The sequence below is a fragment of the Duganella aceris genome (assembly GCF_011090165.1).
Taxonomy (GTDB): Bacteria; Pseudomonadota; Gammaproteobacteria; order Burkholderiales; family Burkholderiaceae_D; genus Rugamonas; species Rugamonas aceris.
In genome coordinates, this window is the sequence record NZ_JAADJT010000003.1 from 456135 (window position 1) to 511806 (window position 55672).

The following is a 55672-nucleotide window of genomic DNA, read 5'->3' on the forward strand; positions in this document are numbered from 1 at the left end:
GTCTTGTTCAAAATCAGGGGCGGTATCGCCGAGTCGTATCGTCATCATGGTCTCCGGAAGTGGGGAAAGGCAGCGGCATTCAACCTGCCGTCAGCGCGCTATTTTGCACCTTTTCTGCTAAAAAATACAATGTTTCGAGCCCCTCGGGCCAATCGCCCAGGCCCGATTCGGCGTTGATATGGCCGAGCGCGCCGCCGTTGATGAAGCGGCTGCCCCAGCGTTGCGCCCACAGTTCGGCGCGCGGCGCGGCCATCCAGGGATCGTCGGTGCTGCCCACCATGATGCTCGGCACCGGCAGCGTCTGCTGCGGCAGCAGCTCGGCCACACCGAACTTGTCCGGATCGGCCGGCGCCACCAGCAGCACCCCGGCGACGCCGGCCGCATCGCGCGCCAGGCTGTGCACCGTGGCCAGGCCGCCGAAGCTGTGCGCCACGATCAGCGTCGGCCGGCGGTCGCGTTGCCGCACTTCGTCGACGCGGGCCGACCAGCGCGCCAGGTCCGGCGCTTCCCAGTCGTCCTGCTCGATCCGCTCGAAGGCGGGGAACAGGCGCTGCCAGCGGCTCTGCCAGTGCTCCGGGCCGCTGTCATGCAGACCGGGAGCGAGCAATACGCGAAACTGGCCGAGCGCGCCGTTCATCGTGCTTACTTCGGCGCGTAGATCTGGTCGAACAGGCCACCGTCGGCGAAGTGGGTCTTCTGCGCCTTGGTCCAGTCGCCGGCGACGTCGGCCAGCGTGAACAGCTTCACGTTGGGGAACTGCGCCGCATATTTCTTCGCCGCCTTGGCGGTGGCCGGACGGTAGTAGTTCTTGGCGATGATGTCCTGCGCTTCGTCGGTGTAGAGGAAGTTCAGGTAGGCCTCGGACACCTTGCGGGTGCCGCGCTTGTCGACCACTTTATCCACCACGGCGACCGGCGGTTCCGCCAGGATCGAGACCGAAGGCGCGACGATGTCGAACTTGGTCGGACCCAGTTCCTTGATCGCCAGCAGCGCTTCGTTTTCCCACGCGATCAGCACGTCGCCGATGCCGCGCTCGACGAAGGTGGTGGTGGCGCCGCGTGCGCCGGAATCCAGCACCGGCACGTTCTTGTACAGCTTGGTCAGGAAGTCCTTGGCGGTGGCTTCGCTGCCGCCCGGCTGGCGCAGCGCGTAGCCGTAGGCGGCAAGGTGGTTCCAGCGGGCGCCGCCGGAGGTTTTCGGATTCGGGGTGATGACGGCCACGCCCGGCTTGACCAGGTCGTTCCAGTCCTTGATGCCTTTAGGATTGCCCTTGCGGACCAGGAACACGATGGTCGAGGTGTACGGGGTGCTGTTGTGCGGCAGTTTTTTCTGCCAGTCCGGCGCCAGCAGCTTGTGCTCGGCGATGGCGTCGATGTCGTAGGCCAGCGCCAGCGACACCACGTCCGCTTCCAGCCCATCGATCACGGCGCGGCCTTGTTTGCCGGAACCGCCGTGCGATTGCTTGATCTTCAGCGTGTCGCCGGTCTTGGCTTTCCATTCCTTGGCGAAAGCGGTGTTGACGTCCTGATACAGTTCACGCGTAGGGTCATACGAGACGTTCAGCAGCGAAATGTCCGCCGCCAGCGCGGGAGCGACGGCGGAGACGGCCAGGATGGCGGCGGCGATAATTTTTTTGGACAACATCTGATTCCCCTATTTGTGAAGGTCTCCAGATTAATCCGCTTCTTTATAAAGGAGAACTAAGTTTTTGGAAATTCTATATACCAAAACCTTATATAGCTCAGTAGAAGCGATTGAACAGCACCACCGCCCACGTGGCCGCCGCCAGCAGGCAGGCCAGCAGCACGGCGGCGCTGCCGAAATCCTTGGCGTTCTTGGATAAGGGATGGCGCTCCAGCGAGATCCGGTCCACCACCGCTTCGATGGCGGAATTGATCAATTCCACGATCAATACCAGCGTCAACACGCCGATCAGCACCAGCTTCTCGAAGGCGGAGACCTTCAGCAGCATCGCCACGACGGCGCCGACCACGAACAACCCCAACTCCTGGCGGAACGCATGCTCGTGTTTCCACGCCGCCCGCAGGCCGTCGATGGAATAGAAAAAAGCCGAAAAAATCCGTTTCAGGCCGCTCTTGCTCTTGAATTCGCTGACTGGTTCCATGATTGAGCTAAAAATAACAATGGCGTATTATGCATGCAATTCCGATTTTTTCCACATTATGGTATAAAGTGAGTATCGAATACTGCACTGCACCAACCACATCATGAAAATCGAACCCGTTCCCGAGCAAAAGACCACTATCCAAGTGATCGAGCGCATGGTGGCGCTGCTCGATGCGCTGGCCAAATATCCCGATCCCGTGAGCCTGAAGGAACTGTCCAAGGTCTCCGGCCTGCACCCGTCGACCGCGCACCGCATCCTCAACGACATGGTGCTGACGCGCTTCGTCGACCGCATCGAGCCGGGCACCTACCGGCTCGGCATGCGCCTGCTGGAACTGGGCAATGTGGTCAAGAGCCGGCTGTCGGTGCGCGAGGCTGCGCTGGATTTCATGCGTGCACTGCACAAAAAGACCCAGCAGACCATCAACCTGTCGGTGCGCCAGGGCGACGAGATCGTCTACATCGACCGCGCGTTCTCGGAGCGTTCCGGGATGCAGGTGGTGCGCGCCATCGGCGGCCGCGGCCCGCTGCACCTGACGTCGACCGGCAAGTTGTTCCTGTCGGTGGACGAGCCGAAAGCCATCCGCGCCTACGCCACGCGCACCGGCCTCGCCGGGCACAACAAGAATTCGATCACGGATCTGGGCAAGCTGGAGCGCGAGCTCAGCCTGGTGAAGTCGCGCGGCTATTCGCGCGACAACGAGGAATTGGAATTGGGAGTGCGCTGCATGGCCGCCGGCATCTACGACGACAGCGGCAAGCTGATTGCCGGGCTGTCGATCTCGGCGCCGGCCGACCGTCTGCAGGAAGAGTGGCTGGAAGACCTGGTGCAGACCGCAAGCCGGATTTCCGCCACCCTCGGTTACATCCCGGTGGTGTAAGCCGGCGCGCCGTTGCCGAAGCCGGCCGGCTTCAGCGCTTCCAGCCATTTGCGCATGCGGCCCGCGTCGGCGGTCCGCGACTGCTTGCCCTTGGAATCCAGGAACACCATGATCACCGAGCGGCCTTCGATCACGGCCTGCATCATCAGGCAGCGGCCCGCTTCGTTGATGAAGCCGGTTTTCTGCAGGCCGATGGCCCAGTCAGGACTGGCCACCAGATGGTTGGTGGTGCCGAACTGCATCGGACGGCCGTTCGGCGTTTCGATCATCGCCTTGGCGTCGGTCGAGAACTGGCGCAGCATCGGCTGCTGATACGCCGCCATCGCCAGCTTGGCCAGGTCGCGCGCGCTGGCCACATTCATTTTCGACAAACCGCTGGAATCGACGTAGTGGGTGTCGGTCATGCCCAGTTCGCGCGCCTTGGCGTTCATCGCTTCGACAAACGCCGGCTTGCCGCCCGGGTAGTTGCGGCCCAGCGCCGAGGCGGCGCGGTTTTCCGAGCTCATCAGCGCGACGTGCAGCATGTTGGCGCGGGTCAGCTTGGCGCCGACCTTCAGCCGCGAGCTGCTGAATTTTTCGCGGTCGACATCCTCGTCGGTCACGGTCAGCACTTCATCCATGTCCTGCTTGGCTTCGACCACCACCAGCCCGGTCATCATCTTGGTGATCGAAGCGATCGGCAAGGCGACGTTGGAATTCTTTTCGAACAGGACTTCCGAGTTGGCCTGGTCCAGCACCAGCGCCACGTTGGAGGCGAGATCGAGCGGATCGCGCGTCAGGTTCAGGCCGGCGAGGTCGCCCATCGTCGGCAAGGCCGGCGCGGCGGTGATGACGCGTTGGTACACCACCTTGCGGCGGCCGTTGACCTTGGTGACGCGCTTGACCACGCGGTCGCTGGCGTCCGCCGCCGCGATCCGTATCGGTTGCCGCTTGGCCTTCTTGATTTGCTGCTTTTTCGGCGAGGCGCCGTCGACGCCGGAAACCGGCGCGGCCGTGACGGCGGCGGATGCAAACATCAGCGAAATGAGCGCACTTAACGCTAGTTTATACATTCGGTTCCCCAAAGAAGAAGTCATACAACTCTCGTTGCAGTGTAGCAAAACGCTGAGCTATCGCAAGCAAATTTAACATTGATCGCATCATTGGTTGCGTAAGCGCCATACGCAAAACACAAGCTGGTATTAAACGACAACTTACTCTATAAATTTAACAAATTCTTCGACCGGCATCCGCTCCGTGATCAAAGTATTCTCGATTTTTGTCATATCCGCCACGCCGAGCGCCATGCCGCAGACCACGGTTTCATTCTCAGGCAGGCCGAGCACCTCGCCGATTACCTGATGGTATTGCGTGAAGGCCGCCTGCGGGCAGGTATCCAGCCCGCGCCCGCGCGCCGCCACCATGATGTTCTGCAAAAACATGCCGTAGTCCAGCCAGGAGCCCTGCTCCATGATGCGGTCGATGGTGAAGATCAGCCCCACCGGGGCGCCGAAAAATTCGTAGTTGCGGCCGTGCTGGGCCGCCATGCCGGCCTTGTTGTCGCGCGTCAGGCCCAGCAGCGCGTATAAATCCCAGCCGACCTTGCGCCGGCGTTCGATGAACGGCGAGACCCATACACTCGGGTAATAGGCGTATTCTTCCTTGTGCAGTTTGGCCTGCTCTGGATCATTATGTATGGCCAAAATCGCAGAAGACAACGCCCGCTTGCGCTCGCCCTGCAAAACATAGACTTTCCACGGCTGGGTATTGGTGCCGGACGGCGCGCGCGCCGCCACCTGCAGGATCTGCGCGATGTCCTCCGCCGCCACCGGCGTCGGCAGATAGGCGCGGATCGAGCGGCGCGAAGTGATCGCGCTGTCGACGGCCTGCTGATCGGGAGTGGAAATCAATGCATCCTCGCTCATTTGGTTTTCTTCACCACAAATATCACGCCGGTCACCGCCAGCACCATGCCCGCTATGCCGAGGGCGTTGAACGCTTCGCCGAACATCAGCCAGGCCATCACGGCGGTGGTCGGCGGCGTCAGATACAGCAAGCTGGTGACCTGCGTGGCGTCGCTGCGGCGGATCAAGGCGAACAACAGGAAAATCGCGCCGATCGACAGGCCCAGCACCGACCACAGCAATGCACCGATAAAGCGCAGCGTCCACTGCACCGCAGCAAAATCCGGGCCCAGCCCTTCAAACAGTATCGCCAGCGGCAACACCAGCACGATGGACGCGGTGAACTGGATCACTGTGCCCGTGCGCAAGTCGAATTGCGGGCAATAACGTTTCTGGTACAGCGTCCCGGCCGTGATCGATAACAGTGCAAGCACGCACAACAGAATGGCATCGGCCGACAAGCCGACCAGCTTGATCTTGGCGGCCACCACCAGCGCCACCCCTCCCAGCCCGAACAGCAATCCAAGCCATTGTCGCGGCAGCACTTTCTCCCCGATCAATGGCGCGGCGAACGCGGTCAGGATCGGCTGCATACCGACGATCAGCGCCGACAGCCCGGCCGGCATGCCCAGCTTGATGGCGCACCAGACGCCGATCAGGTAACCGCCCTGCACCAACAGTCCGGCCAGCGCGATCTGGCGGATCTTTCCGTGTGGCCAGGGCGCCTTCAGCAGCAGCACGGCCGGCACCAGGAACACCAGCACGCCAAGGAAGCGCAGCAGCAGGAAGGTCAGCGGCGGCGCGTACGGCAGGCCGAACTTGGCGACGATGAAGCCGCTGCTCCACAACACCACGAAAAACAGCGGCATCGGCGACAAAAAAGTGGCATGCCGGGGGGCGGCAACGGCGATCGGGGTATCGGGCATGTCGTCTGACTATCGGACTGCAAGGAAATCGGCGCCGATGTCAGGCGCCGATTCGGAGGGCTTGAGTCTATCACGGCTGGCGCTTTCCCATCAGCGGTGCGGCTATTTCCCTAACGCATGACAACATCGCATGCTTTGATGCAACGCACAAAAAATCGCTTGACTTAATTTTTTAAGGCCGTAAAATCGAGTTTGTTGCGTTGCACAATTTGTTGATCGGTCTGAAACGAGGATGTTTGTTTCTCACCGACGGTAGAAACAGCACTATTCATTCAATGACTATTTTCCTGGAGATTTATACATGTTTTCGATCCCTGAGCAATTTTCCAATGCGACCAAAGCCAACTTTGAAGCCCAGTTCGCTATCTTCTCGGCCCTGACCAACAAAGCGTTTGAAGGCGTGGAGAAATTCGTCGACCTGAACCTGACCGCTGCCAAGGCATCGCTGGAAGAATCGTCGGCCACCACCAAGCAACTGCTGTCGGCCAAAGACCCGCAAGAATTCTTCTCGCTGGCCAGTGCTCAGGCTCAGCCAAACGCGGAAAAAACCATTGCTTATGGCCGTCACCTGGCGAGCATCGCTTCGAGCACCAGCGCTGAATTCAGCAAAGCCGCTGAAACCCAGATCGCTGAAACCAACCGCAAAGTGATTTCGCTGGTTGAAGAAGTGAGCAAAAACGCACCGGCCGGCAGCGAAAACGCGGTCGCCATGTTGAAATCGGCAATCGGCAACGCCAACGCGGGTTACGAGCAATTCACCCGCACCGCCAAGCAAGCCGCTGAATCGATTGAAAGCAACCTGACGTCGGCAGTGAGCCAATTCACCGCCGCCGGCGCCAAGTTCGCACCAAAGAAATAAGATGGAATAAGCCGGCGCGCCAGCGCGCCGGCCTCCATGGTAAAAAGCCCCGGTCACGTGCCGGGGCTTTTTTTTATTCGCCGAGGTAGGCGGCTTTGACGCGGGGATCGTCCAGCATGTCCTGGGCGTTGCCGCCCATGGTGATATTGCCGGAATCCATGACATAACCGCGATGCGCGGCTTGCAGGGCGAGCTTCGCATTCTGCTCCACCAGCAGTATGGTGATGCCCTCTTTCGAGACATTGCGGATCACCTCGAAAATCTTTTCCACCATAATCGGCGACAAGCCCATCGACGGCTCATCCAATAACAGCAGATTAGGATGCGACATCAACGCGCGCGCCATCGCCAGCATTTGCTGCTCGCCGCCGGACAAGGTGCCGGCCATCTGCGCCGAGCGTTCCTTCAACCGCGGGAAGACATCGAACCATTTGGCGATATCCGCATCGATGCCGGCTTTATCGTTGCGCGTGTAAGCGCCCATCATCAGATTCTCGTGAATCGACATGCGGGTGAATACGCCGCGGCCTTCCGGCACCATCGCGAGTTTCTTCTCAACCAGATGGAAGGACTTGCTGCCTTTTAAAGATTCACCCTGGTAGGTGATCGTGCCCTCGACTTTGCAAGGCGGCAGCGTGCCGGTGATGGCTTTCAAAGTCGTGGTCTTGCCGGCGCCGTTGGCGCCGATCAGCGCGATCAGCTCGCCCTTGTTCACTTCCAGATCGATACCCTTGACGGCCTTGATGCCGCCGTACGCGACTTTCAGTCCCGATACTTTAAGAACGTTGTCGCTCATTAGTGCGATCCTCCCAGATAGGCTTCAATCACAGCCTTATTGCTTTGTATTTCCGCCGGCAGGCCCTCCGCGATCGGCTTGCCGTATTCCAGCACCATCAGACGGTCGCACAGGCTCATCATCATCTTGACGTCGTGCTCGATCAGCAGCACGGTCTTGCCCTGCTCCTTGATCTTGACCAGCAACTCCTTCAGCGCCAGCTTCTCGGTGGCGTTCATGCCGGCGGCCGGCTCGTCCAGCGCCAGCAGCTGCGGATCGGTGGCCAGCGCGCGCGCGATCTCCAACCGGCGCTGATCGCCGTAGGACAGGAATTTCGAGGTGCGGTTGGCGAATTTGCCGATGCCGACGAAGTCCAGCAGCTCCTGCGAGCGCTTGCGGATCGCCGCCTCCTCCTCGCGCGCCGCCTTGTGGCGGAACACGGCGCCGAACACGCCTTGGTGCGAGCGCACGTGGCGGCCGACCATGACGTTCTCCAGCGCGGTCATCTCGCCGAACAGGCGGATGTTCTGGAAGGTGCGGGCGATGCCGGCCTTGGCCACCTCATGCGGCGCGGACGGCGAATACGGCTTGCCGCCCAGCTCGAAGGTGCCGGTGTCCGGCTGGTACAGGCCGGTGATGACGTTGAAGAAGGTGGTCTTGCCGGCGCCGTTCGGGCCGATCAGGCCGTAGATCTGGCCCTTCATGATCTTGATGCTGACATCGGTCAGCGCCTGCAAGCCGCCGAAGCGCTTGTTGACGCCGGCGATGTGGAGAATTACTTGTTCGCTCATTTCTGCTTTCCTCAGGCCGCCACGGTGCCGGACGATTGATCTTTGGTGTCGGAGTCGCCGTCGGGACGGTCTTCATGCTTCGGCGCTGGCCACAGGCCGGCCGGACGATTCAGCATGATCAGCACCATCGCCAGGCCGTACAGCAGCTGGCGCAGCACTTCGGCTTCGATCAGCACGTGGCCGAACAGTTTCTCCTGCAGCGGTTCCACCACGTGGCGCAGGATCTCCGGCAAGGCCGCCAGCAGCGCGCCGCCCATGATCACGCCCGGGATGTGGCCGATGCCGCCCAGCACCACCATCGCCAGCACGGCGATCGATTCGGTCAGCGAGAACGATTCCGGCGACACGAAGCCCTGGAACGAGGCGAACATCGCGCCGGCGACACCGCCGAACGAGGCGCCCATCGTGAACGCCAGCAGCTTGACGTTGCGGGTGTTGATGCCCATCGCCTTGGCGGCGATCTCGTCTTCGCGGATCGCGACCCAGGCGCGGCCCAGGCGCGAGTGTTGCAGGCGCGAGGTGACGAACACCACCGCGATGCACAGCAGCAGGAACAGGAAATAGTAGGCGTTCACCGACGGCATCGAGAAACCGCCGACCACGACGTTGGCGCGCGAGCCGGCCTCGCCGGCCAGGTTGACGCCGAACACGCGGATCGGATCGATCAGGTTGATGCCCTGCGGACCGTTGGTGAAGTTGATCGGCTCGTTCAGGTTGTTCATGAAGATGCGGATGATCTCGCCGAAGCCCAGGGTCACGATGGCCAGGTAGTCGCCGCGCAGCTTCAGCGTCGGCGCGCCCAGCAGCGCGCCGAAGAAGCCGGCCAGCGCCGCCGCCAGCGGCACGATCACCCACACCGACAGGTGGATGCCGTTTTGCTGGATCTCCGGCCCGAACAAGGCCACCAGCGATTCGCCCAGCACCGGATATTGGTTGATGACCGATTCCAGCAAGGTCGCGAACTGCGGCGAGGCCAGCAGGCCGGCCAGGTAGGCGCCCACCGCGTAGAAGGCGATATAGCCCAGGTCGAGCAGGCCGGCGAAGCCGACCACGATGTTCAGGCCCAGCGCCAGCATGATATACAGCAGCGCCATGTCGGCGATGCGCACCCACGAGTTGCCGAACTGCGCAGCGAAGAACGGGAACACCAGCAGCGCGATGAACACCACCGCCATGCTGCTGTAGGCCTTGCGCGGATTGCGGGATACGTCGAAATTCAGAATAGCCATGCTGTCTCCCTTAAGCGCGGTCGGCGACGCGTTCGCCCATGATGCCGGACGGACGGACCGTCAGCACGATGATCAACACCACGAAGGCGAAGATGTCCTGGTAGTGGCTGCCGAGGAAGCCGCCGGTCAGGTCGCCGATGTAGCCGGCGCCCAGGCTTTCGATAATGCCGAGCACGATCCCGCCCAGCATCGCGCCGTAAATGTTGCCGATACCGCCCAGCACCGCCGCGCAGAACGCCTTCAAACCGGGCAGGAAGCCCATCGAGAACTGGATCGACGCGTAGTTGGCGCCCCACATCACGCCGGCCACCGCAGCCAGCGCCGCGCCCAGCGCGAAGGTGGCGATGATGACCTTGTTCGAATCGACGCCCATCAGACCGGCGACGCGGGGATTTTCCGCCGTGGCGCGCATGGCGCGGCCCATCTTGGTTTTTTCCACCAGCAGCACCAGCCCGGCCATCGACACCAGCGCCAGCGCCAGCAGCAGGATCTGCGTCGGCGAGATCAGCGCGCCGCCGATGGCGACCGGTTCCGACGACAACAGCTGCGGGAACGGCAGCGGGTTGCGGCCCCAGATCATCATCGCGAAGGTGTTGAGCAAGGTCGACACGCCGATCGCCGTGATCAGCGGCGCCAGCCGTGGCGCGTTGCGCAGGCGGCGGTAGGCGATGCGTTCGATCAGCACGTTGACGATCATGCAGACCGGGATGGCGCCGCCGATGGCGATCGCCAGCTTGATGTAGCCGGGCATGTCGGGGAAGTGCTGGTTGAGGATGTTGAGGATGGTGAGGCCGGTCATCGCGCCGATCATCAGCACGTCGCCGTGCGCGAAGTTGATCAGGTTGAGGACGCCGTACACCATGGTGTAGCCCAGCGCGACCAGTGCATACATGCTGCCGAGCACCAGCCCATTAATAATTTGTTGGATAAAAGTATCCATTCAGAGTGCCTTTACTATGTGTTATGCCTGCACAGACGATTCAAGTAACAAAAACGGCACCCGGGGAGGGTGTCCCCGTAGTGCCGCCGTTGACTACGCGTTCAAAATGCAAGTTTCGTGCCTGACCGGTGTCCAAGGTCGCCCCAGTTTATAAGCAGAAACGACAACTTTTTAGAGCGAGGCAAATAATAGCGAGAATTAGGGCAAACTAACTGCGGAATAATTCGGCACTCCCTGAATTAAATTCCGTGTCGGCCATGGATTCTTCAGGCCGTGCCCTTGATTGGTGCGCTCTTCGGAATGCCGTCCAAGCCTCTGGGCATCGGGAAGGTGACCGATTCCTGCACACCGTCGAGCGGACGCACGCTGCGCGCGCCCAGTTCCTTGAGCCGGTCGATCACCGCCTGCACCAGCACCTCCGGCGCCGACGCGCCGGCCGTGACGCCCACGCGCTGCTTGCCCTCCAGCCATGCCGCTTCGATCTGCGTGGCGTTGTCGACCATGTAGGCGGGGGTGCCCTTCTTCTCCGCCACTTCGCGCAGGCGGTTGGAATTGGAGCTGTTCGGACTGCCGACCACGATCACCACCTCGACCTGCGGCGCCATGAACTTCACGGCTTCCTGCCGGTTGGTGGTGGCGTAGCAAATGTCGCCTTTTTTCGGTTCGATAATCGCCGGATATTTGAGCTTCAGCGCCGCGATGATGTCGGCGGTGTCGTCCACCGACAACGTTGTCTGCGAAACGTAGGCCAGCTGGTCGGGTTTGGCGACGTTCAGCGTGGCGACGTCGGCCACGGTTTCGACCAGGTACATGCCCTCTTCGGTCTGGCCCATCGTGCCTTCGACTTCCGGATGGCCGTCGTGGCCGATCATGACGATCTCGCAGCCCTGCTTGCGCATCTTGGCGACTTCGACGTGGACCTTGGTCACCAGCGGACAGGTGGCGTCGAAAATGCTCAGGCCGCGCGATTCCGCCTCGGCGCGCACCGCCTTGGACACGCCGTGCGCCGAGAACACCAGCGTGTTGCCGGCCGGGACGTCGTCCAGGTCCTCGATGAAGATCGCCCCCTTGTTGCGCAGATCTTCCACCACATAGGCGTTGTGGACGATTTCATGGCGCACGTAGATCGGCGCGCCGAACTGCAGCAATGCGCGCTCGACGATTTCAATGGCGCGGTCGACGCCGGCGCAAAAACCGCGCGGCTGGGCCAACAGGATTTCTTTATCGCTCATGGACTTCCTCAGAGTACGGAAATAAGGTTGACTTCGAATTTCAGCGGTTGGCCGGCCAGCGGGTGGTTGAAGTCGAACAGGCAGGTGTCATCGCCCAGTTCGCGCAGGATGCCGGCAAAGCGGCCGCCGCCCGGCGCGGCGAAGTCGACCAGGTCGCCCACCTTGTAGTCGGCGCCCGGCACCGAATTCTCGTCCAGCGTGGCGCGCGTGACTTCGCGCACCAGTTCCGGATTGCGCGGGCCGAAGCCGACGCCCGGTTCCAGCTCGAAAGTCTTGTGCGTGCCTTCCGGCAGGCCGATCAGCAGCTCCTCCAGCACCGGCGCCAGCTGGCCCTGGCCCAGCATTAGCGTGGCGGGATTTCCGCTGAAGGTTGACACGATATCAGTACCGTCCAGCGAGGCGAGACGATAATGCAGGGTGAGATAGGCCGATTGGGTGACGACGGGTTGCGCGATAGACATGACTTAAGGCTCGGTAAGCTGGCAAAGGCTATATTGTAAGCCACCTTGCCGCTTGCGCCCGCCGGCCGTGTCGATTTACGGAGGATATCGATGACGATCAATAACTGGCCGGCGCAGCTGCGCCCGCGCGAACGGCTGATCCGCGAAGGCGCGCAGGCGCTGACCGACGCCGAATTGCTGGCGATATTCCTGCGGGTCGGCGTGCCCGGCAAGGACGCGGTGCAGCTGGGAACGGATATGGTGCACCATTTTGGCTCACTGCAAGCCTTGTTCGCCGCCAGCCTGGGCGAGTTTTCCGCCATCCACGGCCTGGGTCCGGCCAAGTTCGCGCAGTTGCAGGCGGTGATGGAGCTGGCCCGCCGCGCCATCATGGAGGAAATGAAGGCCGGCGCGACGCTGGGCTCGCCAAAGGCGGTGAAGGAATACCTGCGGCTGGCGTTCGCCGGTAAGCCCTTCGAATCGTTCCATGTATTGTTCCTCGATGTGAAGAACCGGCTGATCGAGGCCAAGGAAATGTTTCGCGGCACCTTGACACACACCAGCGTCTATCCGCGCGAAGTGGTCAAGGAAGCGCTGGCGCGCAACGCCGCCAGCGTCATGCTGGCCCACAACCACCCGTCCGGCACGCCCGATCCCAGCGAATCCGACCTGCTGCTGACGCGGGCGCTGATGCAGGCGCTGGCGCTGGTGGATATCCGCATCCTGGATCATTTTGTGGTCGCCGGACATCAAGTCCATTCGTTCGCCGAGCATGGCCAGCTCTGAGTTTACCCCTATCGGCTCAAGGGTTTACCGTCGAATCCGAAATTGTTAAATTTTTCTAGATGCGCATGACACAATTGTTTTTCACAAGTCATTGAAAAAGCTGAGTTTTTTGGATATACTCTCGTTTTTCCAATTGTGGAATGTCTTTTAAGGAGTGCGTTATGGCACGTGTTTGCCAAGTTACTGGGAAGAAGCCGATGGTCGGCAACAATGTTTCCCACGCAAACAACAAAACCAAACGTCGTTTCCTGCCTAACCTGCAGAACCGTCGTATTTTTGTTGAATCTGAAAACCGCTGGGTCTCCCTGCGTCTGTCCAACGCTGGTCTGCGCGTCATCGACAAGGTCGGCATCGATGCCGTCCTGGCCGATATGCGCGCCCGTGGCGAAAAAGTCTAATTAGGGAGCTACCATGGCAAAAACTGGCCGCGACAAAATCAAACTGGAATCGACCGCAGGTACGGGTTTCTTCTACACCACTACCAAGAACAAGCGCACCACGCCTGCTAAAATGGAGATCATGAAGTTCGATCCTAAAGCACGCAAGCACGTTATGTTCAAAGAAACCAAGATCAAGTAATCCGATCTTCGTTCCGAAAAAAAAGCCGCTCAGCTCACGCTCAGCGGCTTTTTTTTATTTGGACAGGCAGCCTTCGGTGTGCAGCACCTGCTGCCATTCGCCGGCGTACATGCCGGTGACCTTGCCCTTGCCGGTCTCGAAGCGCAGCGCATACTGGCCGCCGCCGGCCATCACCGTCAGCGTCTGCTCGGACGGATCGCGCAGCTGCTGGGCGCGCACGATGGCCTCGCCGTAGCTGCGCTCGACCTTGGCGACCGCGTCGCCCAGCGCGATGCCGCGCTCGGAGGCGATGCCCTCCTCCATCACGTCGACCCGCTTCAGCACGTCGTCGATGAACATCAGCAGCAAGCCCGGCTGGCGCGCCGGCTCGGCCTGGAAGCAGTTCGGCGCGCTGCGCAATTCCTTCGGCGTGCGCGCCAGCTTCTCGCCCAGTATCTTGTTGACCGTGTCGAACCCCATGCCGATCTTCAGCGGACCGGCGCCGTCGAAACGCACCGTCCAGTCGCCCGCCCGCGCCGCCGGCGACAAGGCCAATGCCATCGCCGCGCCCACCAACACACTACGCCATCCCATATCTCTTCCTCTGCAAATGAAAAACGGCCCCGCAGGGCCGCTTGATTGTATCAATACTTGCTGTTAAGCGTAGCTGCGCAGACGCAACGAGAAATCCTGCAGCGACTTGATGCCCGAGCCTTCGGCGCGGTTGCACCAGTCCTGCAGCTTGTGCAGCAGCTGGTCGCGGGTGAAGTGCGAGCGCTCCCAGATCACGCCCAGTTCCACGCGCATATTGTGCATGGTTTCCAGCGCCTTGCTGTGCTGGAACAGCTCCACCAGCTGCTGCTGCTGCGGCGCTTCCAGTTTGCCCGGCTCGCGCTGCATCAGCTTGCGCGACGATTTGAGGAAACGCGCCTCCAGCTGCGCCTTGTCCTTCAGGTGTTCGATCTCTTCCTTCCAGGCGTGCTTCATCGACTTGGCGTACTTGGCCATGACGTCGTAGCGGTTGGCGATCACCGATTGCAGTGTCTCGAAGTCGGCTTCCAGCTTGTCCTTGGCGAACTTCGGCTCCGGCGCCAGCTTCTTGACCTTGGCCAGGCCCATCATCTCCAGCGCGCGGATGTAGCCCCAGCCGATGTCGAACTCGTACCATTTCGACGACAGCTTGGCCGAGGTGGCGAAGGTGTGGTGGTTGTTGTGCAATTCCTCGCCGCCGATCAGCAGGCCGAACGGGATGATGTTGGTGGCCGCGTCGGCGCAATCGTAGTTGCGGTAGCCCCAGTAGTGGCCGATGCCGTTGATGATGCCGGCCGCCGTGATCGGAATCCACACCATCTGCACCGCCCAGACGGTGATGCCGATGACGCCGAACAGCAGGAAGTTGATGACCAGCAGCGCCACCACGCCCGACGCGCTGAAGCGCGTGTAGACATTGCGTTCGATCCAGTCATCCGGCGTGCCGTGGCCGTACTTGTCCATGGTTTCCTGGTTTTTCGATTCGACGCGGTACAGCTCGGCGCCTTCCCAGAAGACTTTCTTGATGCCGCGCGTGACCGGGCTGTGCGGATCTTCCTCGGTGTCGCACTTGGCGTGGTGCTTGCGGTGGATCGAGGCCCACTCCTTGGTCACCTGGCCGGTGGTCAGCCACAGCCAGAAACGGAAGAAGTGGCTAGGAATGGCGTGCAGCTCCAGCGCGCGGTGCGCTTGATGGCGGTGCAGGTAAATGGTGACGCTGGCGATGGTGATGTGGGTGACCGCCATCGTATAGAAGAAAACTTGCCATGCGGTGAGTCGGGTGACGCCGTTCGACAAAAAATCCAATACTGCATTTAAACTAAAGCTCATTACTACTCCAAAGTGGGCATGTCTCGCTGTCCGGTCGTTCCGATAACATTGCGCTTTTGGCAGGCGCGGGAAGTCCCTCAGTCGTACTTTTGAACTATATTGTACGCTGAATTAATGCTGACTTGAGGAAGCTTTTCCAGCCGTCACACACTATTCCTTTGGCACGGTCGTGCTTTCCGCCGTCGCCGGCGCGTCCGCCAGCGGCGCCGGAATCGGCCCCAGAATGCGCATTTCGCGCTGCGGGAACGGCACCGAGATGTTGTTGTCCTTCAGCGCGCGCCAGATCGCGCGGTTGACGTCGGAGGTCACGCCGCCGCGGCCGTTCTGCGGATCGTTGATCCAGAAGCTCAGCTGGAGGTCCAGGCCGTCGGCGCCAAAGCTCAGCAGGGTGCCCGACGGCGGCTTGTCCTTGCGCACGCGCTCGACCGTCAGCGCCGCCTCCTCCAGCAACTTGAGCACGCTGTCGACGTCGCTGTCGTAGGCCACCGACACCTTGGTCGAAATATTCACCATGCTGCTCGACAGCGACGAATTCTGCACCGCGCCCGACACCAGCATCTCGTTCGGCACGATCGACTCCATGCCGTCCAGGCCCTGCAGCACCGTGTAGCGGGTGTTGATACGGGTGACGATACCGCTGTACTTGTCGACCGTGATCATGTCGCCGATGGTCAGGCTGCGGTCCAGCAGGATCACGAAGCCGGACACGTAGTTGCTGGCGATCTTCTGCAAGCCCAGGCCGAGGCCGACGCCGAGCGCGCCGCCGAACACCGACAGCACGGTCAGGTCGATCCCCACCAGCGACAGGCTCATCAGCACAGCCACCAGGATCAGCACCGCGCGCGCGGTGCGCGCCACCACCACCCGCAGGTTGGTGTGCATGCCCTGCACCTTCATCAGCCACTCTTCCATCGCGGCGCCGGCCCACAGCGCCAGCATCAGCAGCACCACCACCGACAGCGTGGCCTGCAGGATGTCGGCGATCGACACCTTGTACTTGCCGATCGGCAGGATGGTCGCCTCCAGGTATTCGTAGACGTCGAACCACAGGCCGGTGATGTACAGCACGAAGGCCAGCCACACCAGCAGCTGGAAGATTTTCTCGAAGGCCAGCATGGTCGGGCTGACCGTGCCGCTGCTGCGCGCGAACACACGGCGCAGCACGTAGAAGGTGAAGCGGATCACCGCCAGCGAGCCGAAGATCGGCAGCGCCACCTTGATCAGGTTGACGTGGAAGTGATACTTGACCAGCACCAGCCGCGCCAGCGCCAGCAGGCCGACCACCGCCAGCGGCGCCAGCACCCGGCCGAAACTCTCGACGCCGAAGCGCATCATGCTGGTATGCGTCTCGTCGCGGCGGCCGAAGCGTTTCTTCAACAGCCGCGCCAGCGTGAAGCCCAGGATCACCGAGCCGATGATGGCGGCCAGCTGCCACAGCAGGCTGGGGTCGCGGATATCGCCGGTCAGGTCTTCGATCAGGTTCAGGAGTGGTTGCTGTTGGGCCATTGAAATAAATGCTGAGTGACGGAGACGCGTAGATTAACGTAAACAACAGACGGGGTCAGGTCTGACATTCGTACACGAGCTCTGCCGTAGCGACCGCTACGGCAGAGCTCGTGTACGAATGTCAGACCTGACCCCGTCTTTGGGCCGATTATTCCTCGACCGCTTCGTCTTCGTCCTTGACGACGACTTTCTTGGCCATCGGCTTGCGCTCGAACACGGCGGCGAAGAAGCCGTCGGTCTGGTGCTTGTGCGGCAGCAGCTTCAGGTAGTCGCCCATCTCCAGATCGATCTTCTGCTCGGCCAGCACTTTGCTCATCGGCACCAGATCGAAGTCCGGATGCGTGTCGAGGAATTGCTTGGCGATGAAGTCGTTCTCGTCGTCGAGGAAACTGCAGGTGGCGTAGACCAGGCGGCCGCCGCCCTTCAGCAGACGCGCCGCGCCGTCCAGGATCGCGGCCTGCTTGACTTGCAGTTCGCCGATCGAGTCCGGCTTCTGGCGCCACTTGACGTCCGGATTGCGGCGCAAGGTGCCCAGGCCCGAGCACGGCGCGTCGACCAGCACGCGGTCGATCTTGCCGGCCAGGCGCTTGATCTTGGCGTCGCGCTCGTGCGCGATCTGCACCGGATGCACGTTCGACAGGCCGCTGCGCGCCAGCCGCGGCTTCAGCTTGGCCAGGCGCTTCTCGGACACGTCGAACGCGTACAGGCGGCCGGTGTTGCGCATGATCGCGCCCAGCGCCAGCGTCTTGCCGCCGGCGCCGGCGCAGAAGTCGACCACCATCTCGCCGCGCTTGGCGCCGACGATGGCGGACAGCACCTGGCTGCCCTCGTCCTGCACTTCGATCGCGCCGCTTTTGAACAGCGGCAGGTTTTGCAGCGCCGGCTTTTGCAGCACGCGCAGGCCCAGCGGGGAGAACGGCGTCGGCGTGCTGCGGATCGGCGCCAGCGCCAGTTCCTCGGCCACCGCTTCGCGCGTCGCCTTCATGCTGTTGACGCGCAGGTCCAGCGGCGCCGGGGTGTTGACGCCGTCGGCCAGCAGCAGCGTTTCCTCTTCGCCCATCTGCTCGACCAGCTTGTCGAACAGCCACTTCGGCATGTTGGAGCGCATCGACTTGTGCATCACCTTGCGGTCGATCGCCAGGATGCGCTCGACCCACGCCACTTCTTCCTCGCTCAGGCCGCCCAGCGACTCGACGCCGACCGCGTCGGCCATGCCGAGCAGGGTCAGGCGGCGCATGGTGGCGCCGCCGCCGGCTTCCGAGAAATCGGTGTAGAACGATTTATTGCGCAGCACGTTGTAGATGCACTCGGCGATGCCGCCGCGTTCGCGGCCGCCCAGGCGTGGATGGTCTTTGAAATAGCGCGACAGGGTGGTGTCGGCCGGCGCGGCAAAGCGCAAAATCTCGCGCAACACTTCTTCGGCGTTGGCGAGTATCGCTGGTGGCAATCTCATGGAATTCCTTGGTTAGTTTTACTTTGTGTGGTCCACGTGGACCGCGCCCTGCGCTATCGTCAACCTGCCTTCGACAAACCAGCGCACCGCGCGCGGGTAGATGACATGTTCCTGCTCCAGCACGCGGGCGGACAGGGTTTCGACCGTATCGTCGGGCAACACGGGCACGGCGGCTTGCAACACCATCGGTCCGTGATCGAGTTCGGCCGTTACGAAATGCACCGTCGCGCCATGCTCCGCCACGCCGGCGGCCAGCGCCTGCGCGTGCGTCGCCAGGCCCGGAAACAGCGGCAGCAGCGATGGATGGATATTGAGCAGGCGGCCGGCGTAGTGCGCGACAAACTGCTCCGTCAAAATCCGCATGAACCCCGCCAGCACCACCAGATCGGGCGCGTAACCGTCGATGACGGTTTGCAGCGCGGCGTCGAACTCGGCGCGGCTGGCATAGTCTTTATTGGCAACAACAGCCGTCTTGATTCCCTGCGCGGCGGCGTACGCCAGCCCGGAGGCGTCGGCGCGGTTGCTGATGACGGCGACCACGCGGGCCGGCCATTGCTCGGCTTTTGCCGCCTGCACCAGCGCTTCCATGTTGCTGCCGCGACCGGAAATAAGAATGACGATGTTTTTCATAGCCCGGCATTGTACCTTGTCCACAGGCACAGGACCATAAAAAGGCAAGAATTGTTGCAATGCAGCAGGCGCCGCCGGGGCGCGATCAGCCCGCTCCGGCGCGGCTGCGGGAGGGGATCCGGCTTACTCGAAGGAGTAAAACACCCGGAATGGAACTTTTTTGTCGGCCCAGTAATCGGCGGCGTCGCGGAAGACGTCGAGCAGGGTTTCCCGTGCTTCCTTGTCAAATTTTTGGGTATTCGGCAATTGCTCCAGCACCACCAGGAAACCGGTCTGCGTGCCGGCCTTGAACATGGTCTCGGTCAGGGTTTCCCGCAGTCCGTCGAAATTCTTGCCTATTCCTTTGGGAAACTGGAACGATTCCGCGATGATGCCCAACACTTGCTGCTTGGTGGCGCCGGCGATGCAGTGCGCGTACAGGAAGTGGTGTTCCAGCCGGGCCGCCTCCTCCTGCAACTCCACCACGCGGAAGGCGCGGATCGATTGCACGAGGTTGGGTGGCACGGTCATCAGCAAACTCATGTTTCCCTCAATTTGACCTGGCATGTACGGTGTGTCCACTTTACTGTCGGGAGTGCCTATTTTGTGAATTAATGAGTAAATAATTTGAGCACCTGTCCACTTTACACGGCGGCTGGTCTGCGCGCGCCATGGCTGATTCAATGTCTTTCGTCGAATCCCATACGCATATTAGGGTAACGTGTTGTTCCTTCCAGATCAACACGAATGTGATGCCTAGCGCAATATTTGTTAAAAACAGAAGTTTTTTGCCGGGTTTTAGGGGCCAAATGGGCACATTTCGCCCCTGCGTAAGGGCGGCGACCCGAAACCGGCGCGCCTGTTACAATTTGTTGCTACAGATACCTGATATGCACTAGTGTCGCGCAAGGCGCGGCATTACTATACATAGCATGCAATATCAGAATCCCTGATAAGACACCCTGAACGAGACGAGGTACCAAATGAACTTGCAAGCCAAACTGATCGCATCCGTACTTTGCGTAAGCGCCCTGCCTTTCGCCCAGGCCGCCGATTTTGAAGATTTCGGCCGTGTGGTGCGCGTCACGCCGCAGGTGGAACAAATCAATCGTCCGCGCCAGGAGTGCCGCACCGAAGTGGTCCAGGTGCAGCAACCGGCGCCACAGCGCGGCGTCGGCGGCGCCATCCTGGGCGGCCTGGTCGGCGGCCTGGCCGGTAACCAGGTCGGCGGCGGCTCCGGCCGTTCGGTGGCCACCGCCGCCGGCGCCATCGCCGGCGCGCTGGTCGGCGACCGCGTCGACAACGCCAACCTGCCGAACAGCGGCGGCGTGCAGGACCAGCAGGTCAAGCAGTGCCGCACCGTCGATCATTGGGAATCGCGCACCTCCGGCTATGAAGTCACCTACGACTATCGCGGCCGCAACTACACCAGCGTGATGTCCTACGATCCGGGCGAGCGCGTCAAACTGCGCGTGGTGGTCGAACCGGCGCAACGCTGATCCTTCCCCTCCCTCCCCAGCAATGCCGGTCCCGCGACCGGCATTGTCGTTTTCCGGCTTGCTTTGCCGCAAGGCATCGCGGGATAATGCCGGTTCATCCCCTGTCGCCCGCCTCCCCATGCTGATCAAAAGAAAATCCATCGAAAAAGAAGAATCCTCGCGTCCGGCCTCGACCCCGGCGCCGCGCAAGCCGAAGTACGCGCCGGTGACGCTGTCGGAACAGGACGGCGTGCGCTATCTGCATTTCGGCACCGAGTGGGTGCAGGGCGCGATGCGCATCCGCAAGCCGAACTGGCCGGAGCTGGAGTACGCGCAGCAGATGATGACCTGGATGCTGTGGCAGCCGCAGCCGAAGCACATCGCCCAGCTGGGCCTGGGCACGGCGACGCTGACCAAGTACTGCTACGTCACCTTCCCCGAGGCGGCGGTGACGGCGGTCGAGCTGAACCCGTCGGTGATCGCGATCTGCGCCTCGATGTTCAAGCTGCCGGCCAACGACGCGCGCCTGCGCGTGCTGGAGATGGACGCGCTCGACTTCGTCAACGACCCGGCCAACGCCGGCGCGCTGGACGTGCTGCAGGTCGACCTGTACGACGCCACCGCGCGCGGCCCGGTGCTCGACAGCGCCGAGTTCTACCAGTCCTGCAACGCCTGCCTGGTCGACGACGGCATCATGACGGTCAACCTGTTCGGCGACCATCCCAGCTACGCGCGCAACATCAAGGCGATCAAGTTCGCGTTCGAGCAAGTCATTTGCCTGCCGCAGGTGCATGATGGTAACGTGGTCGCGATCGCGTTCAAGCGCAAGCGTCCGGTCGACCTGGAGGCGCTGGCCGCGCGCGCGGCGCAGATCGTCACCGACACCAAACTGCCGGCCAAGTCCTGGGTCAAAGGGATCGCCGCGACGTAGCATCTTTTTTGAAAGTGGCCGCACCGATGTCAGCAAACCCGGCAAGCACGCCCGCGCCCCACGCCGCGCCGCTCGACCTGCACCAGATCTACAGCTGGCTGCTGGCCGACGGCATGATCCGCAAGGCCGAGGTCAAGGACCTGTACGCGCAAAGCCAGGCGATCCTGAAGAACGCCGCCGGCGCCATGCATCCGCTGTGCGCGGTGGCGCACGGCAAGCTGCTGTCGGCCAAGCCGCCGCACAAGCTGCTGACGCTGGACGCGCTGTGCGAATGGCTGGCGGCCCGGGTCGGCCTGGCCTTCATCCGCATCGATCCGCTGAAGATCGACTTCACCAAGGTGGCCGATGTGATGTCGGCCAGCTACGCGGCGCGCTTCAACATCCTGCCGGTGGAGCTGACCGGCGACACGCTGGTGGTGGCCACCGCCGATCCGTACTCGGTCGAATGGGAGGCCGAGATCGCCAAGATATCGCGCCGCGCGATCCGCCGCGTGATCGCCAACCCGCTCGACATCGCGCAGTACACGACGCAATTCTTCAGCCTGGCCAAGTCGATCAAGAAGGCCAACAAATCCAACGGCAACGACCTGGCGCTGCGCAACAACTTCGAGCAGCTGGTGGAGTTGGGCAAGACCAACAAGCAGGTCGACGCCAACGACCAGCACGTGATCAACATCGTCGACTGGCTGTGGCAATACGCGTTCGAGCAGCGCGCCTCCGACATCCACCTCGAACCCAAGCGCGACATGGCGGCGATCCGCTTCCGCATCGACGGCGTGCTGCACCAGGTGTACCAGGTGCCGGCGGTGGTGATGATCGCGATGACCGCGCGCATCAAGCTGCTGGGACGGATGGACGTGATCGAGAAGCGCCGGCCGCAGGACGGCCGCATCAAGACCCGCACCGCCGGCGGCCAGGAAGTCGAGCTGCGCCTGTCGACACTGCCGACCGCGTTCGGCGAAAAGCTGGTGATGCGCATCTTCGATCCCGACGTGGTGGTCAAGACGCTGCCGGAGCTGGGCTTCCCGCTCGACGACGCGCAACGCTGGGACGCGCTGACGCAACGCCCGCACGGCATCATCCTGGTCACCGGGCCGACCGGCTCCGGCAAGACCACCACGCTGTACACCACGCTCAAGGCGCTGGCGACGTCGGAGGTCAACGTCTGCACGGTGGAGGATCCGATCGAGATGGTCGAGCCGGCCTTCAACCAGATGCAGGTGCAGGCCAGCATCGACCTGTCGTTCGCCGACGGCGTGCGCGCGCTGATGCGGCAGGATCCGGACATCATCATGGTCGGCGAGATCCGCGACCTGGCCACCGCCGAGATGGCGATCCAGGCCGCGCTGACCGGCCACCTGGTGCTGTCGACCTTGCACACCAACGACGCGCCGTCGGCGGTGATGCGGCTGCTGGAACTGGGCGTGCCCTACTACCTGCTGGAGGCGACGCTGATCGGCATCATGGCGCAGCGCCTGGTGCGCACGCTGTGCCCCGACTGCAAGGCCGAGGGCGACGAACTGAGCGACGAAATCTGGCACAGCCTGGGCGGCATGTGGCAGCTGCCCAAGCCGGACAAGGTGTACCGCCCGGTCGGCTGTCCCGAGTGCCGCCAGACCGGCTATCGCGGCCGCACCGGCATCTATGAATTGCTGACCGTGACCGAGGCCTTCAGCGAGCAGGTGCGCGAGGAGACCGACATCCAGGCGCTGCGGCGCCAGAGCGTGGCCGACGGCATGAAGCCGCTGCGCATCGCCGGCGCGATGAAGATCCAGGAAGGCGTCACCACCGCCGACGAAGTGTTGAAGGTGACGGCGGCCTTGGGAATGAAATAAATTGTTTTAACAAAACCCTTTGCAGTTGGCGGCCGCCTGTATATAATACGGCCTCTTTCGGGGGTCGTTAGCTCAGCTGGTAGAGCAGCGGACTTTTAATCCGTTGGTCGCAGGTTCGAATCCCGCACGGCCTACCACCGAATTCAAGCAGTAGAAAACGAGGCTTCCATCAGGAAGCCTTTTTTTTCGTCCAGGCATTTGGTGTAAGCTAGCGCAAACAGCGCACAGCGCGGGACCTTAGAGGACGACACATGGGCGGTTGGTACAGCGGATGGATCTGGCTGCTTGGCGCCGCCTGCTGCCTTCCGTCGCTCGCGGCCGAACCGGTGCGCCTGCGCACCGCCGCCCAGGAAGGCACCGAACCCAAATTCATCGCCGCCGGCAAGGACGCCATCGTCGGCCTGTGCATCGACCTGATGCGCGCGGTCGAACAGCTCGATCCGGGCCTGCGCTTCGTCGGCGACCAGAGCTGGAAGCCGCTGGTGCGCGCCTACTCCGAACTGGCCACCGGCCACGAAGACGTGCAATGCGCGGTGCAGCGCAACCCCGAGCGCGAACAGCGCTTCCGCTTCATCGGCCCGTCGCTGTACACCATCGAATACCAGTTCCTGGCGCGCGCCAACGACAACGTGGTGATCCGCAACTGGGACGACGTGCGCGCGCTCGGTCCCAACGACGGCGTGGTGCTGATCAACCGCGGCTTCGCGGCCGGCGATATCCTGGCCGCGCTGGGCGGCATCGAGGTCGACGCCAGCTCCACCAATCCGCAACTGAACCTGCAAAAGCTGATCGCCGGACGCGGCCGCCTGTACTTCCATCGCGGCCCAGGCCTGCAGAAGCTGCTGGAGCGCAGCGGCACCGCCGACAAGGTCAGGATCCTGCCGCAGGTGATGTACAGCGCCCGGCTGTACTTCGCCACCAGCCGCCAGCTCGACAGCCGCGTCGTCGAGCGGCTGGAAAAGGCGCTGTTCCAGCTGGAGAAAAAAGGCGAGCTGGAACGGCTGATGCACAAGTGGGACTGAGCGCAGGCGTTACAATGTGTGAGAATTGGCGCATTCAGGACTGCTAAACTGCTTTCATTAACATTGCTCAAAAACAACCACATCGCCATGAAAACATCCGCCGTCTTTTGCGCCGCGCTGTTGCTGTGCGCCGGTGCGTCGGCGGCGCCGACCGTGACGCTGCGGGTGACGGCCCAGGAAGGCACCGACCCCAAGTTCATCGCCGCCGGCGAAGGCCGCGTCATCGGCTTCTGCGTCGATGTGTTCCGCACCATCGAACGCATCGACCCCGGCCTGATCTTCACTGGCGACCAGCAGTGGATGCCGCTGACGCGCGCCCATTCCGCCGTGGTCAACCGCCAGCACGACGCCATGTGCGCGGTCCAGCACACCGAGGAGCGCGACCGCCACTACAGCTTCATCGAGCCGGCGCTGATGCCGATCCACTACATGCTGGTGGTGCGCGCCAAGGACAAGGTGGTGATCCACAGCTGGGACGACGTGCGCCAGCTGGGCGCGCAGGGCGTGGTGCTGGCCAACCGCGGCTACGCGCCGGCCGAGGTGCTGGCCGCGATGGGCGGGCTGCGGGTCAACGACAGCGCGGTCAATCCGGAAACCAATCTGCAAAAGCTGATCGCCGGACGCGGCCGCTTTTTCCTGCACCGCAATCCGGGACTGGCGAGCTTCATCGCGCGCACCGGCGCCAGCGGCAAGGTGCGCATCCTGCCGCAGGTGATGTACTCCAGCACGCTGCACATGGCGATCGGCAACCACGTCGATCCGGCGGTGACGCTGCGGGTGCGGCACGCCATCGAACAGATGGAACGCACCGGCGAACTGGCGCGCCTGCTGAAGAAATGGGCCTAGCCTAGTCGCCCAGCATGCGGGCGCTGCCCGAGACGCGGATCGACGCCCCGGCCTGGTCGCCGATCTCGACCCGCAAATGGCACGGCGCCCCCATGTCCTCGCCCTGGATGATGTCGATGGCGCCGCCGTGCGGCCAGTCGAGGTCGCGCAGATAGCCGGCCAGCGCCGCCGCCGCCGCGCCGGTGGCCGGATCCTCATACACCCCGCTGGACGCGAACGGATTGCGCGCATGGAAGCGCTGCGGCGTCTCCGCGTGCAGCAGCGAGATCGTGGTCAGGCCGTAGCGCTGCATCAGGCTGCGGCCGGCCGCCAGTTCGTAGCGCATCGCGCGCAGCTTGTCGCGGCTGGCCAGCGCCAGCACCAGATGGTCGACGCCGCCGTTGGCGATGGCCGGCGGAATGCGGTCGTCGAGATCGGCCAGCGTGTAGCGGAACAGCGCCAGCGCCTCCTTGACCAGCCCGGCCGGCGCCGGCGCGCTGGAGGTGGCCGGCGATTGCAGCGCGGCGTCGGCGCGGTCGCCGCTGGCGCGGCCCTCGACCGTCACCCGCGCGTGGTTGGTGGTCAGCGGAAAGATGCCGTCGCCGTTCTGCTGCGCCAGCACCGCGCCCAGCGCGATGGTGGCGTGGCCGCAGAACGCCACCTCGCCGTCCGGCGAAAAATAGCGCACGCGCCAGCCGTCGGCGGTGGGCGCGGCGAATACGGTTTCCGAATAGCCCATCTCGGCGGCGATGCGCTGCATCGCCGGCTCCTCCGGCAAGGCGGCGCGGATCATGACGCCGGCCGGGTTGCCACCTTGATCGCCGGCGGTGAAGGCGGCCACTTTGTGGATCTTGGTAATGGTCTGCATGGAGGATCTCCGTAGAAACTTGATTGACAGCAATGAGGGATTTGGCCACTATCTTTGCTTCACCGACTTTCGAGCGAATTCGTCATGACTATACCGCGACTTTCTTTTCTTGCCCTCCTCATTTCGGCCACCCTCGGCGGCCAGGCGCTGGCGGCCGACGCGACCACGGACAAGCACGCCATCACCCATGAAGACGTCTGGCTGATGAAGCGCGTCGGCGCGCCGCAGCCCAGCCCGGACGGCAAGTGGGCGGTGTTTTCCGTCACCGACCCGGCCTACGACAGCAAGGAACAATGGTCGGACCTGTGGATCAAATCGCTGGGCGACGACAGCCCGGCGCGGCGCCTGACCTTCAGCAAGGGTGGCGAAAGCGCGGTCAACTGGTCGCCGGACGGCAAGCAGCTGGTGTTCGTGGCCAAGCGCGACGGCGACGACGCCGGCCAAATCTACCGCATCGACGTCGCCGGCGGCGGCGAGGCGCAACGCCTGACCACGCTCACGCTGGGTGCGCGCGCGCCGAAGTTCAGCCCGGACGGCAAGCAATTGCTGTTCATCAGCGACATCTTCCCCGGCAACGCCAGCGAGGAAGACGTCAAGAAAACCGCCAAGGAACGCAAGGACCGCAAGTACACCGCGCGCGCCTACGAAACCTTCCCGCCGCGCTTCTTCGACAAATGGCTGGACGACAAGCAGGTGCGGCTGTTCGTGATGGACGCGGCGGTGGGCGCCAAGCCGCGCGACCTGCTGTCCGGCAGCAAGCTGGCGGCCTTGCCGGGCTTCGGCGGCGGCCAGGGCGACGAAGGCCAATCGCTGGACGCGATCTGGTCGCCGGACGGCAAGGCGGTGGTGTTCTCGGCCTCGACCAACCGCGACGAACTGGCGCGCGCGTCCGGCTACACCCAGCTGTTCAGCCTGCCGGTGGCCGGCGGCGAAGCGCAGCAGCTGACCGCCGACAAGCGCAGCTACAACAACCTCAAGTTCAGCGCCGACGGCAAGACCTTGTTCGCGCTGAGCGAAGCGGAGGAGCCGGGCAAGGTCTACGACCTGACGCGGCTGGCCAGCTTCGGCTGGCCGCTGAGCAGCGCCGCGCCGAAGCTGTTGACGGCGTCGCTGGACCGTTCGGTGTCGCGCTACGCGCTGCCGGCCGGCACTGGCCGCATCGTGTTCAGCTACGAGCACGCCGGGCTGGAGCAACTGCACTCGATCAACTACGCCGGCGGCGACCTGCGCGACGAAGCGTCGCAGCCGACCGGCAGCATCGGCTCGCTCAACGCCGGCGGCAAGGCGCTGGTGGGCGTGTGGGAATCGGCGATCAACCCGCCCGAGGTGTACGCCTTCGGCAACGGCGCGCCGAAGCGGCTGACCTCGTTCAACACCGAGCGCGCGGCAAGCATCGACTGGCAGGCGCCGGAGCACTTCTGGTTCAAGGCCAGCGACGGCCGCATGATCCACAACATGATCGTCAAGCCGGCCAATTTCGACCCGGCGAAAAAGTACCCGCTGTTCGCCGTGATCCACGGCGGCGCCGCCAACATGTGGCGCGACCAGTTCGTGCTGCGTTGGAACTATCACCTGCTGGCGCAACCGGGCTATGTGGTGCTGTTGACCGACTACAAGGGCTCGACCGGCTACGGCGAAGAATTCGCCCGCGCGATCCAGGGCGACCCGTTGAAGGGACCGGGCGACGAAGTCAACGAAGCGGTGGATGAAGCGGTCAAGAAATACAGCTACGTCGACGGCGCGCGCTTGGCGGCGGGCGGCGCCAGCTACGGCGGCCACCTGGCCAACTGGCTGCAGGCGACGACGACGCGCTACAAAGCCATCGTCTCGCACGCCGGCGAGATGGACCTGGTGATGCAATGGGGATCGAGCGACAGCATCCACGGCCGCGAAGTCAACAGCGGCGGCCCGGTGTGGGGCGACAAGGCCGTATGGCGCGAGCAAAGCCCGGTGATGCAAGCCGGAAATCACGATAAAGGCACGGGCTTCAAGACGCCGATCCTGATCTCGGTGGGCGAGCTGGACTACCGCGTCCCGGCCAACAACGCGCTGATGAACTTCGCCACGCAGCAGCGGCTGAACGTGCCGAGCAAGCTACTGGTCTTCCCCGACGAAAACCACTGGATCCTGAAGGGTGACAACAGCCGCTACTTCTACAGCGAAGTGCACGGCTGGCTGGCGAAATACCTGAAGTAAAAAATGACCGCTTAATCCGGGGTCAGAGCTAAAAACTGGACACGAGCTCTACCGTAGCGTTCGCTACGGTAGAGCTCGTGTCCAGTTTTTAGCTCTGACCCCGGAGTTTTAGGTCAGTTGAAGCTCAGGCCGCTGTTGCTGGCGTTGGTCAGCGTCTTGGCCTTCAGGTCGATCGTGAAGCGGTCGCTCGGTTTGCCCGAGCCGAGGCCCTTGAAGATCGCGAACACTTGCTTGAACTGGTTCTGGAACAGCACGTTCACCGCGTTCTGGTCCGACGGCAGGTCGCCGATCTTGACGATCGCCGCCGGCGTCGCCGGGAACGCGCCCATCAGCACCTTGTACTGCGCCACCCGCTGCGCGCCCATGTCGCGCAAGGCCAGTTCGCCCGCGTACACCGTGCGGTGGAAGTCGCCGTAAAATTCATAGGCGCTGATCTTGGCGAAATCGTCCAGCTTCAGGTTGGCCGCCGCCGCGAGCTGCTCGGCCTTGGCGGTCGCCGTGGCCCAGTCCGCCGTCAGTTGGCTGGCCGCGACGCCGCCGTCGGCCACCGTGCCCTTGGCGGCACACGTGGCGGTAATCGGCAGCACGCCCGGATTGTCTTTCAGCTGCGCCAGCGTGACCTTGGTTTGCAGCTGCGACAGGATCAGCATCTGGCGCGCATCCAGCGACATCGCCGCTTCCTTCATTTCGCACGGCCAGTAGTCGCTCATGAAACGCAGCCGCGACAGCTCGCCGAAATAGGTGCGGGTGAACTGGCCATACGAGGTCGAGTCCAGGATGCCGCGGTCCCAGCGCTTGGCGACATCGCCGGCGGCGACGCTGCCTTGCAGGTAGTCATACTCGGTCTGGTACAACGGGAACAGTTCGTTGTAACGGGCGACGTTGTTCAGGCCGACCGTCTGCACGTCGATCGTGTCCTTGCTCTGGTAGCTGACGATCTTGTACGCCGCGCCGAACACCGCGAGCGACGGCGATTGCACGTTGACCATGTAGTTGCCGGCGGCGTCCTTGTAGTCGTTGGTGCCGTTGAAGTGCATGTGGCCGCCCATGTGCAGCGGCAGGCCGGTGCCGGCCAGCGCGGCGGTGGTGGCGGCCGCCGGCATGCGCGTGACCTGGAACGCGCCCGACTTGAACACGGCTTTCATCGCGTCGGTCTGGTTGGCGTAGAAGTCCATGGTCGGGTAGTGCGAGAACGACATCAGCTGCTTGCCCTGCGCCTTGGCGCGCGCGGCCACCGATTTGATCCACTCCATCTGGTGGATCTTGTGGGTCAGCACCTTGTTCCAGCCGGCGTCGCCGGCGTTGTCGAAGCCGCTGAAGATCTTCGGATTGGCCGGGTCGAACTTGGCGTTCGGCACGTGCACGTTGGCGTCCAGCGCCAGCAGCCAGATGCCCTTGACCGGCTCCACCAGATAGCTGGCGTCGATGATCTTGGTGCAGCGCGTGTACGGCTTGCCGAGCTTGGTCTCGCCGGCAGCCTTGTAGCTGCCGCCCTCGCCTTCGGCGCAGATTTCGAACTGGCGCTTGTCCAGCGCCGAGGCGGCGCTGGCGGCGTCGTAGCTGTACTTGCCGTCGGTGTAGGGCGTGAACGGGGTTTCCCAGTAGACGTCGTTCTTGTTCGGCATGTAGCCAAATTCGCCCAGCTTGGTCAGCAGCTTGTCGTAGCCCTGTTCCATCAGCTGGTTGGTGCAAACCACGGTCGGATCCTTGGCCTTGCAGGCAGCGTTGTTGACCGCGTAGATTTTCTGTTCCTTGCCGTCGCGGGTGAGGAAGTCGTTCTTGCCCGCTTCATCGTCGTCGTACGGCTCGTTTGGATCGTGGTTGCCCGGGGCGATGAAGAAGCGCATGCCCTTGGCTTGGTATTCGTGCAGGATGTCGCTGATGCCGTCGATGTTGATCGGCTGCGCGTCGTCGGAGATGTCGCCCGGCAGCGCAACCAGGCGCAGGCCCTTGGCATACGCGTCGTCCAATGCGGCGCGGAAGGCGAAGTAGTTTTCGTTGAACAGCCGCGTCGACGTCAGCTGCGCGTACATGGTGCGGATGGTGGCGTTCTTGCCGTCCTTGGTCGGAATGCCGGAGAACTGCGCGCTCTTCAGGTCGCCATAGATGTTTTCGAAGTGGACGTCGCTCATGAAGGCGACGGCGGTCGAATTGTAGCCGTCGCCGGGATTGGTTTCGGTGACGGGCAAACCGTCGCTGCCGCAGGCGGCGAGCAAGGTGGCCAATAAGAAAGCGGCCGGTGGGGCGAGGCGCATGCAAAACTCCATCAAGCTGTTAAGGACGGCGCATTGTTGCACCGGCACATGACAGCTTGATTACATTTTGTCAGCGTTGCCGATTAGGCAGCCTTGGCGGACACCGCCGGCGCCAGCGGCACGGCCGCCGCCGGCTTGCGGATCAGCAGCACGATGGCGGCGGCCACGAGGCAGGCGGCGCCGGCGGCGAACAGCGCCGGGTTGTAGGTCAGCAGCAAGGTGCGGATGCGGCCGGCGCCATAGGCGGCGACGGCGGCGCCCAGCTGGTGGCCGGCGAAGATCCAGCCGAACACCATGCCGGCCTTCTCCTTGCCGAAAGTGGCGCCAACCAGGCGGACCGTCGGCGGCACGGTGGCGATCCAGTCCAGCCCGTAGAACATGGCGAACAGCGACAGGCCGTACAGCGTGAACTCCGAGTACGGCAGCCAGAACAGCGACAAGCCGCGCAGGCCGTAGTACATGAACAGCAGCTTGCGGTTGTCGTAGCGGTCCGACAGCCAGCCCGAGGCGATGGTGCCGACCAGGTCGAACGCGCCCATCATCGCCAGCACCGAGGCGGCCGGCACCGCCGACAGGCCGGCGTCGCCGCACAGCGAGATGAAGTGGGTCTGGATCAGGCCGTTGGTGCTGAGGCCGCAGATGAAGAAGGTGCCGAACAGGATCCAGAACACGCGGTTGCCCGAGACGCTGGCCAAGACCTTGAACGGCGTGGCGAAGGTGATGTGCATCGGCGGCGCGAGCGGCGCCACCGGCGTGCCGGGCGCGGCGCCGAACGGCGTCAGGCCGACGTCGTTCGGGCGGTTGCGCATGAACAGGAACACCAGCACCGCCACCACCGCGCAAGCGGCGAACACCGGGATCACCGCCATGCGCCAGCCGAAGTGTTCGATCAGCCAGGCGCCGACCGGCAGGAAGATCAGCTGCCCGGTGGCCGAGCTGGCCGTCAGCACGCCGACCACCAGCCCGCGATGGGTGTCGAACCAGCGGTTGGAGACCACCGCGCTGAGCACCAGCGCGGTCATGCCGGAGCCGACGCCAAGCATGATGCCCCACAGCGCCACCAGGTGCCAGAACTGCGACATTTGCGTCGCCAGCGCCAAGCCGGCCGCCACCAGCGCCAGCGCGGTGACCACCACGTTGCGCAAGCCGAAGCGTTCCATCAGGATCGCGGCGAACGGTCCCATCAAGCCGAACAGCACGAAGCGCACCGCCAGCGCGGACGAGATCTGCTCCACGTCCCAGCCGAATTCCTTCGACAGCGGTTGCAGCAGCGCGCCCGGCAGCCCCAGCGCGGCGGACGAGGTCAAGGCGGTGAGAAAGGTCAGCGCGACGATGACCCACGAAAAGTGCAGGCCGCGCCGCTGCAGCCAGTTGGAAAAGGGTTGTGCAAACATGAAGGTCCTCGCAATGCGATGCGCGCGGAAGGCACGCTGAGCGCCAGTTTAAATGATGACCATCATGATTGCAACAAGAAAAAAGCCCGGCGCGGCCCACAGGCGGCGCCGGGCGCGGGCGGCGATTACTTCACGCGCAGCGAGCTTTGTACTTTGCTGACACCTTTGACGTTGCGGGCGACGGTGACCGCTTTGTCGACTTCAGCCTGCGACGGCACGAAGCCGCTCAGCATCACGGTGCCGTTGGTGGTTTCCACATGCACGTCCAGCGATTTCAGCGCCGGCTCGGCCAGCAGCTCGGTCTTCACCTTGGTGGTGATCACGGAGTCGGCGACGGTATCCTTGGCCAGCTCGGACTTGGCGCGGGTTTCGCACGATGCCTTGTCGGCGCCGCTCATGCTGCTGCAATCGATGCCGGTCTGGGCGACGTCGGCGGCTTTCTTGCCGGCCTTGGCGTCGTTGATGGCGGCGGTGTGCATCGACCTGGCGCCGGTCAGGCAGCTATCCTTGTCGGCGCCGGTCAACGGCGAGCACTGGGCCTTGGCCAGGTCGTATTGGGCGTCGGCCACATTGGTCTGGGCCTTTTCCACCGATTTTTTGTCGTTCTTGTATTGCCATGCGGCGGTCGCTTCGCTGTTGGCGCGCGCTACCTTGGCTTGTTCGATGCAGACGTCCTTGGCGTTGCCCGATTGCGCATCGCAAGCGGCCTTGGAGGTTTTGTAGGTGCTTTCAGCTTGACTGGTGGCGGCCTTGTACGCGACTTTGTCGTCGTTCGGCGTGGCGGCGAAACTGGCGCTGGCGGCGGTGGCCAACACGAAGAGCAGTAACTTGTTCATGATGTGTCCCTCAGTTGTGGTGGTTAGTGGACACATTAGACGCCCGCCGCCGCCGGAACTCTGTGCGGGAACGAACATTGTTGGCGTTTTGCTACGCCGGACTCAGTCGTCGTAGGCCAGCCCCCGGCGCCACAGATTGGCGGCCTGCTCGAACAGCGGCAGTCCCGGCGGGAAGGCGGCGCCGGTCGGCGCCAGTTGCAGCCACGCCAGCGTGCTGTGCGACCCGGCGGCCGGCGACGGCTGGCGCACCTGCCGCATCCAGCCGGCCACGGCGGCGTATTGTTCGGGGTGACGCTGCTGGGTCCAGGCCAGCGCCACCAGGTCGGCGTAGCCTTCCTCGCGCTGCGTTTCAAGCAAGGCGGCGGCGTCGCCCTGCGCGCCCTGTTCGAAGCCGGACGGCACCACGTGCCACACGCCCTGCACATAACGCCAGCAATGGCCGATCTCGTGCGCCACCATGGCCTCGATCATCAGCGGACGCTGCGCGGCCGGCACGTCGGCCAGGATGTCCTCGGCGTTGGGGTTGCCGCGCATCGACAGCACCAGCTTGCAGCGGCCGTCCTGATAGCCCAGCGCCAGCGGCACGTCGGTCGGGCGCGCCTGCGGCTGCACGGTGATATCGATCGGTAATTTGAGTTCTTGCTTGGCGTAGCCCAGCACGGCCGCGCCGGCGGTGAGCCAGCGGGTTTCCACGTCGGTCAATTGGGCCGCGGAGGCCAGTCCGGACGCGAGGAACAGCAACAGGGATAAGGTGCGCTTGATCATGGTGATCAAACTTTAGCATGCAGAAGGCAAGAATTATTGCCTTCTGGAAGGACTGACAACAGTTTATTTCTACGTAGGAAAAGTTTTATTATTGAAGTTTTGAAAATGGGGGCGCGGCGGCCCCCACTGCCTTATCGACCCAGCAGGGTATTGGCGGTCTTGAATTCCGGGCGGATGTCGTTCGGCACGGATTTCATTTTATCCAGCGCCTTTTGCACGTCCGGACGGATCACCACGTACTTGGTCATCATCTCCTTGGCGCGGGCGTAGTCGCCGGTCGCTTCGATGGTGAGGAACTCGCGGTCGAGGTCGATCACGGCCTGCTTGATCTTCTTGAAGTCCACCGCGAAGGTGCCGTCGCCGTGCGAGATGAAGCCGCCCTTGTCGAGGATGTAGTTCATCTGGATCGCCATGCCGCGCGCGTGCGAATCGGTCAGGCCGAAGTGCAGCGTGCGGAAGGCGGAGGCGAGGAAGGTGGTGTACAGCTTGCGCTCGGCCGCCTCGCCCTGCCCCAGCGTGCCTTTCAGCTGGCCCTTGTCCATCATGTAGGCCAGCGCGAACAGGCCGGTGATGTCGGCCTTGGCTTCCTCGATGGTCGAATAGGCTTCCTTCAGGTCCTGGCGCGGGGTCGATTCCTTGCCGTTGGCCCTGGTCAGGTGCGGGCCGAGGCCGTGGGTGATCTCGTGCGCCAGGATGTGGGTGAAGAAGGAATCGAAGTCGACGTCCTTTTGGTCGGCCGGCTTCAGCACCAGTTTGGAGATCGGCGTCAGCGTCGACTTGAACTTGGCTTCCTGCACGTTCTTCAGCATCACGCGCTTGGAGCCGCGCTGGCTGATGATGCGTTCGTCGTTCGGCAGGTTGTAGGCGGCGGTCTGTACGCCCATGTTGCCGTCGCCGGCGCCGTAGACCTGGTTGACCACCACCATCGGCGCCAGCGCGCCGACTTTCGGGTTGCGGTATTGCTTGTCCAGCGGCAGGTTGTCTTCCAGCTCCTGCATGTGCTTGGCGAAGAAGTCCAGCTTCTGGGTTTCCTTCTGGTCGCGGATGTTGACGTAGGCTTCGAACGCGGCCTTGTAGCCGAACAGTTCGTCGTTGTAGGTTTCGTAAGGGCCGATGGTGATGTCGACTGGCGCGTCCAGATCCATCCAGGCGAAGTCGGAGGCCAGGTAATCGTTGCTCAGGAAAGCGTCGGCGCGCAATTCGAGGAACTTCTTCAGCGAGGCGTTGTCGGTGTCGGCCGCCGCCGCGCGCAGCAGCTTCGCGGCCTGTTCCAGTTCCGGCTTGTACTCCTCCGAATATTTGACGATCTTGAATTTGCCGTCGGCGCCGGCGCGGATGGTGGTGAAGAACCACTGCGCCTGATTCTTGTCTTCCGCGTTGAGGCCGTTCATCCAGCTTTCCAGCGCCGGCTTGGTGGCGCCCGCCGGATAGAAGTTGCCGGCTTCCGGCTTCTTGGCCGGCACGGCGATGCCGCCCACGTCGGCCGGCAGGAAGGATTGGTGGTCGTCGAGGATGGACCAGGGGCCTTTATTGAGCCAGAAATAATCGAGACGGGCCTTGCCCAGCGGGCTGGTGTCCTTTTTCAGCGCGGCCCACAGCGCCTCGTTGCCGGACCAGCGCTGGCGCAATTGCAGCACGTCGATGATCTTGGCCGCCTCGATCAGCTTGGCGATGGCTTTCTTGTCGCCGGCCGAGAGCTTGGCGGTATCGGCGGTCAGCGCGACCGGCGCGAAGCGCTGGCTCATCTTGTTCAAGTCGGCGACGCCGGCCGGCGCGGCGTAGGCGGCGGCACAGGCAACAGCCAGTGCCAGCGGGAGCAGGATTTTTTTCATTGAGACCTCGGATAGAGTGAGGCCCACATTGTAATCCACGCCCCGCCCCCCCCCAACGTCGGTGTCAGTGCCGACATTCGGACATCGCGGAACTTTGCGTATGCTGGAAGTTCCGCGATGTCCGAATGTCGGCACTGACACCGAAGTGTTGCTTACTGCGCCACCGACGCCAGCTGCGGCGATGGCTGCCAGCCGGCGCCGAGCGCGCGCGCCACCGACACCGCTGCCAGCAGGCGCTGGGTGTTGATCTGCACCGCCGCGCGGTCCGCCGCCAGCGCGCTGCGCTGCGCGTCGGTGACGTCCAGGTAGGTCGACACGCCACGCTCGTAACGCGCACGCGCCACCAGGTAGCCGCGCGCCGCCGCCACTTGCGACGCCTTCTGTGCGTCGCCCTGCAACTGGCGTTGCTGCACGTCCGACAGCGCGTCTTCCACTTCGCGCAGCGCCGTCAGCAGCTTGGTCTGGTGGTTGGCCAGCGCCTCTTCGTAGCGCGCTTTCGAGATCGCCAGGTTGGCCTTGTTGCGGCCACCGTCGAAGATCGGCAGCGACAAGGCCAGCGGGCCGACGCTGAACTGGCGCGAGTCGCCCTTGGCCAGGTTGCTCAGACTCTCCGAGGCGAAGCCGAAGTTACCGGTCAGCGTCAGCGATGGATAGAACGCGCCTTCGGCCACGCCGATCTGCGCGTTCGCGCCGCGCAGCGCGGCGACGCTGCCCGCCAGGTCAGGACGCTGGGCCAGCAGGCTGGCCGGCAGGCCGACCGGAATCGCCGGCGGTTGCGGCAGCGCTGCCGCATCGGCCTTCGCAGCGGTCAGCATCGACGACGGCGAGGCGCCGACCAGGGTCGCCAGGCTGTGCTCCAGCAGATTGCGCTGACGCTGCGCTTCATGCAGGTCGGCCTGCGCGTTGGCGCGTTCGATGCGCGCGCGCGACACGTCCAGTTCATTCGACAAGCCGGCGTCGAAACGCGCCGTCACCAGCTCCTCGGTTTCGCGGCGGGTGTCGAGCGCGCCGGCCAGGATCGCCAGTTCGGCGTCCAGGCCGCGCAGTTGCCAGTAGGTGGTCGCCAGTTGCGACGACAGCATCAGCAGCACGCCGTCGCGGTCGGCCTCGGCCACCAGCGCTTGCGCGTCGGAGGCTTCGACCAGGCGGCGCACGCGGCCCAGCAGGTCGACTTCATACGAGAAGCTGGAGCCGACCGAGTAGTTGTTACCCTTGATCGCGCGGCCGCCCAGCGCCAGGCCCTGCGAAGTCTCGGCCGAAGTGCGCGAGTTCGAGATGCCGGCGTTGACGCTCAACTGCGGCTGCTGCTGCGCCCGCGTCACGCCGGCCTGCTCCAGCGCCTGCACCAGCCGCTGCGCGGCGGCCTTGACGCTCGGGTTGTCGCGCAGCGCGGTTTGCTCCAGGCGGTTCAGGGTGTCGTCGTTGAACACGGTCCACCATTGCGCCGGCAGGTGCGCCTCGCTGGCGCCGGCTTGCGGCAGATGGCGGAACGACGCGTCGGCGACATTCTTCGGCGCCGAAAAGTCGGAACCGACGGTGGCGCAGCCGCTGACGGCCAGGGTGACGGAGACAGCGAGCGTCAGGCGCTTCAAAGCTGAATTCAACATGTTAATACCTCATTTATGCAGTTATTGTTTTAGTGCGCGCCGCCGCCACCGCCGCCGGAAGGGGCTTTGACTTTGTCCGAGAACCACAGCACGCCGATGCAGCCGAACAGCACCGCCGCCACCAGGAAGAAACCGTCGTTGTACGCCATCACATACGCCTCGCGCCGCACGATGCCGTCGACCGCCTTCAGCGCCATGTCCGACGCCGTGGTGGCATCGAAACCCTTGCCGACGAACGACTGCGTCAACGCCGCCAGCCGCTCCTGCGTCGCCGCCGCGAAGCCGGTCACCGACTCGCCGATGCGCTGCGAATGGAAATGCTCGCGCGACGTCAGCGCGGTCGCCAGCAGGGCGATGCCGATCGAACCGCCCAAGTTGCGGGTCATGTTGATCAGGCTCGAAGCCGACGGCATGTCCTTGGGCTGGATGCCGTTCATCGCGAAGTTCGACAAGGTCAGCATCACGAACGGCTGGCCCAGCGCGCGCACGATCTGCGACAGCAGCAACTGATCGTAGCCGGTGGTCGCGTCCATATAGGCGTTCATCAGGCAGGAGCCGCCGAATAGCAGCAAGCCGAACGAACACAGGATGCGGTTGTCCACCTTCGACGACAGCTTGGCCACGAACGGCATGATGAACAACTGCGGCAAGCCGGCCCACATGATGACCTCACCGATCTGCATCGGCGAATAGCCGGCGATCTGGCCCAGGTACAGCGGCAGCAGGAACGCCGAGCCGTACAAGCCCATGCCCATCGCCATCGACAGCGCGGTGGCGGCGAAGAAGTTACGCTGGCCGTACAAGCCCAGGTTGACAAAGGGATTCTTGCGCACCGCACTGTTGACCACCCAGCCGAGCAGGCCGATGATCGCCAGCGCGGCGAAGGTGATGATGAACGACGAATCGAACCAGTCCTTGCTGTTGCCCTCTTCCAGGAAGATGGTCAGGCTGCCCAGGCCGACGGCCATGAAGGCGATGCCCAGCCAGTCGGCGTTGAACAGCAGCGACGGTTGCGCCTTCTCCTTGTCCAGACCGAGCGCGATGCCGCCGATCAGCAGCAAGCCCGGCACCCAGTTGATGTAGAAGATCGACGGCCAGCCATACAGCTCGCTCAGGTAACCGCCGAAGGTCGGGCCCATCGACGGCGCCAGCGTCGCGGTCAGGCCGAAGATCGCCATGCCGGTGGCGCGCTTGGATGGCGGCAGCTTGGTCATCACCAGCGTCATCGCCATCGGGATCAGCGCGCCGCCGGTGAAGCCCTGCAGCATGCGGAAGGCGATCATGCTCGGCAGGTTCCAGGCGAAGCCGCACAAGGTGGAGAACACCAGGAACAGCGCGGTGGTGCCCATCATGTAAGCGCGCATGCCGAACACACGGGTCAGCAGGCCGGTCATCGGGATCACCACGATCTCCGCCACCAGATAGGCGGTGGCGATCCACGAGCCCTCTTCCTGCGTGGCCGACAGCGTGCCGAGGATGTCCTTCAGCGACGAGTTGGTGATCTGGATGTCGAGCACCGCCATGAAGGCGCCCAGCATGCCGGCGGCCACCGCCATCCAGGTGCGGCCGGAGACCTTCTCGCTCGGAGCGGCGGGCGCGTGAGCAGCCCCGCCGCCCGGCGTATCGATAGTAGTGCTGGCCATGGCGCGTCCTTACTGTTTGATCGCTACTTCGGCGATGGCCGACATGCCCGGCACCAGGCGGCCGCTCAGGGCCTTGACGTCCTCCGGCTTGAAGGTGATCTTGACCGGCACGCGCTGCACGATCTTGGTAAAGTTGCCGGTCGCGTTATCGGCCGGCAGCAGCGCGAACTGCGCGCCCGACGCCGGCGCGAAGCTGTCCACCTTGCCGATCAATTCCTTGCCCGGGATCGCGTCGATGCTGACTTTGACTTCCTGGCCCGGCTTCAGGTCGGCCAACTGGGTCTCCTTGAAGTTCGCGGTCAGCCACACGTTTTCCTGCACGATGGCGGTCAGCTGCTGGCCCGGCGTCACGCGCTGGCCCACTTCGATGGTGCGCTTGCCGATACGGCCGCCCACCGGCGCCAGGATGCGGTTGTACGCCAATTGCTGCTGCGCGTCCTTGAGCTGCACGCGCAGCACGTCGACTTGCGCCTTCAGCACATCGCGCGCCGAGTTGGCGGCGGTGATCTGCGCCTTGGCGGCGGTGGCTGCGTCCTTGCGCGCGGCCAGATCGGCCACGGCGCCGGCGCGGCCGGCGACGGCGGCGTCCAGTTCCGCTTTCGACACGGCCTTCATCTGGCTGTTATACAGCTGGCCGAAACGCTCGGCGTCCTGCCTGGCGCGCAGCAGCTGCGCTTCCGACTGCGCCACCTGCGCGGCGGCGCCGCTGGCCTGGGCCTTTACCTGCGCGATCTGAGCGTCCGACTGCGTGACCTGCTGCTCGGCGCTGGCGATCTGCGCCTGGATCTGCTCCACTTTTACGCGCTGGTCGAACGGATCCAGCTCGGCGATCACGTCGCCTTCCTTGACGATCTGGTTGTCGTCGATCAGCACCTTGGTGACCACGCCGGAAATGCGCGCCGACACCGGATGCACATGGCCCGCCACATAGGCGTTCTCGGTCTCGACGAAATAATGACTGCGATACCACATGCGGCCGCCGGCGGCCAACGCGGCGATCGCCACCAGCGCGGCCACCACCAGCACCTTGCGGTTGGGCGCGGACGGGCCGGCGGGCGCGGCGGCCGGGGCTGCGCCTTGCGCGGCCGGAGCTGCCGGAACGGCGCTGAGAACTTTTGGTTCTTGAGTGGACATGTAATGCTCCAGAGAAAAATGAAATGGAATAGGGTCATTATTGGCGGGTTTTGGGCCAAAGTCAAGAAATGAAACGATTGCATTTCATTTTAATTTGGACTAGCATGACGGCATTCGCTATCATTTAGCCGCCATGAAAATCACCGACCAAACCGCCGCCGCGCTGGCGGAGCCAGACTGTCCCGAATCCGACCCGTCCTGCTGGGGCAAGTCCGCCGGCCGGCCGCGCGCCGCCGACAAGGAAGCCAGGCTGCAGGCGCTGCTGCACACGGCGGCCGAATTATTCCTGGAAAAAGGCTACAGCAAGGTCAGCCTGGAAATGATCGCCCGCGAAGCCCACGTCGCGGTGCGCACCATCTACGTCAAGTTCGGCGGCAAGGCCGGGCTGCTCAACGCCGTCATCGAAAACGGCCGCGCCCACTTCTTCGCCGGCATGACCGACATGGCCTCCGACCCGCGCCCGCTGCGCGAGGTGCTGGAGGACTTCGCGGTACGCTTCCTTGAACTGGTCTCGGCGCCCGCCTTCGCCAGCCTGCACCGCATGGTGGTGGCCGAGGCCAAGACCACGCCGGAGCTGGCCGAGACCTTTTACGAAGCCGGCCCGAAGCGCACCCGCGAACAGCTGACGCGTTTCTTCAACCGTCCCGATGTCCGCGCCCAGATGCGCGCCGACGTGCCGCTGGACATGCTGGCGATACACCTGACCAGCTGCCTGTTGGGCGACAACATGGTGCGCATGCTGTTCCCGCCGGAACGCCAGCCGACCGAGGCGGAACTGCGCCAGCAGGCGATCAAAGGCCTGGACCTGTTCCTGCGCGGCGTGATGGGTTGATTCTCCAGCCAGAATTTGCCATTTGTTCTATACTGTTTTTTTGAAAATGGAGCAGACATGAGCAGAACGAATCGACTGGACTGGAGCAAGCAAGTCACCCTGATGAATGAACGCATCAAAAATTTCCAGGCCAACCCCGGCCAGGAACAGCTGGACGCGGCCATCGCCGAACTGAAAGCTTACGCCGAAGCGGCCCGCACCGGCGGCATCGAAATCCCCGCATTGTTCACCACGTAAGCCCCGGGCCGGCACATGAAACACTTGCGCGCGCTGGCGATCGCCATCCTCCTGGCGGCCGGCGCCGGCGCCGGCTACTACCACTATAAAAATCCCGAGAAGCTCACGCTCGACGCCAGCGCCCGCAGCGCCGCCGGCGCACCCGGCGCCTACGCCACGCTGAGCGACGGCGTCACCCACTACGAAGCGGCCGGTTCGGCCGATGGCCGCGTCGCGGTGCTGGTGCACGGCTTCTCGGTGCCGTCCTATATCTGGGATCCGACCTTCGCCGCGCTGCGCGACGCCGGCTACCGGGTGATCCGCTACGACCTGTATGGACGCGGCCTGTCCGACCGCCCGGACGCCGCCTACGACGGCGCGCTGTACGACAAGCAGCTCGACGACCTGCTCGCCGCGCTCAAGGTGAGCGGCCCGGTCGACTTGTTCGGGCTCTCGTTCGGCGGCTACGTCACCGCGCACTACGCGTCCACGCATCCACAGCGGGTGCGCACGCTGAACCTGGTCGATCCGTCGAACACCGCACCGACGCTGCCATGGCAATTCAGCACGCCGCTGCTCGGCCCTTACCTGTTCCAGGTCGGCGCCGTGCCGACCATGGCCGACAACCAGGCCGGCGACTTCCTGCACCCCGAACAATTCCCCGGCTGGGCCGAACGCTATCGCCCGCAGATGCAGTACCACGGCTTCGGCCGCGCGCTGTACCGATCGCGCCTGAATCTCGCGCACACCGACTTCGACGCCATCTACGCCACCATCGCGCGCAATGGCACGCCGGTGCAACTGATCTGGGGCAAGCAGGATCCGGTGATCCCGGTGGCGCAGTCGGCGCGTCTGCGCAAAGCCATGCCGGCGCTGGAGTACTTTGAAATCGACCAATCGGGCCACCTGCCGCAGATGGAGCAGGCGGCGGTCTTCAACCAGCGCATGCTGGCCTACTTGACGGCGCATCCATGATGAACATCCGCACCCTGCAAGCCGACGACGCCGAACGCCTGCTAGCGTTCGAACTGGAAAACCGCGTCTGGTTCGAGCAGCATGTCGAAGCGCGCGGCGATGCGTTTTACACGCCGGACGGCGTGGCCGCGCACATCGCCGATTACCTGCGCGACTACGCGGCAGGCGTCATGCATCCATGTGTATTGATCGACGACGACGGCGCCGTGATCGGCCGCGCCAACCTGCGCCGCATCGACAAGGCGACGGGCAGCGGCGAAGTGGGTTACCGCATCGCCCACAGCCACGCGCGCAAAGGCCTGGCCAGCGGTGCGCTGGAACACTTGCAGCAGCTGGCGCGCGAGCGTTACGGCCTGCGCATGCTGAATGCCTGGATCGCGGAAGAGAATCTCGGCTCGCGCCGCGTGATGGAAAAATGCCACTTCAGCCGCGCTGCGCTGACGCCGTCGGTCAGCGTCACCGTCAACGGCGTGCGCCGCGACTCACACCTGTACCAGTGCCACCTGTAGAAAATTATTCCGCCGAGGCGATCGCCTGGCGGGCCCAGGCCAGCAGCTGTTCGCTGTCGTCCAGCAGGAACTCCGGCGCGGTGTAGAACTTGCGGACTTCGACCTGCCCCTTCCTGGTCACATAGGAAAACGGCTCGGCGCCGTGGGCGACGAAGTCGCCCCGCGTGGCGTCGCCGACGCGCAGGTAGAGCGTGCTGCCCATCACCCACGCGAACTGCTTGCCGTGATAGCTGAAGGCGCGACCGCCGAAAAACACCGCATCCGTCACCGCCGCGCCCAAAGGCGCGAACTGCTCGCGGACATACGCGACGAATCCGGCGCTCGCGCCCACGCTTATTTGCGCGACTGCGCGACCAGCGCGTCCAGCACCTGCAAGGTCGCCTGGTTCAACTGCGCGCGCGGGATCTGGCCCGGATTGGCGGCATCGACGGCGCTCGGGTTGGTCGAGAAGCGGCCGTCGACGATGATCGTCGGCGTACTGTTGACTTCATACGTGCTCGCCACGCGGCCGGCGTTTTTCAACTTCGTCATCACCGAGAACGAGTTGTAGACGGCCGTGTACTTCTCCTTGTCGATGCCGTTCTTCACCGCCCAATCGATGTTGTCCGCATCGCTCTTCAGGCGGCGGCGCTCGACGTGCCAGGTGCTCAGGATCTTGGCATGCAGCTGCTCCTCCAGCTTCATCGCCTCCAGGGTCAGGAACATGTGCGCTTCCGGATCGTTCTCCCCGGTCAGCGGCAAGTGGATGCGGCGGAACGTGATGTTGTCGCCCTGCTTCTTGACCCACGCCAGCATGTCCGGCTCCAGCGCGTAGCACGCCGGGCAGTGATACATGAAGAATTCGATCACTTCGACCTTCTTGCCGACCGCCTGCACCGCCTGCGGCGTCTTCAGCGTGGTGTACTCGGCGCCGTTGCGCGGCGCGGCCGGCGAGGCGAACGCGGTGGCGGCGCACAGGCCCGCAACAACAATAGCAATCTTCAGCAAACGCATGGTCTTTCTTCCTCGTGTCAGGTAAAGGCAGCAGAATAGCACCGTTCCGGCTAATCCTCCACCGGCCGCGCCTCCAGGCCGGCGATGTCCTTCATCAGCGCGATCAGGCGCGTCGCGCCCAGACCCAGCGGACGGTCGTTCAGCCACACCACGTCCACCCACAGCCGTACCTGGTTGCTCATGTGGGCGAAGCCGATGCCCAGCAATTCGCCACTGTCGAGCAGCGGCGCCGCCAGGCGCTTGGGCAGATAGGCCCAGCCCAGGCCAGCCTGCACCAGCCGCAGCGTCGCCAGATGGCTGTCGGTGCGCCAGACCTTGCGCGAGATGAGCACCCGCTCGTCGATGTTCTCGCCGGCCGCCTGCGCATCGCGGCTGACGATGGCGATCTGGCGCATGTCGACCAGGTCTTCGAGCCGGAAGCGGCCGTTGCGCTCCCGCGCCAGCGGGTGCAGCGGCGAGATCACCGCCACCAGCATCTCGCTGCCCAGTTCCTGGAAGCTCTCGCGCTCATCGACGCGGGTGCGCTCGTAGATCAGCGCCAGCTGCGCCGCGCCGTCGTGCAGCATGCGCAGCGCGTCAGCCTGCGGCGCCGACAGCACCTCCACCTCCAGCGATGGGAACTCCTCCGCCAGCCGCGCCAGCGGATCGCTCCACGCCGCCGACAACAGCTCCGGCGCGATCGCCAGCGTCAGGCGCCGCTCCAGCCCCTGGTGCAGCGACAGCGCGTGCGCCTGCAGGCGGCGCAACTGGGCCGCCATCTGCCGCGCCTCGGCCTCCAGCGCCCGTGCCGATTCGGTCGGCCGTACCTCGCGCGAGCTGCGTTCGAACAGCTGCAAGTCCAGCTCCGCCTCCAGCTGCGCGATCGCCATGCTGACGGCCGACGGCACCCGACCCAGCGCGCGCGCCGCCGCCGAGAAGGAGCCGTGATCCAGCACGGCGAGGAAGATCGCGACGGTGTCGCTTGAGAAGGCCATGCGCCTATGCTGTCAGAAAAATTGATAGCTGTCGACTTTTGCGATCACAAAATCTCGAATACCATGCGGTCTTGTCATTCGGAGAAACACCATGCAAGGCCTCAAACGCAAAGTCATCTACGCCGTATTGTTCGAAATGATCGCGGTCGCGCTGACCAGCAGCCTGCTGATGCTGATGGGCGGGCATGACGCCGGGCAGGCCGGCGTCGCGGCGGTCGCCTCGTCGGCCATCGCGCTGCTGTGGAACCTGGTCTACAACACGCTGTTCGAAGCCTGGGAAGCGCGCCAGGCCACGCGCGGCCGCGGCTGGATGCGCCGCGCCGCGCACGCCGCCGGCTTCGAAGGCGGCCTGGTGGTGATCCTGGTGCCGCTGTTCGCGTGGTGGCTGCATATCTCGCTGTGGCACGCGCTGGTGCTCGACCTGGGACTGGTGCTGTTCTTCATGGTCTACACCTTCCTGTTTGCGCTCGCGTTCGACCGCGTCTTCGGGCTGCCCGCATCGGCGCAAGGCTGAGCTACAATCGAAGGCAATCGACCAATGGAGCCCACATGATCTTGAAACCGTTCGCCTTCGCCGCACTGACCCTTTCCATGAGCATCGCCGGCGCCGCGCAGCTGTCGCCCATCGAGCAAAAGATCGTCGCCGAAGTCAAGGCGCATTCCGAACAGGGCCTGCAACTGCTGGAGCGCTCGGTCAACATCAACAGCGGCACCATGAACCACGAAGGCGTGCGCGAAGTCGGGAAGCTGTTCCGCGACCAGTTCGACCAACTCGGCTTCAAGACGCGCTGGATCGACATGCCCGCGTCGGTGCAGCGCGCCGGCCACCTGGTCGCCACCCGTGAAGGCAAGCAAGGCAAGCGCCTGCTGCTGATCGGCCATCTGGATACCGTGTTTGAAAAGGACAGCCCGGTGCAGCTGTGGAAGCGCGACGGCGACCGCGTGCGCGGCCAGGGCGTCAACGACATGAAGGGCGGCGACGTCATCATCGTCGAAGCGCTGCGCGCCTTGCAGCGCGTGGGCGCCCTGGACAACACCACGATCAGCGTGATGTTCAGCGGCGACGAGGAAAACGCCGGCGACCCGATCGAAGTCTCGCGCGGCGACATGGTCGCCGCCGCCAAGCGCAGCGACATCGCCCTCGCCTTCGAAGCCACGGTGCGCAACAAGGAAGGCAAGGACACCGGTACCGTCGGCCGCCGCTCCTCGTCCGCGTGGGAGCTGGAGGTCAAGGGCAAGCAAGGGCACTCCAGCGGCATCTTCACCGAGACCGCCGGCTATGGCGCGGTGTACGAAGCGGCGCGCATCCTGGACGGCTTTCGCCAGCAGGTGATCGAGCCCGACCTGACCTTCAGCCCCGGCCTGATCCTGGGCGGGACCGAAACCGGCACCGACGACACCGGCACCAAAGGCCAGGCCGCAGGGAAGACCAACGTCATCGCCAGAACGGCCGTAGTGAAAGGCGACCTGCGCTACCTCAGCTACGAACAGCGCGACCGCGCGCACGCGAAGATGAAAGCCATCGTCGCGCAAAGTCTGACGGGCACCAGCGCCAGCATCGTCTTCCACGACCACTATCCGCCGATGTCGCCAACGCCTGGCAACCTGGCGGTGCTGAAGGTCTACTCGCAAGCCAGCGCCGACGCCGGCCTGGGCGAGATCCCCGCCCTGCCGCCGGGCCAGCGCGGCGCCGGCGACATCCAGTTCGTCGCCCCGCTGGTCGATAGCCTCGACGGCCTGGGCGCCGCCGGCAACGGCGCCCACTCGCCGGACGAAGACCTGGAAATCGCCTCGATCGAACGCGCCACCATCCGCACCGCGATCCTGATATACCGCCTGACGCGCTAAGCTGGATCAAACTGTGCCGGCAACGTGAGTGCTACCATGGCCGAATTCTTCAGGAGGACGCCATGGAATTCTCGACGGTAGTCAACAGCGACGGCACGGTCACCATCCCTGCTGAAATACGGAAAATCTTTGGCATCCAGGAAGGTTCCAAGGTTGAGTGCATTATGAATGGAATACGCCTGGAAATGCGCGTGTTGGGCACCAAGCTGCCCATACCAAAATCCAAGCCGGTCAGCGGCTATGGCTTGGTCAAAAGCGACCGGCCATCAGTCGCGGTAGACCTCAATATCGGCGATCCAATTAAGTCATGATCGGCCTGGATACCAACGTCCTCGCGCGCTACTACATCGACGACAGCACTGATGCGGAAGCGAAACGCCAACGCCCTGCGGCACAACGCCTGATAGACTCAGGCCAGCCGCTCTCTGTCTGTAAAACAGTGATCGTCGAACTGGAATGGCTGATGCGCGCAGATGCCCTTCACCATGCCAGCTATCAACACTGCGACAGCATGGCTTCCTTTGACGAACGTAAATTCGCGCACCGCGTGGCCGTGATGAAACTTCATCCTCCCGTGGATGTTCCGCAATAGCAAGGAAAATCGTGGGGTAAGGACAGCTCAACCTGGAACAAGCTTCATTTTCCCGGGCATCATCCACAAAAGGTAAATTCTGAAAATTAACTATTTCTTGAGCTTCTACAAATCGGCGACGCACTGAAAATGCCATCCTGCAAGTAAGACTAAATCATGCGAGAGCAGCTATGACGCGGGTGTCGCTATTCCGGGAAGAGGCCTTGTCTGCATCCCGGGTCCAATGGCTGGGTGAGATCGTACTGATTCGACCGCCGACGTTCGGTTTCCTTACAGCCATCGCGGCAATACTTGCCTTAATGATTGTCGCCCTGTTCTTCCTGTGCAGTTACACCAAGCGCAGCACCGTGAGCGGCCAGTTGATGTCGGACTTGGGTGTGGTAAGAGTCTATCCGCCCCAAGCAGGTATCGCGCTGCAAAAAATGGTGCGCGAAGGCCAGCTATTGCGCCAAGGAGACCTGCTCTATATTGTCTCAAGTGATCGCCAAACCATCACCCGCAGCGACATCCAAGCGGCTATCAGCCAACAGGTGGCACGCCGTCGACAATCTCTGCGCGATGAGCTGGAGCAGACCCAGCGGGCGCATCAGGACGACGAGCTAGCCTCGCGCAAGAAGGTAGACGCCTTGCTGGCCGAGCAGAGTAATGTAATCCGTCAGCTGTCATCGCAGCGAAACCGCGTCGAGCTATCCGAGGACGCGCTCAAACGCGGCGCGCAACTTTTCGACCAAGGCTTCATCTCCAAAGAGATCATGCAGCAAAAACAGGCTGACTTGCTGGACCAGCGACTTCGTCTGCAAGCGCTCGAACGCGACGAGATCAACGTTGGCCGAGAGTTGCTGGCCGCGCGCAACGACTTGGGGAATCAACCGCTCCGCCAGCATAACCAATTGGCGCAAATCGAACGGTTACTGGCAAACACGGATCAGGAATTGACGGAGAGTGAGGCCAAGCGCCGTATCGCCGTTACCGCGCCGGAGAGCGGCACCGCCACCGCCGTCACGGTCGAGGTCGGGCAAACCATCGATGGTGGCAAGCCGATGGTCAGCATCATTCCAACAGGCGCGCAGCTGCAAGCACATTTGTATGCGCCGAGCCGCGCCATCGGTTTTATTCGTAAGGACGATCATGTTCTGCTGCGCTACCAAGCATTCCCATTTCAAAAATTCGGACACGCTCATGGCGTGGTGGAATCAATCTCCCAAACCGCTCTTCCCGCCAACGAATTCACCGGCGCCTCAACTGCGGGCGGCAACGCGGAACCGCTCTATCGCATCACGGTGAAACTGGCACGCCAGACTTTTCAGGCCTACGGCAGGCCACAATCGCTGCAGGCTGGCATGGTGCTAGAGGCCGATATCCTGCAAGAGAAGCGCAAACTCTATGAATGGGTGCTGGAGCCACTCTACAGCCTGACCGGCAAACTCTAGTCGTTTGGCAAAGGAAATCCCATGTCCTTCCTTCATGAGCCGTCCCTCGGCTTCGGACGCAAGTTGCCAGTGATATTGCAAACCGAAGCGACCGAATGTGGCTTGGCCTGCCTGTCCATGGTCGCAAGTTTTCATCGCCACCATACCGACCTGATGACCTTGCGCCGGCGCTTCCCCATTTCCCTCAAAGGCGCGACCCTAAGCGATGTCATACAAATCGCACAGAAGCTAGATATGGGTATGCGTCCCATCAAACTCGACCTGGAAGAGTTGGGTCAACTGAAACTGCCTTGCGTATTGCACTGGAACTTTAACCACTTCGTCGTGCTCAAGGAAGTGAGTGCCAAGATGGTAATCATTCACGATCCGGCAATCGGCGCTCGATCCCTGTCATGGGGAGAAGTCTCCGCATCGTTTACCGGCGTGGCGCTGGAGATCTGGCCCGGTGCGGATTTCAAGCGCACGAAAAAACCTCAGGCCATCGGACTCCGCCAATTAATGGGGCGCGTTAGCGGATTGCATCGTTCCGTCGGCCAGATTCTTATACTTGCCTTGGTGTTGGAAATTTTGGCACTGATATCGCCATTTTTTCTACAGTGGGTCATCGACAATGTCTTAGTCTCAGCCGACCGTGATCTTTTAACCACCCTGGCGCTCGCCTTCGGCCTGGTGATGCTGATGCAGCAATCGGTCACCGCCATACGAAGTTGGGTGATTCTGTACCTGGGCACAACCCTCAATCTGCAGTGGCGTGCCAATGTATTCGCCCATCTGACCAGACTGCCGGTGCAATACTTCGAAAAGCGTCATCTGGGTGATGTAGTTTCACGTTTTGGTTCAATTGATCTGATCCAACACACGCTAACCACCTCGTTTCTTGAAGCGATACTGGATGGGCTGATGACAATCGTTACACTCGGCATGATGTTTCTGTACAGTTCGGCATTGGGCGCAATCGCATCAGGAGCGATGGCAATCTATGCCATCAGCCGCTGGGCTTGGTACGGTCCGCTGCGCAATGCGACCGACGAACAGATCGTCCACGCCGCTAAGCAGCAAACGCACTTTTTAGAGACGGTTCGCGGCATCAAGACCATCAAGCTGTTCCAACGTCAAGATCACAGACGAAGTAGCTGGCTGACTTTGCTGGTGGAACAAATCAACGCCGATCTGCGTGCTCAAAAACTTCAGCTGGCCTACAAGCTATTGAATGGCTTGCTGTTTGGCATGGAGAACATACTGATCATCTGGCTGGGCGCGGGCTTGGTCCTTGACGGCAATTTCACTGTCGGAGTGCTGATGGCTTTCATCGCCTACAAAGGACAGTTCGAAACGCGCGCCAGCGCATTGGTCGACAAGTTCTACGAGCTCAAAATGCTGCAACTACAAGGCGCACGCCTGGCGGACATTGTCCTGTCAGAACCGGAGTCAGTCTCGAGCAATCACTCTGAGGATGCTCGCACCATTACAGCCAGCATCTCAGTAAGCCAACTCAGCTTCCGTTATGCAGAACAGGAACCGCTGGTGCTAGACAATATCAACTTCACCATTGACGCAGGCGAATCTGTCGCGATCGTTGGTCCATCCGGCTGCGGCAAGACAACGCTGATAAATGTATTACTGGGCATACTGCCGGCAACGACCGGTGAAGTGTCCATCGGCGGCATCGCCATCGATCGATGCAGCCTTGGTCACTTACGCTCGATGATAGGCACTGTGCTGCAAGACGACGTATTGTTCGCAGGCTCGATCGCAGAAAATATTCACTTTTTCGACACACACGCGGATCAGTCTTGGGTTGAGCAGTGTGCGGAGATGGCGTCGATCTCAGAAGATATACAAGCCATGCCTATGGGTTACCAGACTTTGGTGGGCGATATGGGAACCGTACTATCGGGGGGACAAAAGCAACGTGTGCTGCTAGCCCGAGCCTTGTACAAACGTCCCAAGATTTTATTTCTCGATGAGGCGACAAGCCACCTAGATGTAGAAAAGGAAGAGATCGTCAATCGCGCAGTAAAGGCTCTTAAAATCACTCGCGTAATCATTGCACATCGGCCTGAAACAATAGCCAGCGCCAATCGCGTAATCGTCCTTCTAAACGGTAAACTACATCGGTAAATGAAGATACCGATTAGTTCAAGCGCATCCAATCCCAAAGCATCGATTATTTAATTGGCATCACCCGACCAGAAAATGGGCGACCATCCGCAGATTTATGTCGGCCGCCCATCGGATTATTATTTCTTCGTCCGTGATGCAACAAAGGAAATCACGTTAAATAGGAGAAGGCACGTTAGTAATGATGTCGGTCCTGAAGTGTGATGTAGCGACATATGCCAAGCCACTAAGGCTCCACTTGTTCCCCAAAAAAGGTTTTTGATAATTTTCATCAATTCTACCTTTAATAAGATTATAAAATTTAAATTCTTATTTTTGCCTGCAGGAGGAAATATAACCGCTAACAGCGCCTCCGAGCGCCCCGAAGAAGACGCCCATCGGTCCCCCGGGAATGCCTGCGACTCCACCGCCTAGAAAACCGCCCATAACAGCGTTATTACAACTATTCTGATTCGTATTTACGTAGCCACGCGAGCCCATACCTGCAGCTACCGAATGAATTTCTTCATCGCAGATCGTTATCATGAAATTCTCCATTAAAAGTTAGCAATAAAATATAAAAAAATTACCTTTCTCTCGCCGAGAATCCTTACATCAGATTTTGGTCGGGTTGAGGTAATTATAGAAAATATAAAAAATATCATTTTGATAAATTTCAAATGGTCTAATTGCAACTAAATCAACTGGAATTATTAGGAATATAGACGCGAACAGCGTCAGCATGGCGGCGTGGATCACTAGCCAGGCCAGTGCGCCATGGAAATCTCGACAGTAGTCAACACTTAGCGTTTTGTACTGCCCGCAAGCCGCAGCGTATTTAGGCGATCTTCAATCTCGAGGCGCACGGCATGCGGCACATCCATACCCTGAAGAGCCTTTGGCCAAAGGTCTTTAGCACGCGCAACCGTTTGAATGACGGCAGCTTTGGCAATGCGTTCCGAAATGCCCGCCTGCTTGGCAACGGCGGTGTAGGTGTCCAGGGTTTCTTGTCGCTGCAATTTGTCGATGGCGACATTGGTGCCGAAACCTCTGAATACCGGCAATGCCGCAACACAGACGATGTCGTAGGCGGGCGAAAGCTCGGGGCGGACACCATTGCGGTAGAGGACGCTGAAGTTCTTCAGATGGGCGTCGGAGTTCCCGATGAGTGTGTTCACGGCCTGCCGGATGAAGAATTGGCGGACGTCCTCGATGCCTCGCGTTCCGAGGCGGTCCAGCACTTGGATCAGCTTGACGAACTCTCTCGCGCCGGAATACTTTTGGCTTGGCATGAGCGTCAGCAGTTGGCAGGCGTCTTCCATGTGCACCGCACTGCCTAGGTCGCGGTCAAACCTATCCACGGCCAGAAAGCGCGTATCGGAGCCCAATGCAACTACCAAGTCGGGATGGTCGGTCAACGTGCTCATGGGAGCCGGCCGGCATCGCGCGACGTTGACCCCAGCCAGACCCGCCAACGTCATGCATGCATATTCATTCATCACTTGCGAGTCGTCGCGGGCCAACGGTAGCTTGGCGATGAGGTCCGACAGCGTGCCTTTGACCGGCATGCAGTACCGTTTTCCGTCCTTGGCGCGAGATAGCGCCAGCTTGTCCTGCACGCCGGATAGTGACGCGGCGCCTTCGGCAGCCTGCTCAGGCACACTGATTTCAAGATTATCGGCACCACCCGTGACGCCATACGCGCGAGCCGCCGCAGTGAGATTATCGAGGTTCGCGGGCACCACGGTAAGCGCGCCTGGCAAATCTTCGCCGGCGGCGGCCAGGATGCCAAAGTCATCCATGTCGCGGTCGCTCTTACGAGTAGCAGCTAGTCGATGACGGAGAGCGCCCTCCGGCAGCAGACCCGCAAAGAATGGCGGCAATTCGCCGCGCTCCCGGTACACTGCTGGATCGAAGTGGTTTTTTAGCGTTTCCTGCGTAACTTGCTCAGCACCCGGCAATGTCATGGAAAGCGACAGGGTAGCGCGCTGTGTATCGGTAAGGTATTGCTCGGTTGCGATGAAGCGCGTCACCCGCCCCGCTTCGCAGAGCCAGCCGACGTGCTGTCCGTGAAGCCATACTTCCAGATATCGCGGCCTCAATACGTTGTCCAATTAAGCCCTCGCCAGGAATCGGTCAATAGTTGACGGGACATCGTCCGGCCCAATGGTTTTTCCGGACAAGAGGCGAGCAACCTCGGGAAGAAGATGTTTGGGAATAAGGACTAGACTCGCATCCATGGCGTCGGCCAGCGCCTCAACGGTGCTGAGCCTTGAATCCACCTTTCCGCTCAGCACGTTGCTAACCTGCGGCACACTCATCGCTGTTAAACTTGAGATTGTCTGAAGCGTTTTCCCCAGCTGGCCGCGACGTAGATGAAGTTGCTCAGAAACCTTCATTTTATGCTTTCAGATAAATTTTCCTTATGATTTTACATCAAACTGTAAATAGTTTGTTTAGTGGCTCAAGTCTGCGGCAGCACGATCCCTGACAAGAGGCCAACCAGTAATCCGAGACTCGCGATCAGCACGTAAGCGATCAGCGCCAGCATGGCGGCGCCTTTGGTGCCCAGCGCATCGCCGGTGGCGGTGCGGGCACGCGGGGCCAGGTACCAGGCGCCGACGCCGGCCTGGATCACCAGGCCGGCCGCGATCGAGACCAGCAGCGGGACGGCATTGCCGGACAGGCGGTTGAGCAGCGTGCCGCCGCCCAGGATCATCAGCAGTATCAGACTGAAGATGCAGGCGTCGCGCCAGCTCAATAGCGCGCGGCGGTACAGGAAGGCGGAGAGTTTGACGATGCTGGTGTAAAGCGCGACCGATAACAGCAACGGCACAAAAGACGGCATAACGTATCCTTAAAAATAAAAAAAACCGGGAACAAGTCCCGGTTTCATGGTGATGCTTCGCTTAGCGCTTGCGCGGCGGCGGCAGGTCGGTGCAGACGCCTTCGTACACTTCGGCGGCCATCCCGATCGACTCGCCCAAGGTCGGGTGCGGGTGGATCGTCTTGCCGATGTCGGTGCCGTCGGCGCCCATCTCGATCGCCAGCGCGATCTCGCCGATCATGTCGCCGGCGTGCGTGCCGACCATGGTGCCGCCGATGATACGGTGCGTCTCAGCGTCGAACAGCAGCTTGGTGAAGCCTTCGGCGCGGCCGTTGGCGACCGCGCGGCCACTCGCGGCCCAGGGGAAGTGGCCCTTCTCGACCTTGATGCCCTTGGCTTTCGCTTCGTCCTCGGTGATGCCGACCCATGCCACTTCCGGATCGGTGTAGGCCACCGATGGAATCACCTTGACGTCGAAGTGCGACTTCTGGCCAGCCGCCGCTTCCGCCGCGACGTGGCCTTCGTGCACCGCTTTGTGCGCCAGCATAGGCTGGCCCACCAGATCGCCGATGGCGAAGATGTTCGGCACGTTGGTGCGCATCTGGCTGTCGACCGGGATGAAGCCCCGATCCGTCACCGCGACGCCTGCCTTGTCGGCGGCGATCTTCTTGCCGTTCGGGCTGCGGCCGACGGCGACCAGCACCAGGTCGTACACTTGCGGGGCTGGCGCGGTGACGCCGGCTTCCGCCGCTTCGAAGGTGACTTTGATCCCTTCCGGCAGCGCTTCAACAGCGACCGTCTTGGTCTTGGTCATGATGTTGTCGAAGCGTTTTTCGTTGAACTTCTGCCAGACCTTGACCGCGTCGCGGTCGGCGCCTTGCATCAAGCCGTCCAACATTTCGACCACGTCGATGCGCGCGCCGAGGGTCGAGTAGACGGTGGCCATTTCCAGGCCGATGATGCCGCCGCCGATGACCAGCATGCGTTTCGGGATCTGGCGCAGTTCCAGCGCGCCGGTCGAGTCGACGATGCGCGGATCTTCAGGCACGAACGGCAGCTTCACAACAGCCGAACCGGCGGCGATGATGGCCTGCTTGAACTGCACCACTTTCTTGCTGCCGTCTGCGGCCGTGACTTCGATGTGGTTCGCGCTCAGGAACTGGCCAACGCCGGTGACGACCTGCGTCTTGCGTGCCTTGGCCATGCCGGTCAGGCCGGTGGTCATGTTCTTGATGACGCCTTCCTTGTACGCGCGGAGCTGGTCGATGTCGACGGTCGGCTTGGCGAAGGTGACGCCGGTCTTGGACATGTGCGCGGTTTCGTCGATCACCGATGCCACGTGCAGCAGCGCTTTCGACGGGATGCAACCGACGTTCAGGCACACGCCGCCCAGCACTTCGTAGCGTTCGACCAGCACCGTGTTCAGGCCCAGGTCGGAGGCGCGGAACGCGGCGGAGTAACCGCCGGGACCGGAGCCCAGCACCATCATGTCGCAGTCGATGTCGACCTGGCCGGTATAACTGCTACCGGCCGGCGCGGCGATCGGCGCAGGCGCAGGTGCTGCGGCCGGAGCTGGCGCAGGTGCGGCGGCGGCAGGCGCGGGTGCGGCGGCGGCCGGAGCGGCGGCGGCTGCGCCGGCGCCCTCTTCAACCACCAGCAGCAGCACGCCTTCCTTGACCTTGTCGCCGACCTTGACCTTGATCTCCTTCACCACACCTGCGTGCGACGATGGGATCTCCATGCTGGCCTTGTCCGATTCGACGGTGATCAGCGATTGATCGGTCTTGATCGTATCGCCGACCTTGACCATCACTTCGATAACTTCAACTTCCGCAAAGTCGCCGATGTTCGGCACTTTCACTTCTGTGCTCATAGTGGCTCCTTACAGCAGAATTTTGCGCATGTCGCCGAGCACTTCGCTCAGGTACACGGAGAAGCGAGCACCCATCGCGCCGTCGACCACGCGGTGGTCGTAGGACAGCGAGGTACCCATCATCAGGCGAGGCTGGAAGGCCTTGCCGTCCCACACCGGCTTGATCGATGCCTTGGACAAGCCGAGGATCGCCACTTCCGGCGCGTTGACGATCGGCGTGAAGTGCGTGCCGCCGATGCCGCCCAGCGACGAGATGGTGAAGCTGGCGCCCTGCATGTCCGCAGGTTTCAGCTTGCCTTCGCGCGCTTGCAGCGACAGCTCGGTCATTTCGCGTGCGATCTGTGACACCGATTTCTGGTCGGCGCCCTTGATCACCGGGACCACCAGGCCGTTCGGCGTGTCGGCGGCGAAGCCGATGTTGTAGTACTGCTTGAGAATCAGGTTTTCACCCTTCTCATCCAGCGAGGCGTTAAACGACGGGAATTTCTTCAGCGCGGCGACCGATGCCTTGATGACGAAGGCCAGCATGGTCAGCTTGGCCGCGTCCTTGTTCTTGGCGTTGGCGTTGTTGGTCTCGACGCGGAACGCTTCCAGGTCGGTGATGTCGGCGTCGTCGAACTGCGTGACGTGCGGGATCATGACCCAGTTGCGGTGCAGATTCGGGCCGCTGATTTTCTTGATGCGCGACAGCGGCAGCAGTTCGGTCGGGCCGAATTTGCTGAAGTCGATCACCGGCCATGGCAGCACGCTCATGCCGCCGCCCGAGCCGCCTGCCGGCGCCGAGGCGCCCGCTGGTGCGGCGGTGGTGCCGGCCATCACGCCCTTGACGTAGTTCTGCACGTCGAGCTGGGTGATGCGGCCTTTCGGACCGGAGCCCGGCACTTTGCCCAGGTCGACGCCCAGTTCGCGCGCGAACTTGCGGATCGATGGCGATGCGTGCGCCAGCTTGCCGGTTTGGACCGAGCCTTGCGATGCGGTCGGCGCGGCGGCGGCAGGAGCCGGTGCGGGCGCAGGCGCCGCAGCGGCG

Annotated in this window: 57 protein-coding genes and 1 tRNA gene (2 of these 58 only partly in view); 22 read left to right on the plus strand and 36 right to left on the minus strand. The window is 62.6% G+C overall.

Annotation, left to right across the window (positions count from 1 at the left end; genetic code table 11):
* The 4 genes from GW587_RS09260 to GW587_RS09275 all read right to left on the minus strand — a co-directional run.
* Nucleotides 1-45: the beginning of a peroxiredoxin gene (locus GW587_RS09260; RefSeq protein ID WP_166101655.1), read on the minus strand. It extends 594 nt beyond the left edge of the window; the window shows 45 of its 639 coding nt (coding positions 1-45); the start codon lies at nt 43-45; its stop codon lies beyond the left edge, outside the window.
* 34 nt (nt 46-79) lie between these two features.
* Complete coding sequence (locus GW587_RS09265) at nt 80-637, minus strand: RBBP9/YdeN family alpha/beta hydrolase (protein ID WP_166101398.1); 558 nt, start codon at nt 635-637, stop codon at nt 80-82.
* A gap of 5 nt (nt 638-642) precedes the next feature.
* Nucleotides 643-1644 (minus strand): sulfate ABC transporter substrate-binding protein, encoded by a 1002-nt coding sequence (locus tag GW587_RS09270; RefSeq protein WP_166101401.1) that lies wholly within the window; start codon nt 1642-1644, stop codon nt 643-645.
* 97 nt (nt 1645-1741) lie between these two features.
* Nucleotides 1742-2125, minus strand: a complete 384-nt coding sequence (locus GW587_RS09275; RefSeq protein WP_166101404.1) for a diacylglycerol kinase — start codon at nt 2123-2125, stop codon at nt 1742-1744.
* Between the two features lie 103 nt (nt 2126-2228).
* Here GW587_RS09275 and GW587_RS09280 point away from each other — a divergent pair, with 103 nt between their 5' ends.
* A complete protein-coding gene (locus GW587_RS09280; RefSeq protein ID WP_166101406.1) occupies nt 2229-3008 on the plus strand; it encodes an IclR family transcriptional regulator in 780 nt (259 codons plus the stop codon).
* On the opposite strand, the gene pbpG is transcribed toward GW587_RS09280, so the two are convergent.
* From pbpG to GW587_RS09295, 3 genes are all read right to left on the minus strand, one after another.
* Complete coding sequence (pbpG, locus tag GW587_RS09285; protein ID WP_166101408.1) at nt 2990-4060, minus strand: D-alanyl-D-alanine endopeptidase; 1071 nt, start codon at nt 4058-4060, stop codon at nt 2990-2992. The genes GW587_RS09280 and pbpG overlap by 19 nt on opposite strands.
* Before the next feature lie 141 nt (nt 4061-4201).
* A complete protein-coding gene (locus GW587_RS09290) occupies nt 4202-4897 on the minus strand; it encodes a nitroreductase (RefSeq protein WP_166101658.1) in 696 nt (231 codons plus the stop codon).
* Nucleotides 4898-4908: 11 nt separating this feature from the next.
* Nucleotides 4909-5817: a DMT family transporter gene (locus tag GW587_RS09295; protein ID WP_166101411.1), complete on the minus strand. Its 909-nt coding sequence runs from the start codon at nt 5815-5817 to the stop codon at nt 4909-4911.
* 301 nt (nt 5818-6118) lie between these two features.
* Here GW587_RS09295 and phaP point away from each other — a divergent pair, with 301 nt between their 5' ends.
* Entirely contained in the window at nt 6119-6676 is a 558-nt protein-coding gene (phaP, locus tag GW587_RS09300; protein WP_166101413.1) for a TIGR01841 family phasin, read from the plus strand.
* 73 nt (nt 6677-6749) lie between these two features.
* Here the strand turns inward: phaP and GW587_RS09305 are convergent, their stop codons facing one another.
* From GW587_RS09305 to GW587_RS09330, 6 genes are all read right to left on the minus strand, one after another.
* Nucleotides 6750-7472, minus strand: a complete 723-nt coding sequence (locus tag GW587_RS09305) for an ABC transporter ATP-binding protein (protein ID WP_166101415.1) — start codon at nt 7470-7472, stop codon at nt 6750-6752.
* Nucleotides 7472-8242 (minus strand): ABC transporter ATP-binding protein, encoded by a 771-nt coding sequence (locus GW587_RS09310; protein WP_166101417.1) that lies wholly within the window; start codon nt 8240-8242, stop codon nt 7472-7474. Before GW587_RS09310 ends, GW587_RS09305 begins: the two co-directional genes overlap by 1 nt.
* Before the next feature lie 11 nt (nt 8243-8253).
* On the minus strand, nt 8254-9471 hold the full coding sequence (locus GW587_RS09315) for an ABC transporter permease subunit (RefSeq protein WP_166101419.1): 1218 nt from the start codon (nt 9469-9471) through the stop codon (nt 8254-8256).
* Nucleotides 9472-9481: 10 nt separating this feature from the next.
* The gene (locus tag GW587_RS09320; RefSeq protein WP_166101421.1) at nt 9482-10411 is read right to left on the minus strand and encodes a branched-chain amino acid ABC transporter permease; all 930 of its coding nucleotides are present in this window, start codon (nt 10409-10411) and stop codon (nt 9482-9484) included.
* Nucleotides 10412-10677: 266 nt separating this feature from the next.
* Nucleotides 10678-11643 carry a 4-hydroxy-3-methylbut-2-enyl diphosphate reductase gene (gene ispH, locus GW587_RS09325; RefSeq protein WP_166101423.1) on the minus strand — a complete coding sequence of 322 codons (966 nt, stop codon included), beginning with the start codon at nt 11641-11643 and terminating at the stop codon, nt 10678-10680.
* 8 nt (nt 11644-11651) lie between these two features.
* Nucleotides 11652-12104, minus strand: a complete 453-nt coding sequence (locus GW587_RS09330) for an FKBP-type peptidyl-prolyl cis-trans isomerase (protein ID WP_166101426.1) — start codon at nt 12102-12104, stop codon at nt 11652-11654.
* Nucleotides 12105-12194: 90 nt separating this feature from the next.
* Here GW587_RS09330 and radC point away from each other — a divergent pair, with 90 nt between their 5' ends.
* From radC to rpmG, 3 genes are all read left to right on the plus strand, one after another.
* Entirely contained in the window at nt 12195-12869 is a 675-nt protein-coding gene (gene radC, locus GW587_RS09335) for a RadC family protein (protein ID WP_166101428.1), read from the plus strand.
* Between the two features lie 161 nt (nt 12870-13030).
* Nucleotides 13031-13267, plus strand: coding sequence for a 50S ribosomal protein L28 (rpmB, locus tag GW587_RS09340; RefSeq protein ID WP_008451488.1), 237 nt, complete (start codon nt 13031-13033; stop codon nt 13265-13267).
* A 13-nt stretch (nt 13268-13280) separates the two neighbouring features.
* Entirely contained in the window at nt 13281-13448 is a 168-nt protein-coding gene (gene rpmG / locus GW587_RS09345; RefSeq protein WP_008451489.1) for a 50S ribosomal protein L33, read from the plus strand.
* 54 nt (nt 13449-13502) lie between these two features.
* Here the strand turns inward: rpmG and GW587_RS09350 are convergent, their stop codons facing one another.
* From GW587_RS09350 to GW587_RS09375, 6 genes are all read right to left on the minus strand, one after another.
* On the minus strand, nt 13503-14021 hold the full coding sequence (locus GW587_RS09350; RefSeq protein WP_166101430.1) for a hypothetical protein: 519 nt from the start codon (nt 14019-14021) through the stop codon (nt 13503-13505).
* Between the two features lie 63 nt (nt 14022-14084).
* On the minus strand, nt 14085-15287 hold the full coding sequence (locus tag GW587_RS09355) for a DesA family fatty acid desaturase (protein ID WP_166101433.1): 1203 nt from the start codon (nt 15285-15287) through the stop codon (nt 14085-14087).
* A gap of 150 nt (nt 15288-15437) precedes the next feature.
* Nucleotides 15438-16793, minus strand: a complete 1356-nt coding sequence (locus GW587_RS09360) for a mechanosensitive ion channel family protein (protein ID WP_166101435.1) — start codon at nt 16791-16793, stop codon at nt 15438-15440.
* A 148-nt stretch (nt 16794-16941) separates the two neighbouring features.
* Complete coding sequence (locus GW587_RS09365; RefSeq protein WP_166101438.1) at nt 16942-18246, minus strand: RsmB/NOP family class I SAM-dependent RNA methyltransferase; 1305 nt, start codon at nt 18244-18246, stop codon at nt 16942-16944.
* 18 nt (nt 18247-18264) lie between these two features.
* Nucleotides 18265-18876 (minus strand): phosphoribosylglycinamide formyltransferase, encoded by a 612-nt coding sequence (gene purN, locus GW587_RS09370; RefSeq protein WP_166101440.1) that lies wholly within the window; start codon nt 18874-18876, stop codon nt 18265-18267.
* A gap of 123 nt (nt 18877-18999) precedes the next feature.
* On the minus strand, nt 19000-19398 hold the full coding sequence (locus tag GW587_RS09375) for a barstar family protein (protein WP_166101443.1): 399 nt from the start codon (nt 19396-19398) through the stop codon (nt 19000-19002).
* 440 nt (nt 19399-19838) lie between these two features.
* On the opposite strand from GW587_RS09375, the gene GW587_RS09380 reads away from it, so the two are divergent.
* From GW587_RS09380 to GW587_RS09405, 6 genes are all read left to right on the plus strand, one after another.
* Complete coding sequence (locus tag GW587_RS09380) at nt 19839-20354, plus strand: glycine zipper 2TM domain-containing protein (RefSeq protein WP_166101445.1); 516 nt, start codon at nt 19839-19841, stop codon at nt 20352-20354.
* Nucleotides 20355-20472: 118 nt separating this feature from the next.
* Nucleotides 20473-21264 (plus strand): spermine/spermidine synthase domain-containing protein, encoded by a 792-nt coding sequence (locus tag GW587_RS09385; RefSeq protein ID WP_166101448.1) that lies wholly within the window; start codon nt 20473-20475, stop codon nt 21262-21264.
* A 26-nt stretch (nt 21265-21290) separates the two neighbouring features.
* Entirely contained in the window at nt 21291-23099 is a 1809-nt protein-coding gene (gene tfpB, locus GW587_RS09390) for a type IV pilus assembly ATPase TfpB (RefSeq protein WP_166101451.1), read from the plus strand.
* Between the two features lie 61 nt (nt 23100-23160).
* Nucleotides 23161-23236: transfer RNA gene (locus GW587_RS09395), tRNA-Lys, on the plus strand.
* A 114-nt stretch (nt 23237-23350) separates the two neighbouring features.
* A complete protein-coding gene (locus GW587_RS09400) occupies nt 23351-24121 on the plus strand; it encodes a substrate-binding periplasmic protein (RefSeq protein ID WP_166101453.1) in 771 nt (256 codons plus the stop codon).
* An 87-nt stretch (nt 24122-24208) separates the two neighbouring features.
* On the plus strand, nt 24209-24967 hold the full coding sequence (locus GW587_RS09405) for a substrate-binding periplasmic protein (RefSeq protein WP_166101456.1): 759 nt from the start codon (nt 24209-24211) through the stop codon (nt 24965-24967).
* A gap of 1 nt (nt 24968) precedes the next feature.
* Here the strand turns inward: GW587_RS09405 and GW587_RS09410 are convergent, their stop codons facing one another.
* Nucleotides 24969-25814: a PhzF family phenazine biosynthesis protein gene (locus GW587_RS09410; protein ID WP_166101459.1), complete on the minus strand. Its 846-nt coding sequence runs from the start codon at nt 25812-25814 to the stop codon at nt 24969-24971.
* Nucleotides 25815-25898: 84 nt separating this feature from the next.
* On the opposite strand from GW587_RS09410, the gene GW587_RS09415 reads away from it, so the two are divergent.
* Nucleotides 25899-28010, plus strand: a complete 2112-nt coding sequence (locus GW587_RS09415; protein WP_166101461.1) for a dipeptidyl-peptidase 5 — start codon at nt 25899-25901, stop codon at nt 28008-28010.
* A gap of 113 nt (nt 28011-28123) precedes the next feature.
* Here the strand turns inward: GW587_RS09415 and GW587_RS09420 are convergent, their stop codons facing one another.
* The 8 genes from GW587_RS09420 to GW587_RS09455 form a co-directional block, all read right to left on the minus strand.
* Nucleotides 28124-30265 (minus strand): metallophosphoesterase family protein, encoded by a 2142-nt coding sequence (locus tag GW587_RS09420; RefSeq protein ID WP_207393400.1) that lies wholly within the window; start codon nt 30263-30265, stop codon nt 28124-28126.
* Between the two features lie 83 nt (nt 30266-30348).
* A complete protein-coding gene (locus GW587_RS09425; protein ID WP_166101463.1) occupies nt 30349-31659 on the minus strand; it encodes an MFS transporter in 1311 nt (436 codons plus the stop codon).
* Nucleotides 31660-31784: 125 nt separating this feature from the next.
* Nucleotides 31785-32495 (minus strand): BON domain-containing protein, encoded by a 711-nt coding sequence (locus GW587_RS09430; RefSeq protein ID WP_166101466.1) that lies wholly within the window; start codon nt 32493-32495, stop codon nt 31785-31787.
* Between the two features lie 102 nt (nt 32496-32597).
* Nucleotides 32598-33260, minus strand: a complete 663-nt coding sequence (locus GW587_RS09435; protein WP_166101469.1) for a hypothetical protein — start codon at nt 33258-33260, stop codon at nt 32598-32600.
* A gap of 131 nt (nt 33261-33391) precedes the next feature.
* Complete coding sequence (locus tag GW587_RS09440) at nt 33392-35092, minus strand: DUF8614 domain-containing protein (protein ID WP_166101472.1); 1701 nt, start codon at nt 35090-35092, stop codon at nt 33392-33394.
* Nucleotides 35093-35244: 152 nt separating this feature from the next.
* Nucleotides 35245-36699, minus strand: coding sequence for an efflux transporter outer membrane subunit (locus GW587_RS09445; RefSeq protein WP_166101474.1), 1455 nt, complete (start codon nt 36697-36699; stop codon nt 35245-35247).
* A gap of 29 nt (nt 36700-36728) precedes the next feature.
* Nucleotides 36729-38342: a DHA2 family efflux MFS transporter permease subunit gene (locus GW587_RS09450; protein WP_166101477.1), complete on the minus strand. Its 1614-nt coding sequence runs from the start codon at nt 38340-38342 to the stop codon at nt 36729-36731.
* A 9-nt stretch (nt 38343-38351) separates the two neighbouring features.
* Nucleotides 38352-39476 (minus strand): HlyD family secretion protein, encoded by a 1125-nt coding sequence (locus tag GW587_RS09455; RefSeq protein WP_166101480.1) that lies wholly within the window; start codon nt 39474-39476, stop codon nt 38352-38354.
* A gap of 133 nt (nt 39477-39609) precedes the next feature.
* On the opposite strand from GW587_RS09455, the gene GW587_RS09460 reads away from it, so the two are divergent.
* From GW587_RS09460 to GW587_RS09475, 4 genes are read left to right on the plus strand one after another with little or no spacing between them, the layout of a single operon-like run.
* Nucleotides 39610-40308 carry a TetR/AcrR family transcriptional regulator gene (locus GW587_RS09460; protein ID WP_166101483.1) on the plus strand — a complete coding sequence of 233 codons (699 nt, stop codon included), beginning with the start codon at nt 39610-39612 and terminating at the stop codon, nt 40306-40308.
* Nucleotides 40309-40365: 57 nt separating this feature from the next.
* On the plus strand, nt 40366-40545 hold the full coding sequence (locus GW587_RS09465) for a hypothetical protein (protein ID WP_166100519.1): 180 nt from the start codon (nt 40366-40368) through the stop codon (nt 40543-40545).
* Between the two features lie 15 nt (nt 40546-40560).
* Entirely contained in the window at nt 40561-41499 is a 939-nt protein-coding gene (locus tag GW587_RS09470) for an alpha/beta fold hydrolase (RefSeq protein ID WP_166101485.1), read from the plus strand.
* Nucleotides 41496-42008, plus strand: a complete 513-nt coding sequence (locus tag GW587_RS09475; protein ID WP_166101487.1) for a GNAT family N-acetyltransferase — start codon at nt 41496-41498, stop codon at nt 42006-42008. Before GW587_RS09470 ends, GW587_RS09475 begins: the two co-directional genes overlap by 4 nt.
* 4 nt (nt 42009-42012) lie before the next feature.
* Here GW587_RS09475 and GW587_RS09480 read toward each other — a convergent pair whose 3' ends face one another.
* The 3 genes from GW587_RS09480 to GW587_RS09490 are packed head-to-tail and all read right to left on the minus strand — an operon-like array spanning nt 42013 to nt 43975.
* Nucleotides 42013-42339 carry a TfoX/Sxy family protein gene (locus tag GW587_RS09480; protein WP_166101490.1) on the minus strand — a complete coding sequence of 109 codons (327 nt, stop codon included), beginning with the start codon at nt 42337-42339 and terminating at the stop codon, nt 42013-42015.
* A 2-nt stretch (nt 42340-42341) separates the two neighbouring features.
* A complete protein-coding gene (locus tag GW587_RS09485) occupies nt 42342-43001 on the minus strand; it encodes a thiol:disulfide interchange protein DsbA/DsbL (protein ID WP_166101492.1) in 660 nt (219 codons plus the stop codon).
* Between the two features lie 50 nt (nt 43002-43051).
* Nucleotides 43052-43975 carry a LysR family transcriptional regulator gene (locus GW587_RS09490; protein WP_166101494.1) on the minus strand — a complete coding sequence of 308 codons (924 nt, stop codon included), beginning with the start codon at nt 43973-43975 and terminating at the stop codon, nt 43052-43054.
* A 91-nt stretch (nt 43976-44066) separates the two neighbouring features.
* Between GW587_RS09490 and GW587_RS09495 the strand changes: the two genes are divergently transcribed.
* The 6 genes from GW587_RS09495 (at nt 44067) to GW587_RS09520 (ending at nt 49966) form a co-directional block, all read left to right on the plus strand.
* Nucleotides 44067-44489 carry a PACE efflux transporter gene (locus tag GW587_RS09495; protein ID WP_166101497.1) on the plus strand — a complete coding sequence of 141 codons (423 nt, stop codon included), beginning with the start codon at nt 44067-44069 and terminating at the stop codon, nt 44487-44489.
* Between the two features lie 35 nt (nt 44490-44524).
* The gene (locus GW587_RS09500; RefSeq protein WP_166101500.1) at nt 44525-45823 is read left to right on the plus strand and encodes a M20/M25/M40 family metallo-hydrolase; all 1299 of its coding nucleotides are present in this window, start codon (nt 44525-44527) and stop codon (nt 45821-45823) included.
* A 62-nt stretch (nt 45824-45885) separates the two neighbouring features.
* Nucleotides 45886-46134, plus strand: coding sequence for an AbrB/MazE/SpoVT family DNA-binding domain-containing protein (locus tag GW587_RS09505; RefSeq protein ID WP_166101502.1), 249 nt, complete (start codon nt 45886-45888; stop codon nt 46132-46134).
* Entirely contained in the window at nt 46131-46415 is a 285-nt protein-coding gene (locus tag GW587_RS09510) for a PIN domain-containing protein (protein WP_166101504.1), read from the plus strand. The genes GW587_RS09505 and GW587_RS09510 overlap by 4 nt, the downstream gene beginning before the upstream one ends.
* Before the next feature lie 170 nt (nt 46416-46585).
* On the plus strand, nt 46586-47845 hold the full coding sequence (locus GW587_RS09515; protein ID WP_166101506.1) for an HlyD family secretion protein: 1260 nt from the start codon (nt 46586-46588) through the stop codon (nt 47843-47845).
* A gap of 21 nt (nt 47846-47866) precedes the next feature.
* Nucleotides 47867-49966, plus strand: a complete 2100-nt coding sequence (locus GW587_RS09520) for a peptidase domain-containing ABC transporter (protein WP_166101509.1) — start codon at nt 47867-47869, stop codon at nt 49964-49966.
* Nucleotides 49967-50748: 782 nt separating this feature from the next.
* Here GW587_RS09520 and GW587_RS09525 read toward each other — a convergent pair.
* The 5 genes from GW587_RS09525 to aceF all read right to left on the minus strand — a co-directional run.
* Nucleotides 50749-52059 carry a type II toxin-antitoxin system HipA family toxin gene (locus tag GW587_RS09525; RefSeq protein WP_166101513.1) on the minus strand — a complete coding sequence of 437 codons (1311 nt, stop codon included), beginning with the start codon at nt 52057-52059 and terminating at the stop codon, nt 50749-50751.
* Nucleotides 52060-52344: a helix-turn-helix domain-containing protein gene (locus GW587_RS31820; RefSeq protein ID WP_371875563.1), complete on the minus strand. Its 285-nt coding sequence runs from the start codon at nt 52342-52344 to the stop codon at nt 52060-52062.
* Nucleotides 52345-52409: 65 nt separating this feature from the next.
* The gene (locus GW587_RS09530) at nt 52410-52793 is read right to left on the minus strand and encodes a hypothetical protein (RefSeq protein ID WP_166101514.1); all 384 of its coding nucleotides are present in this window, start codon (nt 52791-52793) and stop codon (nt 52410-52412) included.
* 61 nt (nt 52794-52854) lie between these two features.
* Nucleotides 52855-54645, minus strand: a complete 1791-nt coding sequence (gene lpdA / locus GW587_RS09535) for a dihydrolipoyl dehydrogenase (RefSeq protein ID WP_166101517.1) — start codon at nt 54643-54645, stop codon at nt 52855-52857.
* Nucleotides 54646-54654: 9 nt separating this feature from the next.
* On the minus strand, nt 54655-55672 hold the 3' portion of the coding sequence (aceF, locus tag GW587_RS09540) for a dihydrolipoyllysine-residue acetyltransferase (protein ID WP_166101520.1). Its footprint extends 668 nt past the window's final position; only the last 1018 of its 1686 coding nucleotides appear in the window; its start codon lies beyond the right edge, outside the window; the stop codon is at nt 54655-54657.

Bases quoted from the DNA above. Each gene is read 5' to 3' on its own strand.
- GW587_RS09455 (WP_166101480.1), bottom strand. From the start codon at position 39,476: ATGTCCACTCAAGAACCAAAAGTTCTCAGCGCCGTTCCGGCAGCTCCG.
- GW587_RS09275 (WP_166101404.1), bottom strand. From the start codon at position 2,125: ATGGAACCAGTCAGCGAATTCAAGAGCAAGAGCGGCCTGAAACGGATT.
- GW587_RS09330 (WP_166101426.1), bottom strand. From the start codon at position 12,104: ATGTCTATCGCGCAACCCGTCGTCACCCAATCGGCCTATCTCACCCTG.
- GW587_RS09360 (WP_166101435.1), bottom strand. From the start codon at position 16,793: ATGGCCCAACAGCAACCACTCCTGAACCTGATCGAAGACCTGACCGGC.
- GW587_RS09470 (WP_166101485.1), top strand. From the start codon at position 40,561: ATGAAACACTTGCGCGCGCTGGCGATCGCCATCCTCCTGGCGGCCGGC.
- GW587_RS09400 (WP_166101453.1), top strand. From the start codon at position 23,351: ATGGGCGGTTGGTACAGCGGATGGATCTGGCTGCTTGGCGCCGCCTGC.
- tfpB (WP_166101451.1), top strand. From the start codon at position 21,291: ATGTCAGCAAACCCGGCAAGCACGCCCGCGCCCCACGCCGCGCCGCTC.
- GW587_RS09320 (WP_166101421.1), bottom strand. From the start codon at position 10,411: ATGGATACTTTTATCCAACAAATTATTAATGGGCTGGTGCTCGGCAGC.
- ispH (WP_166101423.1), bottom strand. From the start codon at position 11,643: ATGAGCGATAAAGAAATCCTGTTGGCCCAGCCGCGCGGTTTTTGCGCC.
- GW587_RS09355 (WP_166101433.1), bottom strand. From the start codon at position 15,287: ATGAGCTTTAGTTTAAATGCAGTATTGGATTTTTTGTCGAACGGCGTC.
- GW587_RS09475 (WP_166101487.1), top strand. From the start codon at position 41,496: ATGATGAACATCCGCACCCTGCAAGCCGACGACGCCGAACGCCTGCTA.
- GW587_RS09315 (WP_166101419.1), bottom strand. From the start codon at position 9,471: ATGGCTATTCTGAATTTCGACGTATCCCGCAATCCGCGCAAGGCCTAC.
- GW587_RS09405 (WP_166101456.1), top strand. From the start codon at position 24,209: ATGAAAACATCCGCCGTCTTTTGCGCCGCGCTGTTGCTGTGCGCCGGT.
- GW587_RS09505 (WP_166101502.1), top strand. From the start codon at position 45,886: ATGGAATTCTCGACGGTAGTCAACAGCGACGGCACGGTCACCATCCCT.
- pbpG (WP_166101408.1), bottom strand. From the start codon at position 4,060: ATGTATAAACTAGCGTTAAGTGCGCTCATTTCGCTGATGTTTGCATCC.
- GW587_RS09445 (WP_166101474.1), bottom strand. From the start codon at position 36,699: ATGTTGAATTCAGCTTTGAAGCGCCTGACGCTCGCTGTCTCCGTCACC.
- GW587_RS09420 (WP_207393400.1), bottom strand. From the start codon at position 30,265: ATGCGCCTCGCCCCACCGGCCGCTTTCTTATTGGCCACCTTGCTCGCC.
- GW587_RS09450 (WP_166101477.1), bottom strand. From the start codon at position 38,342: ATGGCCAGCACTACTATCGATACGCCGGGCGGCGGGGCTGCTCACGCG.
- GW587_RS09500 (WP_166101500.1), top strand. From the start codon at position 44,525: ATGATCTTGAAACCGTTCGCCTTCGCCGCACTGACCCTTTCCATGAGC.
- GW587_RS09490 (WP_166101494.1), bottom strand. From the start codon at position 43,975: ATGGCCTTCTCAAGCGACACCGTCGCGATCTTCCTCGCCGTGCTGGAT.
- GW587_RS09305 (WP_166101415.1), bottom strand. From the start codon at position 7,472: ATGAGCGACAACGTTCTTAAAGTATCGGGACTGAAAGTCGCGTACGGC.
- GW587_RS09465 (WP_166100519.1), top strand. From the start codon at position 40,366: ATGAGCAGAACGAATCGACTGGACTGGAGCAAGCAAGTCACCCTGATG.
- GW587_RS09385 (WP_166101448.1), top strand. From the start codon at position 20,473: ATGCTGATCAAAAGAAAATCCATCGAAAAAGAAGAATCCTCGCGTCCG.
- purN (WP_166101440.1), bottom strand. From the start codon at position 18,876: ATGAAAAACATCGTCATTCTTATTTCCGGTCGCGGCAGCAACATGGAA.
- GW587_RS09520 (WP_166101509.1), top strand. From the start codon at position 47,867: ATGTCCTTCCTTCATGAGCCGTCCCTCGGCTTCGGACGCAAGTTGCCA.
- GW587_RS31820 (WP_371875563.1), bottom strand. From the start codon at position 52,344: ATGAAGGTTTCTGAGCAACTTCATCTACGTCGCGGCCAGCTGGGGAAA.
- GW587_RS09510 (WP_166101504.1), top strand. From the start codon at position 46,131: ATGATCGGCCTGGATACCAACGTCCTCGCGCGCTACTACATCGACGAC.
- GW587_RS09270 (WP_166101401.1), bottom strand. From the start codon at position 1,644: ATGTTGTCCAAAAAAATTATCGCCGCCGCCATCCTGGCCGTCTCCGCC.
- GW587_RS09410 (WP_166101459.1), bottom strand. From the start codon at position 25,814: ATGCAGACCATTACCAAGATCCACAAAGTGGCCGCCTTCACCGCCGGC.
- GW587_RS09440 (WP_166101472.1), bottom strand. From the start codon at position 35,092: ATGAAAAAAATCCTGCTCCCGCTGGCACTGGCTGTTGCCTGTGCCGCC.
- GW587_RS09495 (WP_166101497.1), top strand. From the start codon at position 44,067: ATGCAAGGCCTCAAACGCAAAGTCATCTACGCCGTATTGTTCGAAATG.
- GW587_RS09430 (WP_166101466.1), bottom strand. From the start codon at position 32,495: ATGAACAAGTTACTGCTCTTCGTGTTGGCCACCGCCGCCAGCGCCAGT.
- GW587_RS09530 (WP_166101514.1), bottom strand. From the start codon at position 52,793: ATGCCGTCTTTTGTGCCGTTGCTGTTATCGGTCGCGCTTTACACCAGC.
- lpdA (WP_166101517.1), bottom strand. From the start codon at position 54,645: ATGAGCACAGAAGTGAAAGTGCCGAACATCGGCGACTTTGCGGAAGTT.
- GW587_RS09375 (WP_166101443.1), bottom strand. From the start codon at position 19,398: ATGAGTTTGCTGATGACCGTGCCACCCAACCTCGTGCAATCGATCCGC.
- GW587_RS09485 (WP_166101492.1), bottom strand. From the start codon at position 43,001: ATGCGTTTGCTGAAGATTGCTATTGTTGTTGCGGGCCTGTGCGCCGCC.
- GW587_RS09350 (WP_166101430.1), bottom strand. From the start codon at position 14,021: ATGGGATGGCGTAGTGTGTTGGTGGGCGCGGCGATGGCATTGGCCTTG.
- GW587_RS09365 (WP_166101438.1), bottom strand. From the start codon at position 18,246: ATGAGATTGCCACCAGCGATACTCGCCAACGCCGAAGAAGTGTTGCGC.
- rpmG (WP_008451489.1), top strand. From the start codon at position 13,281: ATGGCAAAAACTGGCCGCGACAAAATCAAACTGGAATCGACCGCAGGT.
- GW587_RS09280 (WP_166101406.1), top strand. From the start codon at position 2,229: ATGAAAATCGAACCCGTTCCCGAGCAAAAGACCACTATCCAAGTGATC.
- GW587_RS09380 (WP_166101445.1), top strand. From the start codon at position 19,839: ATGAACTTGCAAGCCAAACTGATCGCATCCGTACTTTGCGTAAGCGCC.
- GW587_RS09415 (WP_166101461.1), top strand. From the start codon at position 25,899: ATGACTATACCGCGACTTTCTTTTCTTGCCCTCCTCATTTCGGCCACC.
- GW587_RS09425 (WP_166101463.1), bottom strand. From the start codon at position 31,659: ATGTTTGCACAACCCTTTTCCAACTGGCTGCAGCGGCGCGGCCTGCAC.
- GW587_RS09310 (WP_166101417.1), bottom strand. From the start codon at position 8,242: ATGAGCGAACAAGTAATTCTCCACATCGCCGGCGTCAACAAGCGCTTC.
- GW587_RS09265 (WP_166101398.1), bottom strand. From the start codon at position 637: ATGAACGGCGCGCTCGGCCAGTTTCGCGTATTGCTCGCTCCCGGTCTG.
- GW587_RS09295 (WP_166101411.1), bottom strand. From the start codon at position 5,817: ATGCCCGATACCCCGATCGCCGTTGCCGCCCCCCGGCATGCCACTTTT.
- GW587_RS09435 (WP_166101469.1), bottom strand. From the start codon at position 33,260: ATGATCAAGCGCACCTTATCCCTGTTGCTGTTCCTCGCGTCCGGACTG.
- radC (WP_166101428.1), top strand. From the start codon at position 12,195: ATGACGATCAATAACTGGCCGGCGCAGCTGCGCCCGCGCGAACGGCTG.
- phaP (WP_166101413.1), top strand. From the start codon at position 6,119: ATGTTTTCGATCCCTGAGCAATTTTCCAATGCGACCAAAGCCAACTTT.
- GW587_RS09460 (WP_166101483.1), top strand. From the start codon at position 39,610: ATGAAAATCACCGACCAAACCGCCGCCGCGCTGGCGGAGCCAGACTGT.
- rpmB (WP_008451488.1), top strand. From the start codon at position 13,031: ATGGCACGTGTTTGCCAAGTTACTGGGAAGAAGCCGATGGTCGGCAAC.
- GW587_RS09515 (WP_166101506.1), top strand. From the start codon at position 46,586: ATGACGCGGGTGTCGCTATTCCGGGAAGAGGCCTTGTCTGCATCCCGG.